Origin of the sequence: Streptomyces sp. NPDC047886, from assembly GCF_043204435.1 — a bacterium.
In the GTDB taxonomy this organism is placed as follows: Bacteria; Actinomycetota; Actinomycetes; order Streptomycetales; family Streptomycetaceae; genus Streptomyces.
In genome coordinates this window covers 782,106-839,776 of the sequence record NZ_JBIDCF010000001.1, presented here as the reverse complement: position 1 = coordinate 839,776, position 57,671 = coordinate 782,106, and the positions used below count along the sequence as shown (strand labels likewise).

Here is a 57,671-nt window from a genome sequence, read left to right as displayed (position 1 = left end):
GTGCCGGAGCGCGGCGACCGACCGCGCGGGACACCGGGCCGTCCGGCACCCCGCCGAGGGCCGGAAGGCCCGGTACCGACTTCGTGTGGCGTCGGCCACCCCGGCGGCGCGTTTCACACACCTCAACGTCCCTGGCCACGCGGTGAACATCCCGTGACCAGGGGGTGTGGTGCACCCTATGTCCGCCTTGCGAGACGGTCACGGAGAGTGCGACCATCAGCCCGTTCCCCCCGTCGCAGCAAGGTAGGTCGTTTGTCGTGTCCGTGCGCCATGAAGCCAAGACCCGAACCACCGCGGTCGTGCTCGCCGGGGGAACCGGTCAGCGCGTCGGTCTGGCGATCCCCAAGCAGCTGCTGAAGATCGCGGGCAAGGCTGTCATCGAGCACACGCTCGCGATCTTCGAGCAGGCGGACTGCGTCGACGATGTGATCGTGCTGATGGCGCCGGGCTTCGTGCCCGACGTGGAGAAGATCATCACCAAGGCCGGGCTGACCAAGGTCACGCGGGTCATCGAGGGCGGCGCCACCCGCAACGAGACCACCGAGCTCGCCATCCGCGCGCTGGGCGAGGGCCTCGCCGAGGGCGAGGACCGCAACGTCCTCTTCCACGACGCGGTCCGTCCGCTGCTGTCGCAGCGGGTGATCAAGGACTGCGTCGACGCACTCGACCGCTACCAGGCCGTCGACGTGGCCATTCCGTCCGCGGACACCATCATCGTGACGCGTACGCACGGCGAGGACGGCGAGTTCATCACGGACGTACCGGACCGCTCCCGGCTCCGCCGCGGCCAGACCCCGCAGGCATTCAAGCTGTCCACCATCCGCCGGGCCTACGAGGTGGCGGCCGGCGACCCCAACTTCCAGGCCACCGACGACTGTTCCGTGGTCCTGAAGTACCTGCCGGACGTGCCGATCCACGTCGTCTCCGGCGACGAGTACAACATGAAGGTGACCCAGCCGGTCGATGTCTTCATCGCCGACAAGCTGTTCCAGCTGGCCTCCACCGCCGCGCCCCGCCAGGCCGACGAGGACGCCTACCGCGCCCTGCTCGCCGGCAGGACCCTGGTCGTCTTCGGTGGTTCGTACGGCATCGGCGCCGACATCGCCCGCCTCGCCGAGCGCTACGGCGCCACGGTGTACGCGCTGGGCCGCTCCACCACCGGTACGCACGTGGAGAACCCGGAGCACGTGGAGGCGGCGCTGTCCAAGGCGCACGCGGAGAGCGGGCGGATCGACTACGTCATCAACACCGCCGGTGTCCTGCGCATCGGCAAGCTCGCCGAGACGGACAACGCCACCATCCAGGAAGCCCTGAACGTCAATTACCTGGCGCCCGTGCAGATCGCGCGCGCGTCCCACAGGTATCTGGCCGAGACGAAGGGGCAGTTGCTCCTCTACACCTCCTCCAGTTACACCCGGGGACGCGCCGAGTACAGCCTGTACTCGTCCACCAAAGCCGCCATGGTCAATCTCACGCAGGCACTCGCCGACGAATGGGCCGGCGAGGGAATCCGCGTGAATTGCGTGAACCCCGAGCGCACCGCGACTCCCATGCGGACCAAGGCTTTCGGGCAGGAACCCGCCGGTTCGCTGCTCTCCTCCGAGGCCGTCGCCCGGACCTCGCTCGACGTGCTGCTCTCCGAACTGACGGGCCATGTCATCGATGTCCGGCAGCAGGATCCGACCCGTGGGGCGAGCGAGGCGTCCGGCTTCGAGCAGGCCCTGGCGGCCGTACTTGACCGCCAGGAAGATGTGTAATACTCGCCCAATGTGATATTCCCGGGCCTCTGTCTCGCTTTGCGGCGAATGCAGAGGCCCGAGTCAGTGGAGCCGACGCCTTCAGCCGGGCTGTCGACACCTTCACGAAACCCCCATCACAGTCCGTCCGTGTGAAAAAACCGGCACCCCCGTCTGGAGCAGGTTCTACGTGATTTCGACCGCCATTCGCCTGGCACGCGTGGGCAGCGGGTCAGAGCTGGCCGCGGCAGTCCTCCTGGGACTGGGCTTTCCGTGCGTCATGCTCGCCGCGCTCATCCCGAACCTCTGGTTGTTCGCGGCCGCCGGGGCCGTGACCTACGTCGCGGACTGGTATCTGCACCAGAAGAACAGCTATCTGATCAATCGGCTGAGCAAGGTCAGAGCCGGGCTGCCCATCCGGTTCCTGCTCCGCCAGTTGCTGCTGATCCTGCTGCTCGCCCGGGAGAACCTCGCCGAACAGCCGGTGTTCTACGCCGCGGTCGCCTGCTTCCTGCTCTTCTACGGTCTCCAGGCGCCCCAGGGCGCGCTGGCCACGCTCATCCGGCTGCGCCGCACGATGCCCGTCGTCACGCGCAACGTCGACCTGCACGCCGTACGCATCCCCGACGCCCCGCCCCGGGCGCTGCTGAACCGCTCCGCCGAGAAGATGCTGCACCTCGACGTCCCGGCCGTCGCCGGCGTGATCGTCGCCGCGGCCACCGGCGAGAGCCTCGCCGCGTACGTGGGTGTGGCGGCCACCCTGGGCCTCGGCCTGCTCTACACCGCCCTGCTCGTCCCGTACCTGCGCCGCAAGCGCCGCGTGCCCGCCACCGGCGCCGTCCTCAAGGCCGTCGGCACCTGGCTGCGCGAGTACCAGCCGACCGTCGCCCTGTACTTCTCCGGCTCCGACGAGTCCGCCTACCAGGTGAACATGTGGCTGGAGACCATGGAGCAGGTCGACGGCCGCCCGCTGATCATCATGCGTGAGCGCACCCTCGTACCGAAGCTCGGCGAGACCTCGGTGCCGGTCCTGTGCGTACCCGGCGGACAGCACCTGATGGCGATGGACTGGTCCACGATCCGCGTCACGCTGTACCCGGCGAACGTCGGCAAGAACATCCACATGCTGCGCGTGCCCACCATGAAGCACGTCTTCATCGGCCACGGCGACAGCGACAAGCTCGCCAGCGTCAACCCGTTCTCCAAGGTGTACGACGAGGTGTGGACCGCCGGACAGGCCGGCCGCGACCGCTACGCCCTCGCCGACGTCGGCGTCCGCGACGAGGACATCGTGGAGGTGGGCCGCCCCCAGCTCGCCCCCATCCGGCGCTGGACCGGCACCCCGAAGAACCCCATCCCCACCATCCTGTACGCCCCCACCTGGGAGGGCTGGGACGGCAACCCCGGCAACACCTCGCTGCTGCTGGCCGGCGAGAACATCGTGAAGCGGCTGCTCAACGCGGACCTGCCCGTCCGCGTCATCTACAAGCCGCACCCCTTCACCGGCCTGGTCGACAAGAAGGCCAAGGCCGTCGACCTGCGGATCCGGAAGCTGGTCACCGAGGCCGCCGCCCGGCGCTCCGGCGAGCCGAGGTGGGTGGAGGAGGCCGCCGCCGCCCGCTCCCGGCAGGCCGAGGCGCGCGCCGCGCTCGCCCGTGTCGAGGCCCGTCTCGCCGCACTCTCCGACACCGCCCGGCCGGGCAGCGACGAGTCCGAGGAGTCGCGCGTGTCGCTCGCGGACCCGATTCGGCTCGCCGAGACCAAGCGGCTGCGGGCCGAGTGGAACGAGGCGTACTGGAACTCGTTCGGCTGGTGGGAGCACAAGGTCGTCACCGGCTCCGAACCCCGCCTGTACGACTGCTTCAACGAGGCCGACGGCATGGTCTCCGACATCTCCAGCGTCGTCTCCGACTTCATCGAGAGCGGCAAGCCGTACGCCGTGACCGACTCCGCCCAGGTCGGCGCCGACGAGTTCCGCCGGCAGAACACCGCCGTGCGCGCCGCGATCGTGCTGTCCAACAGCGCCGCCGAACTGGACGAGCTGCTGGCCGCCGTGGCCGACCCGGCCGCCGACCGTCAGGCCGAGGAACGCCGGGTGCTGAAGCGGTATCTGCTCGGTCCCGACGAGCCCACGTCCATGGAGCAGTTCAACGCGGCGGTACGCGCCCTCACGGCCAAGGCGGAGGCCCGTAACTCGGGCGTCGCCCAGCGGCTGGCCGGCCAGCGCATCGGCGAACTGGACCCGGAGGCCGACGGCGGCGGAACGGAAGGCCCCGAGCAGGCCGGTGCCACCTCCGGCACGGTCGCGGAACAGGGCGCGGAGGCCACGGCGGCCCGCTGACCCCTACCCGTCGCCGGTCCCCGCCCGGCGTCGGTCCCGCCTGTCGCCCGCTCGTCGCCGGGTCCCGCCTGTCGCCTGTCGCCTGTCGCTCGCCCGGCGCCGGGCGAGCACCCGCCTGACGCCCGGCACCCGCCTGACGTCCGGCGCCCGTCTGACGTCCGGCGCCCGTCTGACGTCCGGCGCCCGTCTGACGCCCGGCCCCCGCCCGGCGTCGGGGGCGTCCGGTGGCAACACGCCGCGTACACCCCACGGCCCGTAGGTCCCTCTAACGAAGGGGACTTACGGGCCGTTTCGCGTGCCGTCGCGTGGCGGTCGCGCCTCACCGGCACCATGTCGGACGACTTCTCCCCTTTTCGTCCGGCGACCGCCGACGCAGCCGATGTAGGTGCCGATGCCTGAGAACACTCCCGATGTCAGCGTGATCATCGGGGCCTACGACGCCATGCCGTACCTGGTGAAGTGCCTGGAGTCCGTCGAGGCGCAGACGCTCGGCCCGGACCGCGTCGAGCTGCTCGCCGTGGACGACGGCTCCACCGACGGAACCGGCGCGTACCTGGAGGAGTTCGCCGCCAGGACCAAGATCCCCACCCGAGTCGTGCGACAGGCCAACTCCGGTGGGCCGAGCGCCCCTCGCAACACCGGCCTGAAGCTGGCCCGGGGCCGGTTCGTGTTCTTCCTCGACGCCGACGACCACCTGGGGGAGGAGGCGCTGGAGCGGCTGGTCGCCATGGCGGACCGGGCAGGCACGGACGTCGTGCTCGGCAAGGTCGTCGGCGTCAACCGCAACGCCGCCAAGTCGATGTGGAAGCAGACCGTCGAACGCGCCGACATCTACGCGTCGAACGTCAAGTACACGCTCAGCGCGCAGAAACTCTTCCGCAGGGAACTCCTCGTCCGCCACGGCATGCGCTTCGACGAGAGCCTGACGACCGGTGAGGACGCGCTGTTCACCATGGAGGCGTATCTGCGCGGCCGAGGCGTCTCGGTCGTGGCCGACTACGTCTGCTACTACCTCGTCGGCCGCGAGGACGGCAAACACCTGACGAGGAGGGGGAGTTACGCGGCCCGCTTCGCCTCCGCGGCGGCGCTGATGCGCCTGATCGCGGCGCACGTCCCGGCCGGCGACCGCCGGGACCTGCTGATGATCCGCCCCTTCGCGATCACGCTGCTGCCACAGTTCGGGCCCGTCGTGCTGCGGCAGTCAGCCGACGTCCTGCGCCGCAAGCTGGAGCTGGCCGCGCCGCTGATGGCCGCCTACTGGACCCCCGGCGTCGCCGACAGGCTCAGGACCGAGGACCGGCTCCGGCTGACGTGCGTGGCACTCGACAAGCCGGACGCGCTCCGGGACGTGGTTCGGTACCTCCAGGCGGGCGAGACCCCCCGGCGGGTACGCCGCCGGGGGCGCGAGTACCTCGCGTACCCGCACTTCCGGGACCCCGCGACCGGCATCCCGGACGGCGCGTACGAGGTACGGGGCGCGCCGGGCCCGCTGGCCGTGGCGCGGCGCCGCGCACGGCGGCTGGCGGGCTGGACACTGCGCCGCCTGAGCGTGCGGCGGCGCAACCCGGCGTGACGGCCGCGGCAGCGGGATCGGGATCAGGGTCGGGGCCTGGCTCGGGGGCGGGGGCGGGGTCGAGGGGGCGCGGTTCAGGGCGGGACGGTTCCGGTGCGCGGCGGGCCGGGCCCCCGGAACGGTCTCGGCGCGGGTGCCCGCACGCCGTTCGTACACCGATCAGATTCGGCCGTTCGGCGCCCGCCCGGCGCTCGTTCGGCGTCCGCCCGGCGTCCGTTCGGCGTCCGTCGGGCGGCCCGACAGGTGTCCACGACAGTGTCCATCGACTGGAATGCGGGCGCGTGAATTGCCGCGCCTGGCATAGATTCGCCCCGTGACAGTGGCAAGGCAGTTCGTAACGGAAGCACGCCGGATCGTCGTCAAGGTCGGCTCGTCGTCCCTGACCACAGCCTCGGGCGGCCTCGACGCCGACCGGGTCGACGCGCTCGTCGACGTACTCGCCAAGGTCCGCAGCGGCGGTGAGAAAGAGGTCGTCCTCGTCTCCTCCGGCGCCATCGCCGCCGGACTGGCCCCGCTCGGGCTCGCCCGCCGCCCCAAGGACCTCGCCCGTCAGCAGGCCGCGGCCAGCGTCGGCCAGGGCCTCCTGGTCGCCCGCTACACCGCGTCCTTCGCCCGGTACGGCGTCCGCGTCGGCCAGGTGCTGCTGACCAGCGACGACATGAGCCGGCGCGGCCACTACCGCAACGCCTACCGCACCCTGGACCAGCTCCTCGACATGGGCGCCCTGCCCATCGTCAACGAGAACGACACCGTCGCCACGGACGAGATCCGGTTCGGCGACAACGACCGGCTGGCCGCGCTCGTCGCCCATCTCGTCCGCGCCGACCTGCTGGTGCTCCTCTCGGACGTGGACGGCCTCTACGACGGCGACCCGCGCAAGCCCGGCACCTCCCGTATCGAGGAGGTGCGCGGACCCGGCGACCTCGCCGGCGTGGAGATCGGCTCCGCGGGCAGGGCGGGCGTCGGCACCGGCGGCATGGTCACCAAGGTGGAGGCCGCCCGGATCGCCGCGGCCGCCGGGATCCCCGTCGTGCTGACCTCGGCCAGCCGCGCCGCCGACGCGCTCGCGGGCCGCGACACCGGCACGTACTTCCACCGCACCGGGCGTCGCTCCGCCGACCGGCTGCTCTGGCTCGCCCACGCCTCCGCCCCCCGGGGCGCGCTGACCCTGGACGACGGCGCCGTACAGGCCGTCGTCCACGGCAAGAAGTCCCTGCTGCCCGCCGGAATCGCCTCCGTGGAGGGCGAGTTCGGCGCCGGCGACCCGATCGAACTGCGCGATGCGGCCGGCCGGGCCGTGGCCCGGGGCCTCGTCAACTTCGACGCCAAGGAGATTCCGCAGCTCCTGGGACGTTCCACCAAGGAGCTCGCGAAGGAACTCGGCCCGGCATACGAGAGAGAAGTCGTACACAGGGACGATCTGGTCGTGCTGCACCCCTGGAACGGCTGAAAGTCCGGTCAACCACCGGGGACCTTTACCAAAACGCCCCCACGTTCCGTCTGGGACTGGTCAACTTTGTCTTGGGGGGTAAGGCGGGGTGACAGCACGACAACGCATCAACAGGAGGCCGCCGGTGAGACGAGCGCGCCCGGGGGCAGCGCCCCGAGGGACGACCGAACGCGCCTTGACGAGTGTCGGGGCCGGGGCCGACTTCGACGACGCCGATTTCCGCGCCGACACCGGTGACGGCGAGGGCGAGCCGGACCGGCGGGCGGGACGCGAGTCCGAGGGGCACACCCCGGACCGGCCGGTGTCGAAGCTGTGGCACATCACCCTCAGCGTCTCCGGCCCCGAGGCCCCGCTGAAGGAGGTCAGGCGAGCGCTCGAACAACTCGCCCACGACCATCCCTTCCTCCTGACCAGCAGGTACGCGAACGATCACGCCGAGATCCGGTACTGGGAGGAGGCCCGCGACCTGCACGACGCCGCGGCCGTCGCCCTGCGCCTGTGGGGCGAGCACCGGCAGAGCGCCAAGCTGCCGCCCTGGGAGATCGTCGGCCTCGAGGTGATCGACCGCGAGACCTATCACCTGCGGATCGCCGAGGGGTACGGGCCGCCGCCCGCCGCCCCGGTCGGCGTACACCCGTACTGACCGCGACCCTGGACAGTCCTCCGGTCCCTGACAGTCCTCCGGTCCCGGACCGGCGTTCCTTCCCGGACCGGCCGCCTTCCGTACGGGCCCGCGCGGAAGTGAGAGGGCTGTCTCGTAGAGCGGGATATGTGAGGGATGCCCACGGGGAGCGCATTACCCTGCGGGCATGACCTCGCACTCCACCGCCCCCGCCGCCGCCGTCACGGCGAACGGCGATCTGTCCCCGGTCCTCCGGGCCGCCCACCGCGCCCGTGCGGCCGCCGCCGAGATCGCGCCACTTCCGCGCGCGGCCAAGGACGACGCTCTGCTGGCGATGGCGGACGCGCTGGAGGCCCGCACGGCCGAGATCGTCACCGCCAACGCCGAGGACGTCGCCCGCGCCCGCGAGGCCGGCACCAGCGAGGCGATCATCGACCGGCTCACGCTCACGCCCGAGCGCGTGCGGGCCATCGCCGCCGACGTCCGGGACGTCGCCGCCCTGCCCGACCCGGTCGGCGAGGTGGTGCGCGGCTCGACCCTGCCGAACGGCATCGACCTGCGTCAGGTCCGCGTCCCGCTCGGGGTCGTCGGCATCATCTACGAGGCCAGGCCCAATGTGACGGTCGACGCCGCCGCCCTGTGCCTGAAGTCCGGCAACGCCGTGCTCCTGCGCGGCTCGTCGTCCGCGTACTCCTCCAACACGGCCCTCGTGAACGTCCTGCGCGACGCTGTCGCCGGCCAGGGCCTGCCCGCCGACAGCGTGCAGCTCGTCCCCGGCGAGTCCCGCGACTCGGTACGGGAGCTGATGCGCGCCCGCGGCCTGGTCGACGTCCTCATCCCGCGCGGCGGCGCCTCCCTGATCCGTACCGTCGTCGAGGAGTCCACCGTCCCGGTCATCGAGACCGGCACCGGCAACTGCCACGTGTACGTCGACGCCCAGGCCGACCTCGACATGGCCGTCGACATCCTGATCAACTCGAAGGCGCAGCGCGTCAGCGTCTGCAACGCCGCCGAGACCCTCCTCGTCCACCAGGACATCGCCGCCGCGTTCCTGCCGCGCGCGCTGGAGGCCCTCGCCGACGCGGGCGTCACCGTCCACGGCGACGAGCGGGTCCTGCCGTACGGCGAGGGCACCAAGGCCACGGTCGTCCCGGCGACGGCCGACGACTGGGAGGCCGAATACCTGTCGTACGACATCGCCGCCGCCGTGGTGGACTCCCTGGACGCCGCCGTCACCCACATCCGGCGCTGGACCTCCGGTCACACCGAGGCGATCGTCACCACCTCGCAGGCCGCCGCACGCCGCTTCACCCAGTTGGTGGACTCCACCACGGTGGCGGTGAACGCCTCCACCCGGTTCACGGACGGTGGCCAGTTCGGCTTCGGCGCCGAGATCGGCATCTCGACGCAGAAGCTCCACGCCCGGGGCCCCATGGGCCTGCCGGAGCTGACCTCCACGAAGTACATCGTCACGGGCGACGGACACATCCGGTAACCGTCGCCGTGCCCCTTCGTCACTCAACGTGTTCGCGAGGGGCCCGGGTCGGGCTGGCGGGGCGGGGAGAGTTCTCGCTCTCCCTGCCGAAACCGCCCTGCCAGGTCTACTCTGAACACGTGCCGGACGACGTGGGGGGCAGGCCGTTCCCGAACGGCTGGGAGCCCGACGACGACCGCGGAGGCGCGGACGAGGACTTCGCCCCCGTGGTGTTCGACGAGGACTTCGTACGGGCCGCCGCCTTCCATGAGCCCACCGCTGTGGAGCGACTGGTCGCCGCAGCGCAGGCCCGGGCGGACGCGGACGCCTCCGGGTCGCGCGCCCGCCGAGGCGCGAGCGACGACGAGTACGCCGACGACGGCTACGGCCGCGACCACGGCTTCGACGACGACCTGTACTCCTCCTCCTTCGGCGTGTACGGCCCGTACGGGCCCCACGGCGGCGCCCTGCGCCCGTACCGTCCCAGCTCCCGCTGGCACCGGCCCGTCGCCTGGATCGTCGCCCTGCTGATGGGCATCGGCATGGTCGCCCTCGCCTTCGCCGCCGTCTACCGGGGCTCGTCCGGCGACCGCGACAAGCAGGTCCCGGCACCGGCCACGACTCCGGCGACGACGCCCACGGGCGGCGGCCCCGACACATCGGTGGACCCGCTCGGGACAGGACCGTCGGACGCCGTCGGCCACCACGCCCCACCTGTCTCGGCACTCCCGCCGCTCCCCTGAACCACACCCCACCCGGGTGGCGCCGCGACGTCCGCGGCGCCACCCGGCCCCGGGTTCGGGCGCCGGTGAGCACACGTCAGAAGATGTCGACGGGCACGCGTTTACCCGCCCTCCCGCAGACCTACCCTGAAGGTATGGCAGGGAGTGTCGACCCGCCTGACGGCGGTCCCGACGGGACACCGGAGGGGCTCCCCGGCGGTGGTGAGGACGAGTACCGATCCGTCGTCTTCGACGAGTCGTTCGTCCGTGCTGCCCGCCTTCAGGAGTTCTCCGCGCAGGAGCGCCTGGGGGAGAACACCGAAGCCGTACGCAGCCGGCCCCGCGTCGATCCCGCGCTCCGTCCCGGGACGGCACACGGCACCGGGCGCAGCGCCCTCGTCCTGGCCCTGATCGTCGCGATGGTCTTCGCCGCCGCGGTCTACCTCGGCATACGCACCCCCTACCGTCCGCCGCCCGACCGGCCCGCCGAACCGCTGCGGACCACCCTGATCGCTCTCGTCCCGCGCGGCGAGGTGCCCGGCGGCCGTCCTGCCCAGCTGTACGCCGACAGCCCGGCCGCCCAGTTCCCCTCGGGCGCCGCGGGGATCAACCTGCCGCCCGCCCGGCGCACCGCCCACTTCTCCGAGGGCCAGGTCGTCACAGCCCTGAGCATCGCGAAGGACTATCTGGTGCTCTCCTCCCTCGACCCCGACGTCCTCAGCGGCGGCTCGGTACGGCCCGTGCGGCTGCTGGTCGACCCCGAACAGCTGGGTCAGTTCGACCGGAGCATCGACTCCCCGGCCGACGACGGGCACCATGCCCCGGCCGGCTGGCTGGTGCGCTTCGACCCCGCTCAGGTGACGCTGGCGGACACCACCGCCCGGGTGCGGGGCACGATGAGCTTCACCGAGGCGAGCACGGACACGCTGGAGGTAACCTCCGACCACACCTTCGCCTACGCCGTGCGCCCGACGGCGGGGCCCGGCGGTGACAGCGCGGACGCCTCGCTGTTCACCGTCCGCCGCGAGCTGACGTTCCGCTTCGACCGCGAGGACCTGCGCATGCACCGCGCCGAGCTGCTGACCAGCCATGTCCAGGCCGGGCCGCAGGACTGCCGGGCCGACGCGGCAGGAACGCTGCGGCCGCTGCTGGCCGGCGGGCAGGCCACCGCGGCACCACCCGAGCCCATCGACCCGTACGCCACCGGCCGCCCGGCCGCCGCCCCGCTCTGCGGCACCTTGGCCCCTCAGTCGCAGCCCTGACCGCTCAGTCCAGCCCTGACCGCCGCCCCGACCGCGAGGTCCGGCCTTGACCGCCGCCCCGGCTCCGGGGTCCCCGCCTTGACCGCCGCACGGCTCCGAGGTCCCAGTCCTGACCGCCGCCCCGGCCCGTAGGCCCCGGCCGTGACCCCCAGGCTCGTGCCATCCCGACGCCGAAGACCCCCGCCCCGGCCTCGACGGCCCGGGCTCTGCGCGACAGGCTCCGACGGATCGACCGCCGGACCTGCCGACCCGGGACCCGGCCGACCACCGGACCTGCCGACCGCGAGACTCCGCCGATCCGGGACCCGGCCGACCGCCGGACCCCGCCGACCGCGGGATCACTCGCCCTGGCCGGTCCTGCCGTTCTCCGCCGAGCGGCCCGAACCCCCGGTGAACCTGTCGCGCAGCTTGCCCCCGAGGTCGCCCGCGCCGCCCGCTATGTCGCCGACGAGCTTCATCAGCGGATCCTTGCTGGTCCGCACCGTGTCCGCGTAGTGGCTCGCCGACTCACGGAACGAGTCCGTGACCGACGTGTCCTTGTCCTCCGAACGCCGGGGGTAGTGCCCGTCCATGATCCGCTGGTAGTCGCGGCTCTCGGCCCACTTCTTCAGCTCGGCCGCCCGGACCGTGGTGAACGGGTGCGAGCGCGGAAGCACGTTGAGGATCTTCAGCACGGAGTCGCGCAGGTCGCCCCCGGCCTCGTACTCCTCCGCCTGCGCGAGGAACGCGTCCACGTTCATCTCATGCAGATGGTTGCCGCCCGCGATCTTCATCAGCCCGCGCATCGACGCCTGGAGGTCCTGGCCGACCAGCAGCCCGGCCCGGTCCGCCGACAACTCGGACTTGCGGAACCACTCCCGCAGCGCCGTCACGATCGCCATGATCGCCACATTTCCGAGCGGGATCCAGGCGACCTTCAGCGCGAGGCCGGTCAGGAACAGCAGAACCGTGCGGTACACCGCATGGCCGGACAGCGCGTGCCCCACCTCGTGGCCGACGACCGCCCGCATCTCCTCCTCGTCGAGGAGCTCCACGAGACCGGTCGTGACCACGATGATCGGCTCGTCCAGGCCGATGCACATCGCGTTCGGCTTCGGGTCCTGCGTGACGTACATCGGCGGGACCTTCTCCAGGTCCAGGATGTAGCAGGCGTCCCGCAGCATGTCGTTCAGGTGCGCGAACTGGGCGTCGCTCACCCGTACCGAGTCCGAGAGGAAGAGCAGCCGGAGGCTGCGCTCGGGCAGCAGCCCGCTCAGCGCCTTGAAGACCGTGTCGAACCCACTGAGCTTGCGCAGGGCGACGAGCGCCGAACGGTCGGCCGGATGCTCGTAGGCGCGCGACGAGATACCCGGGAATCGCCTGCGCTGCCTGCTCGGCACGTTCTCGTGACCGCTTTCTGTCATGGATGCCCCCTGTTCGTACGAGACCTGTCTCGTCCCCCTGACGGACCCAGCGTAGGCGCTGCGCCACCGGCCCGTCCGAGCCTGTGGATAACCAGGGGGTCGCCGCGAAACGGCGCGACTGGCGGGAACAACGACTGAGTCGGCGTGAGCGTGCCCGCACCCCCCGCATACGATGTGCGCGAAGTCTCCGCTCCGACTCCGATGGATAGGTCCCGCAGAAGATGAGCCTCCACTCCGCCGCCGCCAGTCTCGTCACGCTCGCCGAGGGCTCCGAGCACGGTGGCAACCATGAAAGCCTCAACCCGTACGTGACCGGTGGCGGTGCCCTCCTGGCCCTGCTCCTGCTGCTGTGGATCACCACCCGCTTCAACCGCGACCGCTGAGCCGGCGACCGCCGGGACCGGCCGCGCCGCCGTGCCATTAGGCTCTGCACGCATGGGAGAGCAGGAAGTGCCGACGAGTCCCGGCAAACGCCGACTGGGCGTGATGGGTGGAACGTTCGACCCGATCCACCACGGACACCTGGTGGCCGCCAGCGAGGTGGCCGCCCTGTTCCATCTGGACGAGGTCGTGTTCGTCCCGACGGGGCAGCCGTGGCAGAAGACCCACAAGACGGTCTCCCCGGCCGAGGACCGCTATCTGATGACGGTCATCGCCACGGCGTCGAACCCGCAGTTCTCGGTCAGCCGGATCGACATCGACCGGTCCGGGCCGACGTACACCATCGACACGCTGCGCGAACTGCGCTCCCTCAACCCCGACACGGATCTCTTCTTCATCACCGGCGCCGACGCCCTCTCCCAGATCATGCCGGGCTGGCGGAACGCCGAGGAACTGTTCTCGCTCGCCCACTTCATCGGGGTCACCCGCCCGGGCCACGATCTGTCCGACGACGGCCTGCCGAAGGGCGGGGTCTCCCTGGTGGAGGTGCCCGCGCTGGCCATCTCGTCGTCCGACTGCCGCGCGAGGGTCGCGCAGGGCGATCCGGTCTGGTATCTGGTGCCGGACGGTGTGGTGCGCTACATCGCGAAGCGCCATTTGTACCGGGGCGAATGAGCCACGGAGAGGGGCACCGGTGAACGACCAGCACAATCCGTACGACCCGTACTACCCACCGCAGCCGCAGATCATCGGCTACGACGAGTACGGGCAGCCGGTGTACCAGCAGGCCGCCCAGCAGCAGCCACCGCAGCCGCAGCCGCCACAGCAGCAGTACGACCCGTACGCCGCCCAGCAGGCCCAGCAGGCCCAGCAGCCTCCGCAGCCTCCGCAGCAGGGTTACGGCTACGACCCGTACGCCCAGCCACAGCCACAGCCCCCGCAGCAGCACTACCAGGCCCCGGCGCAGGGCCAGGGGTACGGCTACGACAGCGGGTACGGCACCGGATACGCCGACCCCGGTTACGACGCCCCGCAGCAGTGGCCCGCCGCCCCCGGCCAGCACCAGCAGCCAGACCCTCTTCACCAGCCTCAGCAGTACCAGCAGACGCAGGCGCCGCAGCAGACGCGGGACCAGCGCCCCCGGCCGCACGCCGAGCCCGAGGCCGCTCCGGCCTCCGTACCCGAGCAGCGCCGCCCGGCACCGAAACAGGCCGGGGACGACCGCGAGTACCGCACCGAGCAGTTCTCCTTCATCGAGGAGCCGGACGAGGACTCCGAGGACGTCATCGACTGGCTCAAGTTCACCGAGAGCCGCTCCGAGCGCCGCGAGGAGGCCAAGCGGCGCGGCCGCAACCGCGTCGTCGTCCTGATCGTCGTCCTCGCCCTCGCCCTGCTCGGCGGTGTCGGCTACCTGTGGAGCGCCGGTCTGCTCCCCGGCTTCTCCGAGCAGAAGAACGAGCAGGGCGGCGGCACGGCGACCGGCCCGCAGAAGCGTGACGTCATCGTGCTCCATCTGCACAACACGAAGAGCGAGGCCACGTCCACGGCGCTCCTGGTCAACAACGCCACCACCAAGCAGGGCAGCACCGTCCTGCTCCCCAACGCGCTGTCCGTCGCCAACGACGACGGCACCACGACCACCCTCGGCAAGTCGGTGGAGGACGACGGTTCCTCCGGCACCCGGGAGGCGATCGGCACCCTCCTCGGTACGAAGATCACCGGTACGTGGCGGCTGGACACCCCGTACCTGGAGAACCTCGTGGAAGGCGTAGGGGGCATCGAGGTCAGCACCGACACCGCCGTGCCCGCCGCCAAGAAGGGCGAGAAGCCCCTTGTGGAGAAGGGCGAGGACCAGACGCTGAACGGCCCCATGGCTGTCGCGTACGCCACCTACCGGGGCTCCGGCGAGGCCGAGGCCAAGCAGCTCCAGCGGTTCGGCCAGGTCATGTACGGCGTGCTGCGGAAGATGTCGGACGACCCGAAGAGCGCGACGATGACGATCGAGGCCCTGGCGCAGATCCTGGACCCGTCGCTCCCCGAGAAGGACCTGGGCGCCTCTCTGGCGAAGCTCGCCGAGCACGCCAAGGTCGGTGCCTACAAGACGGCCCTGCTCCCCGTCGACCAGGAGGGCCGGCTCACGGAGGGCGCGGCCGACAGCGTCGTGAAGGACATCCTGGGCGGTTCCGTCAGCGCTCCCGAGCAGGGCTCGGCCGTCCGTGTCGGGGTCAAGAACGCCACCGGGGACAAGGACGCCGGCGAGGCCGCGCGGATCGTGCTGGTCAACGGCGGCTACGTGTTCATCGACGCCGGTTCGGGCGCCACGGAGTCGTCGTCCAAGGTCCTCTACGGCGACGAGCCGCAGAAGGCCAGGGCCCAGGAGGTCGCCAAGACCCTCGGGCTGCCGGACGGCGCCGTGGAGAAGGGCACGGCCGCCGCGAACGCGGACGTCACCGTCGTCCTGGGCAAGGACTACAAGGCGCGGTAATGGTTTGTGGGGCTGTCGGCGGTACGTGAGACCCTGGAGGTGTTCTGACCGCCGACGAAAGCCTCCATGTGACCGCCACCGACCGTTCCATCGCCCTCGTGAACACCGCCGCCCAGGCGGCCGCCGACCGGCTCGCGCACGACATCATCGCCTACGACGTCAGCGATGTGCTGTCGATCACCGACGCCTTCCTGCTCGCCTCCGCGCCCAGTGACCGCCAGGTCAAGTCGATCGTCGACGAGATCGAGGAGCGGCTCAACAAGGACCTCGGCGCCAAGCCGGTCCGCCGGGAGGGCGACCGCGACGCCCGCTGGATCCTCCTCGACTACGTCGACATCGTGGTCCACGTCCAGCACAGCGAGGAGCGGGTCTTCTACGCCCTGGAGCGGCTGTGGAAGGACTGCCCCGAGCTTCCGCTGCCCGAGGACGCCGTGAAGACGCGCGGCAAGGCCGAGGAGCACGCCCAGCTGCACGGCACCGACGGCGCCGCCCCCGTCGCCTACGACGGTCCGGACGGTGAGCTGAGCTGAGTACCGCACGCAGCGGCCGTGGCCGCCGGATCGTCCTGTGGCGGCACGGCCAGACGGCCTGGAACCTGGAGCGCCGCTTCCAGGGGTCCACGGACATCGAACTGACCGAGACGGGTGTCGCCCAGGCGCGCCGGGCCGCCCGGCTGCTCGCCGCCCTGCAGCCGGACGCGATCATCGCGTCGGACCTCAAGCGGGCGGCCGCGACGGCGGCGGAGCTCGGGGCCATCACCGGCCACGCGATCAGCCACGACTCCGCGCTGCGGGAGACGTACGCCGGCGTCTGGCAGGGGCTCACCCATGAGGAGATCCTCGACCGCCACGGCGACGAGTACACCGCGTGGAAGCGCGGTGAGCCGGTGCGGCGCGGCGGCGGCGAGCTGGAGACGGAGGTCGCCGACCGGGCCGCGCCCGTCGTGCTGGCGCACGCCGAGAAGCTCCCCGACGACGGCACGCTGGTCGTGGTCAGCCACGGTGGCACGATCCGTACGACGATCGGCCGGCTGCTCGGTCTGGAGCCGCACAACTGGGAGAGCCTGGGTGGGCTCACCAACTGCTGCTGGTCGGTGCTGGGCGAGGGTGCGCGCGGCTGGCGGCTGCTGGAGCACAACGCCGGCACGCTGCCCGAGCCGGTGCTCGGCGACGACGACTGACGGTCGTGGAGGCCGGCCGCGGCCCCGGTCGGCCCGGATTTCACTTTCGGGCTGGTGACAGGCTAAAGTTCTTCTTGTTCGCAGCGCGGAGCGCGAAGAACACGAGGGGCTATAGCTCAGTTGGTAGAGCGCTTGCATGGCATGCAAGAGGTCAGGAGTTCAATTCTCCTTAGCTCCACGGTCAAGAATCCCGTCCCCACAAGGGGGCGGGATTTCTGCTGTACCCTCTCCGTCCGCACCGGCCCGTCCGTCGGTCCGTTCGCCCGCCGGTGCCCGTCCGAGCATGTTCCGGACATGGTGTCGATCATGGTCGGATATCGGCCACCCTCCTCCGCCGACCCCGCTGACCCTCGTGCGAGGCCATGGCAGAATCGGACGGCCGGAGGGGGACGACGATCCGGACGGGAGGGAGTGCGCGATGTCCGCCAGCAGATTCGATGAAACCGCTGACCGGCTCGCCGCGTCACAGGCGCACGACGGGCTCAGCTGCCCGGCGTGCGGCTCGTCCCATGTTGCCCAAATGCTCGGTGACAACGGTGGAGTGTCCTATGTGTGCACGTCCTGCGGCCACAGCTGGAGCTGATTGATGGGTGCACACAGGCGGAAATGCGACTGGTGCGGCAGTGGTACGCCGATCGTCCGTGACATGGACCCGGTCAACCCCGAGTACCAGTACTGGTGCGAGGAGTGCGCCCGGGCGCTGATCATAAAAGGCGACCCCATCGAGACGTACCGCGAACTCGAAGGGGAGCCGATCTACGGCCGTCTGCTCGACGAGCACTGCACCCTCAAGCGGTTCTACTCGTTCGCCACGGCCTGACCGGCCTCTTCCACGGCCCGCCGGGGCTCGCCCTCCGTGCCCTGACGCGGCACGACCGGCGCCGTGCGGCGAGCGCGGGCCCCCAGGACGCCGAAGCCGGCCAACAGGCCCAGGCCCAGCAGCGTGTAGAGCCCCGACAGCAGCATCTGGCCGCCGTTCTGGTGCAGTTCGAGCCGTACGGGGGCCGGCGCGTGCGGGACCCACCACAGCGCGAACGACGCGAACACCAACGCCGCCCCGACCGTCCATGCCGGACGCAGCCGGGTCGCCAGCAGCACCAGCGACGGCACGCACCACACCCAGTGGTGCGACCAGGAGATCGGACTCACCAGCAGCGCCGTCGTCGCACACGCCACCACCGCGACCGGCCGATCGCCGGCCAGCGCCGCCCGCACGGCCACGACCATCCCGGCGAAGCCCACCAAGGCCGCCGCCAGCACCCACCAGAGCCCCGGGTCGGTGGTGTGCAGCAGCCGCGCCAGCACCCCGCTCAGCGACTGGTTGGCGGTCTCCTCGGTACGGCCCACACGGCTCGTCTCGAAGATCATCTCGGTCCAGAAGCGGCGCGAGTCGTACGGCAGGGCGACGGCCGACGCCGACGTCACCACGAGGAACACCCCGGTCGCCGTCGTGGCCTGCCGCAGCCAGCCGTTCCACCACGGGTTCCCACCCGGCATCCCCGACGGGCTCCCTCCACGCGCACGCGCGCGTGCCACCCCGACGACGAGCAGCAGCACGACGAAGAGGCCCGGCGTCAGCTTCACCGCGGTGGCCAGACCGATGCCGACCCCGGCCCATCGGCTGCCCTGCCGACGTGTCATGTCCCACAGGACCGCCACCGCTATGAGCAGGTTGATCTGCCCGTACCGGAACGTCTGCCACACCGGCTCGCACCACACCACGACCGCCGCCACCCAGAGCGCCGCCCCCGGCCGGTCCATGAACACGGCTCCCAGCCGCCCATGGCCGAACGGGCCCCGCGCGATCAGCCGCAGGGACAGGTGGGCCAGCGCCAGCAGCAGGAGCAGGTTCCCCGCCGTGGCGAGCGTGCGCATCGTGGGCACGCCCACCAGGGTCAGCGGTGTGAACAGCAGGGCGGCGAACGGCGGGTACGTCGTCGGCAGGTTGGCCGATGTGGCGCGCATCGCATACAGGTCACCGCCCGCCAGAACCGTTTCTCCTTCGGCCCGGTAGACCGACAGGTCCAGCATCGTGACATTGGCGGCGCGCTGCGCCACCCAGAAGGCCACGAAGGAGAGCAGGCAGGCGGCCAGAGCGGCGAGGGGCAGGCTCCGCAGCCGGGTTCGCAGTCGGGTCCGCGCGTTCAGGAACAGGGTCACGAAGGGCGACGGTACCGGCAGGGCGGCTACCGGCCGTAAACGATTTGGTGAATCACCGGGGGGACCGTGTAATGTTCTCTGTGTCGCCGCGAGGGAAGCCCGCCAGGGAAACCCCGAGCAGGGCGGCACACCGCAAGGGGCTATAGCTCAGTTGGTAGAGCGCTTGCATGGCATGCAAGAGGTCAGGAGTTCAATTCTCCTTAGCTCCACAGAACGTGGGAAGCGGGCCATCCGGATCGGATGGCCCGCTTCTTCGTATCCGATGTCCTCGGCCGACCGGGGTGTCCCGGTCGACCGAAGCCGGTCGACCAATGACCGGGGTACGTCATCAACTACGGCCGCTGCCCAGAGCCTTGCGTCCCTGCCCGGCGGCAGGCAGCGCGGGACGCTCCGAAGGCGCCGCCTCCAGCCGCAGCGCCAGCGCCGGACAACGGCGTACGGCCCGCTGCGCGCCGCCCCGCAGATGCATCGGCACGGACGTGTCCGCGAGCACCGGATAGCCGTCCCGTCCCATCCGGACCAGCTCCGGCACGATGTCGGCGCACAGCCCGTGGCCCTTGCACAGCGTCCAGTCCACGGCCAGCCGCTCACCGCTCGGTATGGACTCCTCCGCGTCCTGGTAGCCGGGGGACGGCAGCGGCAGCACCCCGGTCGTGGGACGGCCGCAGCCACCGTGCAGGACGTGCGCGGCCAGATCGTCGGTGAACGCGGACAGCGTCGAGCTGAAGAACCGCGCGGAACCGTCCGGATGCTTGCACACGCCCCGGCCCTTCACCGCCTGCGTCACCTCCCGCAGGGCCTCCAGCGCCGCGGGACCACCCCCGTTCAGTACGTCGGACAGACCACCCGCGGCGGCCGGCAGCCCCAGCCGGCAGGGGCCGCACTGGCCCGCCGTCTCCGCCGCCAGCCAGTTCGCCACACGCTGCGCCTCACCCAAGGGGCACGTCTCAGGACCGATGGGCAGGATCGCGCCCGCCCCCAGGGACCCGCCCACGGCCGCCAGGGACTCACGCGAGACCACGGCGTTGTGCACGGCCGTCGAGTCGATCCAGTTGCCGTGGTACCCGCCCGTCAGCACCCCCTGCGGCACCGGCGGCGCACCGGCCAGCTGGAGTACGTACCGCAGCGGCACACCGGTCGGCACCTCGACCACCATGGGCCGCGCCACAGCACCGGAGATCGTCAGCAGGACCGTCCCGGGCTCCGTCTCCAGGCCGGTGTGGCCGTAGCGGTGGGCGCCGATCCGGGCGGCCACGGCGAGCTGCGCGTATGTCTCCGCGTTGGACAGCAGTGTCGGCGCGCCGCCCACGCCCGACTCGGCCGCGCGCTCCCGGCGGCCCGGCGGCAGGGCGGGGCCCCCGCCCGCCGCGCGGATCACCGCCGACGCCTCACCGGAGACCATGCGCTCCGGTGTGCGCACGACACGCGCGCGCAGCTGCTGTCCGCGCCGGTCGGACAGGCCCCGTTCGGCGAGTGCCGCGCGTATGGAGATCTCCGTGGAGTTGCGTGTCACAGCGACGATCAGGGTGCGTGCGCCGAGCGCCTCGGCGGCCAGCAGGGCACCGTCCAGGATGAGGTGCGGGGCCCGGTTGAGGAGGACCGTGTCCTTACGGCAGGCCGGTTCCCCCTCGCTGCCGTTGATGACGACGACCGGCCGCACCCCTCGGCGGATCGCCGCCGACGCGACCGCCCGCAGCTTCCGGCCGAAGGGGAAGCCCGCGCCGCCGCGCCCCCGCAGGGAGATGTCGTCGGCGAGCTGGGCGAGCCGCTCGCCGCCCATGGGCTCCAGCGGGCCGTGCACCTTCAGGTGCATCGGGAGGTCCAGGCGCTCGACGAGGTCGAAGCCCTGGGTGAGCTGCGGAAGGCCGACGACACGGACCTCGGGGACGTCGGGGAGCGGGGCGTTCACGGGCGGTCTCCTGCGGGTGCGGTCCAGGGCTCACCGGCCGGCGGCCGGTGGAAGGGGCCGGGGGCCGGCTCGGTGGTGTCGTACGACGGCGGGGCGGGGGACTGTGCGGGCGGCGGCGGCGAGGGGGTGGGCCAGTAGCCGGGCCGGGAGTTCGGCTCCTCCGTGACGATGGGCAGCTCCTCCGTCATGGGGACGCGCTCCGCGAACGGGATCTCCTGGGTCGGGGCGGCCGCGTTGCCCAGCGAGACGGCGCGGTACCCGGCGGAGATGCCGGCGCCCACGACGGGCTGGCGGCCGGGTGCCGCGGTCGGGCCGGGGCCAGGGGCCGGGGCGGCGGTCGGCTCGGCGGTCAGCGGTGACGGTTCCTGGACGGACGCGGGCGCCGGCATCGGCATGGGGGCGGGGGCGGGCATGGACGGCGTGGCCGGCACGGTCAGGGAGCGGGGGCGGGCGCCGAGCGGCCGGTCGAAGGCGAGGTCCGGCGGGTCGGGGCGCATGGCGGGCTCGCGCCGCAGTTCCGGGTCGTACGCGGGCGGGGCGGGGAGGTCCGCCGCGCCGGGCAGCGGCGCCACGGCCGGGTCCCGGCGCGACCGCTCGCGCCCGGCGGCCCCGGGCCCGGCCTGGGTGTCCGGCGCCACCAGGGCGAGGAAGCGCTCCGCGAGGCGCCGCTGTACCGGTGCCGGAAGCAGGCGTACGGCGACGGCCGCGGCCGCCCCGGCGAGTGCCAGGCAGTACAGGACGACCACCCAGCCGGCCGCGGGGCGGCCCGCGTACAGGCCGTGGACGAGCGCGGCGCACCAGGCGGGGTAGGCCAGCATGTGCAGCGGCCGCCAGCGCGCCGCTACGCTGCCGCGTCCGGCGAGGGCGCTGCGCAGGGCGCCGGTCGAGGCGGCGACGACCATCAGCAGTCCGGCGAGCGAACCGAAACCGATGAGGCCGGCCGTTCCGGTGAGGCCGAGCCCGAAGGGGACGAGGGCGCCGATCAGTTCGACGTGGCCGAGAGAGACCTTGACGGTGCCGTGGAGCAGAAGGAAGCCGAGAGAGGCCACGGCGGTCGCCCGGTGGATGCCCTGGGCGAGCAGACGCTGACGAGTGGTGAGCAGTAGCCGGTCGGTGGCGATCAGGCCCCAGGCGACCGACGCGGTGAGCGACACCAGGGACAGGACACCGGTGCCGAAGTCCAGGAAGTCCCGGAAGCCGTCACCGCCGCCTATCGCGAGCAGGGGTATGAGCACCAGCGCGGCCACGGACAGGCCGCCCTGCACCGGCTTGCTCAGGCCCGCGTTCAGGGCGGGGGAAGAACGAATCTTGCGATGAGGGTTCATGGGCGACTCCGAATGGTGCGGATGAGGTCCCGTTGCCGCATGCTAAGGCGGCGCATACCAGCCGGTACGGCGTTTGCGTGTTTAGAGAGAGGACTGACCGACAACTGACTCGGGGGTTGCCCTGGAACGGGTCGATACGCCGAGTAACCCGACACAGCGGGTACGGAGAGCGTTACGCGAACTCGCGGGAGAACGGCCCACGATCCCGGGAAGAACGCCGGTCGGCGGGCCGAAGAACGGCGGTCGAACCCCGGGCAGCCCATCCCGTCGCTCTCCGGGAGAACGGTGGACGACCCGCCGCGCGGCGGTCGCCCACGGTGACCGGTTACGGGCGGTGTTCCGGGCGGGGGCACGAGCCCAGGGGGGTGTTTCCCGCCCCGTGAGGGGCGCTCCGGACGGCCGGGCTTCGGGGGCCGTCCGTGGACGCTCCCTGCGGCCCCTGCGGGCGCTGCTGTACCCTGACGCCATGCGTGCCGTACGCCTTCTGCTTAGTGAGCCGCGCTGATCAGTTCCGACGGATGAAAAGGTCCGGTCGGAATCGGCGCGGCGTCCCCTCCTGTGCGAGGGGATTTTTCATTTCGTCACACCACCCGCATCAGTGCGTATCGCCGGTAGTCGGCAGAGACGATCGATGGAGCTTCAGAGGATCATGAGCGAGACGAATTCGGCTGCCGAGGCAGCAGCCCCGCATCGTTATACGGCGGCCATGGCCGCCGACATCGAGGCACGCTGGCAGGACTTCTGGGACGCCGAGGGCATCTACGAGGCGCCGAACCCGAGCGGGGACCTGGCCGGTGAAGCGGCGGTCGTCGAGCGGCCCAAGAAGTTCATCATGGACATGTTCCCCTACCCGTCGGGTGCGGGCCTGCACGTCGGGCACCCCCTGGGATACATCGCCACCGACGTCTACGCCCGCCACCAGCGCATGACCGGGCACAACGTCCTGCACACCCTGGGCTTCGACGCCTTCGGCCTGCCGGCCGAGCAGTACGCCGTGCAGACCGGCACCCACCCGCGCGTGTCGACCGAGGCGAACATCGAGAACATGAAGGTCCAGCTGCGCCGGCTGGGACTGGGCCACGACAAGCGCCGGTCGTTCGCCACCATCGACCCGGACTACTACAAGTGGACCCAGTGGATCTTCCTGCAGATCTTCAACTCCTGGTACGACGAGGAGGCGAAGAAGGCCCGCCCGATCAGCGAACTGGTCGCCCGGTTCGAGAGCGGTGAACGGCCCGTACCCGGCTCCACGCGCGCGTGGAGCGAGCTGAGCGCTGCCGAGCGCTCCGACGTGCTGGGGGAGTACCGCCTGGCGTACGCCTCGGACGCACCGGTCAACTGGTGCCCCGGACTGGGCACGGTGCTGGCCAACGAGGAGGTGACGGCGGAGGGCCGCTCCGAGCGCGGCAACTTCCCCGTCTTCAAGTCGAAGCTGCGCCAGTGGAACATGCGCATCACGGCTTACGCGGACCGGCTGCTGGACGACCTGGACGCGCTGGACTGGCCCGAGGCCATCAAGCTGCAGCAGCGGAACTGGATCGGCCGTTCCGAGGGCGCCCGGGTCGACTTCACCGTGGGCGACGACGCCATCACGGTGTTCACCACCCGGCAGGACACGCTGTTCGGCGCGACCTACATGGTGCTGGCGCCCGAGCACGAGCTGGTCGAGAAGATCGTGCCGGAGGCGTGGCCGACGGGTACGCAGCCGATGTGGACCGGCGGTCACGCGACCCCGGCCCTGGCCGTCGACGCGTACCGCAAGCAGGCCGCCGCCAAGACCGACGTCGAGCGACAGGCCGAGGCCAAGGACAAGACCGGTGTCTTCACCGGCGCGTACGCCGTGAACCCGGTCAGCGGCGAGCAGGTGCCGGTCTTCATCGCCGACTACGTCCTCATGGGCTACGGCACCGGCGCGATCATGGCCGTGCCGGCGCACGACTCCCGCGACTTCGCCTTCGCGCGCGCCTTCGAACTGCCGATGCGCTGCGTAGTGGAGCCCTCCGACGGCCGCGGCACCGACCCTTCCACCTGGGACGACGCGTTCTCCTCGTACGACGCGAAGCTGGTCAACTCGGCGAACGACGACATCTCACTGGACGGTCTGGGAGTCGTCGACGCCAAGGCCAGGATCACCGAATGGCTGCGGACCCGAGGCATCGGCGAAGGCACCGTCAACTACCGTCTGCGCGACTGGCTGTTCAGTCGCCAGCGGTACTGGGGAGAGCCCTTCCCGATCGTCTACGACGAGGACGGTGTCGCGCACGCGCTGCCCGAGTCGATGCTGCCGCTGGAGCTGCCCGAGGTCGAGGACTACTCGCCGCGGACCTTCGACCCGGACGACGCGGACACGCGGCCGGAGACGCCGCTGTCGCGCAACGAGGACTGGGTCCAGGTGACCCTGGACCTGGGCGACGGCCCGAAGAAGTACCGCCGCGAGACCAACACCATGCCGAACTGGGCCGGTTCGTGCTGGTACGAGCTGCGCTACCTGGACCCGCACAACGGCGACAAGCTGGTCGACCCGGAGATCGAGCGGTACTGGATGGGGCCGCGCGACGGCCAGCCGCACGGTGGCGTCGACCTGTACGTCGGCGGCGCCGAGCACGCCGTGCTGCACCTGCTGTACGCCCGTTTCTGGTCCAAGGTCCTGTTCGACCTGGGGCACGTCTCGTCCGCCGAGCCGTTCCACAAGCTGTACAACCAGGGCATGATCCAGGCCTTCGTCTACCGGGACGCGCGCGGTATCGCCGTACCGGCCGCCGAGGTCGAGGAGCGCGACGGCGCCTTCTGGTACCAGGGCGAGAAGGTCAGTCGCGTTCTGGGCAAGATGGGCAAGTCCCTGAAGAACGCGGTCACGCCGGACGAGATCTGCGCCGAGTACGGCGCGGACACCCTGCGCCTGTACGAGATGGCGATGGGCCCGCTGGACGTGTCCCGGCCCTGGGACACGCGCGCGGTGGTGGGCCAGTACCGGCTGCTGCAGCGGCTGTGGCGCAACGTCGTCGACGAGTCCACCGGTGAGGTCACCGTCGTCGACACCGCGGACGCCGACATCGACGAGGACACGCTGCGCGCCCTGCACAAGGCCATCGACGGAGTCTCGCAGGACATGGCCGCGATGCGCTTCAACACGGCCATCGCCAAGATCACCGAGCTGAACAACCACCTGACCAAGTCGGGCAGCGCGGTCCCCAGGACGGTCGCCGAGCGGCTGGTGCTGCTGGTCGCGCCGCTGGCCCCGCACATCGCCGAGGAGCTGTGGCACCGCCTGGGCCACGACGACTCCGTGGTCCACCAGGGCTTCCCCGTCGCCGACCCGGCGTACGTCGTGGACGAGACCGTGACCTGCGTGGTGCAGATCAAGGGCAAGGTCAAGGCGCGCCTGGAGGTCTCCCCGTCCATCACGGACGCGGAGCTGGAGGCGCTGGCGCTGGCCGAGCCGGCGGTCGTCGCGGCACTGGGCGGCGCGGGCATCCGCAAGGTGATCGCGCGGGCCCCCAAGCTGGTGAACATCGTCCCGGCGTAACGCCCCACGGCCGTACAGCACCGGTGCCACGAGGGTGTCGCCGGTGTAAGGGGTATCCCTTACGGGCAGGTTGGGGGTTCTGTCGGAACCCCCAGCCTGCCCGTTCCGTTTACCGTAGAGGGGAACACACAGGCCGAACGCCCGTCCGGCACCGATATCGAGGGGACTCCATGGAAGCCGCGATCCTGATCCTGGCGCTGCTCTTCGTCGCCCTCGTCGCGCTCGGCGTGTACGCGAGCGTCAAGGCGGTCCAGGCCGCCAAGCGCGGCGTCGACCGCACGATCAACCAGGCGCGGCGCACCGTCGAGGACACCACTCTCCGGGCGAAGAGCTTCGGACAGGTCGGTGCGGCGGCCGAGCTGGCACAGCTGCGGCTGTCGTTGCGCACGTCGATGCGGGCCACCCAGGACGCCCTGGAGGCCGGAGCGGTGGAGGACGCCTCCCTCAAGGAGTCCCTGGAGCTGTTCCGCCGGCTGAGCGCCCATGGGCACGAGCTGGACGAGGACCTCAAGCGGATGGAGCGGGACCCGGACAAGGCCAGGGTCGCCGCGCACCTCGGCGACGTGCGGGAGCGGACGCGGCAGATCACGCAGTCCGCCGACTCGCTGCGCTGGGCGGCCAGGGACCGGGCGCGCAAGTTCGCCGAGGACGACCTGACGTCGCTGAGTTCCCAGATCGACATGGAAGCCGGTGCCCTGCGCCACTGGTCCGACGCCGAACCCGGGCGGGACCGCACGGCGGACTGGCCGGAAGCGGCGCCGGGACACGTGGCGGGGCAGACCTGGCCGGCGGAACCGGACCAGGAGCGGGACGCGGCCGAGGGCTCCGCCCAGCCGAAGGAGACGGGGGCGGGCGGCTCCGGCGCGGGCCCCGACGGACCCCAGGCGATCACGGCGAGGGACCCCCGCCTGGACACGCCCTACCCCTGGCAGAAGTCGGCACGTCCCGAGACCACGAACTGACCGGAACCGATCACGGCGCCGGGGTGGGCTGCCCTCGGGCGTCGCCTGCGGGTAACCTCCCGCTCATGTCCCGCCATGTCGCGATCGTCACCGATTCAACGGCCTACCTGCCACGGCAGACGATGGAGCGGCACGGTATCACCGCGGTGCCGTTGACGGTCGTCATCGGCGACCAGGCCCTCGAAGAGGGCACCGAGATCTCGGCCCGCTCGCTCTCCGGGGCACTCCAGAAACGACGCTCCGTCACCACGTCACGGCCCAGCCCCGAGACGTTCGCCGCGCACTACCGGGCGGTCGCCGAGGCGGGCGCGACCGGAATCGTCTCCCTGCATCTGTCGTCCGTACTGTCGGGCACGTACGACGCGGCCGTGCTCGCGGCCAAGGACGCCCCGATCCCGGTACACGTGGTCGACACCGGGATGATCGCCATGGCGTTGGGTTTCTGCGCTGTGGCGGCCGCCGAGGCCGTCGAGGCGGGCTGCACGCTCGACGAGGCCGTCGCGGCGGCGGAGAAGCGGGCCGCCGGGACCTCCGCCTACTTCTATGTCGACACCCTCGACTATCTCCGGCGGGGCGGCCGCATCGGCGCGGCACAGGCCCTCTTCGGCTCGGCGCTCGCCGTGAAGCCCCTGCTGGAACTCAGCGGCGGCCGGATCGAGCCACGCGAGAAGGTCCGCACGGCCTCGAAGGCGATCGCCCGGCTGGAGGAGATCGCCGTGGAACGCGCGGGCGCGAGCCCCGTGGATGTCGCCGTTCACCATCTGTCGGCCGAGGAACGCGCCACCGCGCTCGCGGAGCGGCTGCGGGAACGCGTTCCTGGTCTCGCCGAACTGCACGTGAGCGAGGTGGGTGCGGTGATCGGTGCGCACACCGGTCCGGGGCTGCTCGGTGTCGTCGTCTCCCAGCGGTGACGTGACAGCGCAATGGGGACCGTCGTGACGACGCGTGGTGGTGGTCGTGACGGCCCGTGGTGATGGCTGTGACGGCGCGTGGTGACGGTCGTGGCGACGCGTGTGATGGTCGTGGCGACGCGTGGTGGTGGTCGTGACGGCGCGTGGTGACGGTCGTGACGGCGCACGGTGGCGGTGAGGGGTGAGCGGTAGGCCTTGACGGCGGAAGGTGACGGCGCATGTGACGGTCGGTGTCGTGGCTTGTCGCTCTGACGGGTGACGATTTTTTCCACAAGTCGCTGGTTTTCCACGGAAATCTGAGCGGTTCAGCGAGGTTGGGCGAAGGTGCCTAACGTGCTGTGACATGGCAATCCGATCACACTCCGTAATGTCAGCGACAGCATCCGATACCGCATCGGAGCATGCGGCCGCGATCCGGGACGCGCCCGGGGGCGGAAGTTCGCCAGAGGACGGCCTGACTGCGGCCAGGGGGAGGCCTTCGGCCACCCAGGGGGCTGTTCCGGACCGGGCCTCGGGTGGGGGCCGGGCCGTCGGTGGGGGCCGAGGCCCCGGACCCCGGCGTCGGGGTACGGCGTCCGCGACGAGCGGGCCCGGACGTGCTCGTGGCTCCGACGGCCGGGTCAGGGCTTCGGCTGCCCGGCCCCGACGGCACCTGAGCAGCCGGGTGGGCCGGAACGCGGGCCCTGGGCAGGGTGCGGTGGTGGCGTCCGCACTGCGGCGCCGTGCGGACGCCCTGCTCGCCGGAACGGATCCGCCACCCACACCCCTCGCGGCACGGGTGGCGGCCGAGCCGACGCGGGTGGAGCCGGAGCGGGTCGTACCGACGCGGGTGGGGCCGGTGCACGGGGGTGAAGGGCTTCGGGAGGGGCGTACCGGCTGGTGGTCCCGGATGCCCCTGTGGCTGCGGCTGCGGTGCGGGATGGAGCCCCGGACGCTCGCCGCGCTGACCGTGGTCCTCGCCGTGGCCGCCGTGCTGGCAGGGCGGTACTTCTGGACGGGCAGGCCCGAGCCGGTGCGTCCACCGGACATCGTCGGGCACGCGGAGCCCGCCACGATGGCGACGGGCCGGCCACGGGCGCAGCCGAGCCCGCCGGGTGTCGTCGTGGACGTGGGCGGCAAGGTGCGGAAGCCGGGTGTGGTGCGGCTGCCGGCCGGTTCGAGGGTCGCCGACGCCCTGCACGCGGCGGGCGGTGTGCGACCCGGCACCGACCTGACCGGGCTCAATAGGGCACGGGTGCTGATGGACGGCGAACATGTGCTGGTCGGCGTTCCGGCCGCCGCTCAACCGGCGGGCGTCCCCGGGGCGTCGGGAGGCCGCGGGCAGGGGGCGCCGCCCGCGCTGGTCAGTCTGAACTCCGCGACGGCGGAGGAACTCGACACCCTGCCCGGCGTCGGGCCGGTGCTCGCCCAGCACATCCTCGACCACCGTGCCGAGCACGGCGGCTTTCGATCGGTCGCGGAGCTCCGCGAGGTCAAGGGCATCGGCGACCGCCGGTTCGCGGAACTCCAGCCCCTCGTACGGCCATGACCGGCACGTCGAGTACCGAAGCGGCCGTGACCGGACGGGCCACCCCGGACACGGCCGCGAGGAGGGCGCGGGCCCCGGTGCACGCCGCGTCGGCGCACCGGCTGGGCGCGGCCGATCCGCGCCAGGAGGCACCTGCCGACCTGCGCTTGGTGCCGCCCGCCCTCGCGGCGTGGGGCGCCGCGGCCCTCGCGTTGGGGGCGCCGGGATGGTGGACGGCGGTGGGCGTCGCGGTGTGCGGCACGGTCGCCGCGCTGCTCCAGTCGCCATGGGCGGTACCGGCCCTGGGCGGTGCACGGAGCCACCGCCGGTCGGGGCGGGCCCATGCCACCGCCTGCGCCGCGATGCTGCTGTGCGCGGCGGCGGGCGCGGCGTCGGCAGGGCTGCACGCCGTCGATCTGCGACGGGGGCCCGTTCCGGAGCTGGCCGCGGAGTACGCGCGGGTGACGGTCGACGCCACGGTGACGTCCGACCCGCGCCCGACCCGGCCGAAGGTCTCAGGCCATCGGACGGCACCGGCGGCCCTCGTTCTGAACGCCGAGGTGACCCGGGTGAAGGCGCCCGACGGCTCGGTCACGGAGGTGCGCACGCCCGTACTCCTGATCGTTCCGGCCACGGCCGGGGCAGCCGGCAGGGACACGGGCACGCACACGGGCATGGGCACGGACACGGACACGGACAGAGACGCGGACACGGACCGGTACGGGAGCTGGGGGCGAGAGCCCGGCGGCGCGGCCAGCGCGTGGGCGGGCGCGAAGGCCGGTACGCCTGATGAATGGCGGGCGCTGCTGCCGTCCACCCGGCTGCGCGTGACCGGGCGCCTGGCGCCGCCGAGGGAGGCAGCCGACCCGTTCGCGGCCGTCCTTCGGCCGGCACCGGGGCCCCCGGTGGTCATGGCGCCGCCGGACGCCCCGAACCGCTTGGCCGGGGACCTTCGCGCCGGGTTGCGCGAGGCGACCGTGAAGCTGCCGGCGGACGCCCGAGCCCTGCTGCCGGGGCTCGTCGTCGGCGACACCTCACGGATCCCGGCGGACCTGCACGAGGCGTTCGAGGCGACGGATCTCACTCATCTGCTCGCCGTCAGCGGCAGTAACCTCACCATCGTCCTGCTGCTGCTCATCGGCTCGCCGGGGAAGGCTCTCGACGCCGAGCGGGGCGGCCTCGCGCCCCGGTTGGGGATCCCGCTGCGGGCGACTGCACTGCTCGGAGGGGTGCTGACGCTCGGCTTCGTACTGGTCTGCCGACCCGAGCCCAGCGTGCTGCGCGCCGCCGCGTGCGGGCTGATCACCCTGCTCGCCATCGGCACCGGCCGCCGCAGGTCGCTGATCCCGGCGCTGGCCGCGGCGGTGCTGTCGCTCGTGCTCTACGACCCGTGGCTGGCACACAGCTACGGCTTCCTGCTCTCGGTCCTCGCGACGGGGGCGCTGCTCACGATCGCCCCGCGCTGGAGCGACGCGCTGCGGCGGCGACGGATGCCGGGGCGTCTCGCCGAGGCGCTGGCGGCCGCGGCTGCGGCACAGGCCGTGTGCGCTCCGGTGGTGGCCGTGTTCGCGGCACGGGTCAGCCTCGTGGCGATCCCGTGCAATCTGTTCGCCGAGTTCGCGGTGGCCCCGGCGACCGTTCTCGGGTTCGCCGCGCTCGCCGTGGCACCGGTGGCCATGCCCGTGGCGCGGGTGCTCGCCGAATGCGCGGGGTGGCCGGCCGGGTGGATCGCCTCCGTCGCCAGGGCGGGCGCCGCGCTGCCCGGTGCGGAGGCCGACTGGCCGGGCGGCTGGCGGGGCGGACTGCTGCTGGCCGCCGTGACCGGGGCCGTCGTGCTGGTCGCCCGCCGGCTGCCGCACCGGCGGTGGGTCGCCGCAGGATGTGTGGCGTTGCTACTGGTCGTGGTGGTGCGGCCGGTACCGCTCACCAGACTGGTCACCGGTTGGCCGCCGCCCGGGTGGGTGTTCGCGATGTGCGACGTCGGACAGGGGGACGCGACGGTACTCGCGGTCGGCGGTGACGCCGCCGTGGTCGTGGACGCGGGCCCCGACCCGAGGCTCGCCGACCGCTGCCTGCGCGACCTGGGCGTGAACCGGGTGCCGCTGGTGCTGCTCACCCACTTCCACGCCGATCACGTCGCCGGGCTCCCGGGCGTCCTGCGGGGCCGGGCGGTCGGCGTGATCCAGACGACCGGGCTCCAGGAACCCCCGGGCCAGGCCGCGTTCGTGCACAGGACGGCCACGGCGGCCGGGCTCCCCGTCATCCGCGCCGCGCCGGGGGAGCGGCGCGGGGCCGGAGCCCTCGACTGGCAGGTGCTGTGGCCGCAGGCCCCGCCGCGACCCGGCGCCGAGGAGCCCAACGACGCCAGCGTCACCCTGCTCGTACGCACCGGGGGCGTGACCCTGCTGCTCCTCGGCGACCTGGAACCTCCGGCACAGCGCGGACTGTTGCGGGCCCACCCGGTGCTGCCGGCCGTCGACGTCCTGAAGGTCGCGCACCATGGTTCCGCCCATCAGGACCCGGAACTCCTCAGGGCGGTCCGGCCACGGCTGGCCCTGGTGTCGGCCGGCCGGGACAACCCGTACGGCCACCCGTCACCGCGGACGGTCGACGCCCTGCGGGCCGGGGGTGCGGCGGTGCTGCGCACGGACACGGACGGCGCGATCGCGGTGACCGGTTCCGGGAACGCGCTGCGAGCGGTGCCCCGCCGGTCCTCGCCGCACCACATATGACGCCCTCTCGTGGGACTGGAGGCACGTGTGACGGTCCGCCGCCGAGCCGCCGAGCCGCCGAGCCGCTCCGTGTTCCGCATATGCGGACCTGGACATCCGAGCGAAATCGGGGGGTTGAAGAATGGTCCCGTGAACGATGTGAGACATGTGCTGGTGCTGCCCGACCGGGATGCCGCGGAGGAGGCCGCCGAAGCGCTCGGCGACAGGTTCGGGGTCGACGAGGAGCCCCAGCTGGTACGGGACGCGCTTGCGGGGGAGGACGACGCCGAGGACGCCCAGTGGCTGGTGGTGATCGAGGACCCGAACGGCAGGCTCTCGCCGGGCGACCTGGACGACTTCGCCGGCGAATGGGACGGCTGGCGCGAGGAGCCGTAGGCCGCACCGGCCCGCGTCTCAGGCGCCCGCCCGCCGGCCACCCGGGGGGTGAGGCACCGGGCCGGGCACGTCATCGACAGGCCACGAGCGTCGACGCCGTTGACCAGGGGCGCTGAGAGTCCCCGTGAGCGACGGCGGGCCGGGCCACGGGCGCGTGCGGCTCGCGCGGCCGGGCTGTCGGTGGCCCGTGGGATGCTGGACCACGATGGCCACCAAGAACTCGACCGACGACCCGCTCGCCCCCGTCACGCTCGCCGTGGGGCAGGAGGACCTTCTCCTCGACCGTGCGGTACGGGAGGTGGTGGCGGCCGCCCGCGCCACCGACCCGGACACGGATGTTCGCGATCTGACCGCCGACCAGCTGCAGCCCGGCAGCCTCGCCGAGCTGACCAGCCCCTCGCTCTTCGCCGAGCGCAAGGTGCTGATCGTGCGGAACGCGCAGGACCTCTCCGCCGACACGATCAAGGACGTCAAGGCGTACTTCGGGGCGCCTGTCGACGAGGTCAGCCTCGTGCTCGTCCACCCGGGCGCTGCGAAGGGCAAGGGGCTGCTGGACGCGGCGCGCAAGGCGGGCGCGCGGGAGGTCGCCTGCCCGAAGACGACCAAGCCGGGGGAACGGCTGACGTTCGTCCGGGGGGAGTTCCGGGCGCTGGGGCGCTCGGCGACCCCCGAGGCGTGCCAGACGCTCGTGGACGCCATCGGCAGCGACCTTCGCGAGCTCGCGAGCGCGGTGGCGCAGCTCGTCGCGGACGTGGAGGGCACGATCGACGAGTCGGTCGTCGGCCGGTACTACACCGGTCGTGCGGAGGCCTCCAGCTTCAACGTCGCCGACCGGGCGGTGGAGGGCCGCGCCGCCGAGGCACTGGAGGCGCTGCGCTGGTCGCTCGCCACCGGTGTGGCGCCCGTGCTGATCACCAGCGCCTTGGCTCAGGGCGTGCGGGCCATCGGCAAGCTGTCCGCCGCGCGCGGCGGCCGCCCCGCGGACCTGGCGCGTGAGCTCGGCATGCCCCCCTGGAAGATCGACCGCGTCCGGCAGCAGATGCGGGGGTGGACGCCCGACGGTGTCGCCATGGCACTGCGCGCGATCGCCGAGGCGGACGCGGGTGTCAAGGGTGGCGGCGACGACCCGGAGTACGCGCTGGAGAAGGCGGTCGTGGCCATCGCCCGAGCCGCCCGCTCCCGTCGCTGAACCCCGAGCGCCATCCGAGGGCCAGGCAGGACACGCGCCGACCCGCGCCCGCCCGGACGGCGGCAGTAGGCCCCCGCCCGCCCTCCAGGCCCCGTCCGGCCCGCCCCTGTCCGGACGGCGCCAGTCTTGGCCCCCGCCCGCCCTCCAGGCCTCGCCCGGCCCCGGCCCCCGCCTGGCCCCGGCCCACGCCCGGCCCCGGCCCCCGCCTGGCCCCGGCCAGTCCGGCCCGCGCGCCGAGGCGGTCCCGTACACACCGGCGGGCCCAAAGGTCCGAGCGTGCGCCCTCCAGGCCCCGCACGCCTCCGGGCGCACCCGCCCGGTCCCCTCGCCTCCGCCCCCCGGCCGCCGCCCTCCGCCCCCAGCCACGGACCCTTGGCCATCGCCCCCACCAAGCCGCCCCCCGCCTCCGCCCCCCGGCCGCCGCCCCGCTCCCGGGCGCATGCCGAAGGCCCCGGGGGCGTCCTGGGGAAGGACGGCCACCGGGGCCTTCGGGTCACGATCGTGAGCCGCACCCGCGTGGCGAACGCAGGCCGCGTGCGGCTCGGGGTGCCGGTCAGGAGCGGATGAGAGGGCCCGCTTGATCCGTTCCGGCGATCACATCAACAGGTGCCGTGAGGCACCGACAGGTACTCAGCCCTGGAGGGAGGCAACCTTGGAGGCCAGCGCCGACTTCTTGTTGGCGGCGGCGTTCTTGTGGATGACACCCTTCGAGACAGCCTTGTCGAGCTTGCGGGACGCCTCGCGAGCGGCCACGGTGGCCTTCTCGACGTCACCCGCGGCGGCAGCCTCACGGGCCTTGCGGATCGCGGTCTTGAGCGAGGACTTGACGGCCTTGTTGCGCAGGCGCGCCTTCTCGTTCGTCTTGTTCCGCTTGATCTGGGACTTGATGTTCGCCACGAAAGAGCCTTTTCAGGTTCGTAATGATCTTCGGTGTGCGTCCCGCCGCTGAGAGGGCCACGAGACACAGCTGCTCAGGCTACCAGCCGCCGTCCGACCGGCCCAAACCGAGCGCCCGGCGGACCGAACCGAGCGCCCGTCGCCGGCCGTGGGACCATGGAACCTACGTATCGATCCGACGTCGACCCGAGCAGAGACCCCTGGCATTCCACCGGGGGCTCGAGAATCAGGACCCTGCGTGCCCGCGACCCCTACCCACGTGCCCGAGCCGAGCCGTACCGACCCGGCGCTGATCCGCAATTTCTGCATCATCGCGCACATCGACCACGGCAAGTCGACCCTTGCCGACCGGATGCTCCAGCTGACCGGTGTGGTCGAGCAGCGGCAGATGCGTGCTCAGTATCTCGACCGCATGGACATCGAGCGCGAGCGCGGCATCACGATCAAGTCCCAGGCCGTCCGCCTGCCGTGGGCACCGACCGAGGGTGAGGACCAGGGCAGGACCCACATCCTCAACATGATCGACACCCCGGGCCACGTGGACTTCACCTATGAGGTGTCCCGCTCCCTCGCCGCCTGCGAGGGCACGATCCTCCTCGTGGACGCCGCCCAGGGCATCGAGGCGCAGACCCTCGCCAACCTGTATCTGGCGATGGAGAACGACCTCACCATCGTTCCGGTGCTCAACAAGATCGACCTTCCGGCGGCGCAGCCCGAGAAGTTCTCCGAGGAGCTCGCCAACCTCATCGGCTGCCAGCCGGAGGACGTGATGCGCGTCTCCGCCAAGACCGGCGTCGGTGTCGAGGCGCTGCTCGACCGCGTCGTACGGGACGTTCCGGCGCCGGTCGGCGTCAAGGACGCCCCCGCCCGCGCGATGATCTTCGACTCGGTCTACGACTCGTACCGGGGTGTCGTCACCTACGTCCGTGTGGTCGACGGGCAGCTCAACAAGCGCGAACGCATCCGCATGATGTCGACCGGCGCGACCCACGAGCTGCTGGAGATCGGCACCAACTCGCCCGAGATGCTCGCCGCCGACGGTCTCGGCGTGGGCGAGGTGGGCTACCTCATCACCGGTGTGAAGGACGTCCGCCAGTCCAAGGTCGGTGACACGATCACCAGCCTGACGAAGGGCGCCCAGACCGCGCTGGGCGGCTACAAGGACCCCAAGCCGATGGTGTTCTCGGGCCTGTACCCGCTGGACGGCTCGGACTACCCGGAGCTGCGGGACGCTCTCGACAAGCTCCAGCTCAACGACGCGGCCCTGGTCTACGAGCCGGAGACGTCCGCCGCCCTCGGCTTCGGCTTCCGCGTGGGCTTCCTCGGCCTGCTCCACCTCGATGTGATCCGGGAGCGGCTGGAGCGCGAGTTCGGCCTCGACCTGATCGCCACCGCCCCGAACGTGGTCTACCGCGTCCTGATGGAGGACGGCGGCGAGCACACGGTCACCAATCCGAGCGAGTTCCCCGAGGGCAAGATCAGCGAGGTGTACGAGCCCGTCGTACGCGCCACGATCCTCGCCCCGTCCGAGTTCATCGGCTCGATCATGGAGCTCTGCCAGAACCGCCGCGGCACCCTCCTCGGCATGGACTACCTCTCCGAGGACCGTGTCGAGATCCGTTACACGCTGCCGCTCGCCGAGATCGTCTTCGACTTCTTCGACCAGCTGAAGTCCAAGACCCGCGGGTACGCCTCGCTCGACTACGAGCCGACGGGCGAGCAGGCGTCGTCCCTGGTCAAGGTCGACATCCTGCTGCACGGCGACAAGGTGGACGCGTTCTCCGCGATCACGCACAAGGACGCGGCGTACGCGTACGGCGTGCGGCTCGTCGCCAAGCTCAGGGAGCTGATCCCGAGGCAGGCCTTCGAGGTGCCCATCCAGGCGGCCATCGGCTCACGGGTCATCGCCCGCGAGACCATCCGCGCCATCCGGAAGGACGTCCTCGCCAAGTGCTACGGCGGTGACATCTCCCGTAAGCGGAAGCTGCTGGAGAAGCAGAAGGAGGGCAAGAAGCGGATGAAGATGGTCGGCTCCGTCGAGGTCCCGCAGGAGGCCTTCATCGCGGTGCTGTCCAGCGACGACTCCGCCGGCGGCAAGACCAAGAAGTAGTCGCACGCCGAAGAAGCGGTAGAGACGCCCGTCCGGTCACGGACGGGCGTCTTCCCCGTTTCCCCGGACAACGGTGCGGAGTCGCGAACGAACCGGACGGAAACGGGGAGAGAAACACGCCGACCGCACCAGGACCCCACGCGGACCGCACAGTCGTTATGAACCGGGTATGAACCGCGAGGCCGCAGCCTCTTACGCCACGGAGCCGGGCGCTCTACCCTGAACCCGCTCGCCGGTTACTCGCGAGTTAAACAACAGTCGTTCGATACAGCCGTTTCGTCCCATCCGTCGACGCGGCCGTTTCGGCACAGCCGTTCGAATCAACCCCCCATGGATCACACCAGCCGTTGAACACGCAGCACTGAGCGAACCACCAGCAAGTCGTGCAGCCCTGCCGCAGGCCCGGAGGACGTCGTGAGCGACACACAGACCCAGATCGAGAACCGGCCGCCCTCCGTGGCGAGCCTCTTCCTTGAGCGCGTGGCGAAGACCCCGGACACCGAGGCATATCGGTACCCGGTGCCCTCAGCCTCCGGCCAGGGGCCGGACGACTGGAAGTCCCTGAGCTGGGGCCAGGCCGCCGAGCGCGTCTTCGCCATCGCGGCGGGACTGATCGATCTCGGCGTCCTGCCGGAGGAGCGGGTCGCGCTCGCCTCGTCCACCCGCGTGGAGTGGATCCTGTGCGACCTGGGCGTGATGTGCGCGGGTGCCGCCACCACGACCGTCTACCCGCAGACCAATGCCGAGGAGTCCTCGTACATCCTCGCCGACTCCGACAGCCGCGTGCTGATCGCGGAGGACGCCGCCCAGCTCGCCAAGGCCCGGGAGCGCCGCGCCGACCTGCCGAAGCTGTCCCATGTCGTGGTGGTCGACGGCAGCGCGGTCGAGCCGGCCGACGACGACCCCGAGGGCTGGGTGCTGACGCTCGCCGACCTGGAGGCGCGCGGGCGCACGTACCTGGAGAAGAACCCCGACGCGGTCAAGGAGCGGGTCGGAGCCATCACCGCCGACCAGCTCGCCACGCTGATCTACACCTCGGGCACCACGGGCCGCCCCAAGGGCGTGCGGCTGCCGCACGACAACTGGTCGTACATGGCGAAGGCCATCGCCGCGACCGGGCTGGTGCGCGAGGACGACGTGCAGTACCTGTGGCTGCCGCTGGCCCATGTGTTCGGCAAGGTGCTGACCTCCGGCCAGATCGAGGTCGGCCATGTGACGGCGGTCGACGGACGCGTCGACAAGATCATCGAGAACCTGCCGGTGGTCCAGCCGACCTACATGGCGGCAGTGCCCCGGATCTTCGAGAAGGTCTACAACGGGGTCGCGGCCAAGGCGCGCGCGGCCGGCGGTGCCAAGTACAAGATCTTCCAGTGGGCGGCGGGCGTGGCCCGCGAGTACGCCCGCGTCACGCAGGACAACTTCCGCCGCACCGGCCAGGCCACCGCGCCGTTCGGGCTCACCGCCAAGCACAAGGTCGCCGACGCGCTCGTCTACTCCAAGCTCCGCGACGCCTTCGGCGGGCGGCTGCGCGCGGCCGTGTCCGGTTCGGCGGCGCTCGCGCCCGACATCGGCTACTTCTTCTCCGGCGCGGGCATCCACATCCTGGAGGGGTACGGCCTGACGGAGTCCAGCGCCGCCAGCTTCGTCAACCCGGGCGAGGCCTACCGCACCGGCACCGTCGGCAAGCCGCTGCCCGGCACTGAGGTCCGGATCGCCGACGACGGCGAGATCCTGCTGCGCGGCCCCGGCATCATGCAGGGCTACCACGGGCTGCCGGAGAAGACCGCCGAGGTCCTGGAGTCCGACGGCTGGTTCCACACCGGTGACATCGGCGAGCTGTCCGCGGACGGCTACCTGCGGATCACGGACCGCAAGAAGGACCTGATCAAGACCTCCGGCGGCAAGTACATCGCACCGGCCGAGGTCGAGGGCCAGTTCAAGGCGGTCTGCCCGTTCGTCTCCAACATCCTGGTCCACGGCGCCGACCGGAACTTCTGCACGGCGCTGATCGCACTCGACGAGGCCACTCTCCTCGGCTGGGCGAAGGACCACGGCATGGCGGGCCGCGACTATGCCGAACTCGTCGCGACACAGCAGGTCAAGGACCTGATCCAGGGCTATGTCGACCGGCTGAACGAGGGCCTCCAGCGCTGGCAGACCATCAAGAAGTTCCGGCTCCTGCCGCGCGACCTGGACATCGAGCACGGCGAGCTCACGCCCAGCCTCAAGCTGAAGCGGCCCGTCGTGGAGCGCACGTACAAGGGGCTCATCGACGAGATGTACGAGGGCTCCCGAGAGGCCTGAGTCCCAGAGCGGCAGCCCCCGTCCGGCCGGTTTCCCGGCACCGGCCGGGGGCTGCCGTCGCCCGTGAGCCGTGAGCCGTGAGCGGCGAGCCGTGTGCCGTGGCTGCCGGCTGTCCGGTTGGCTGTATCCGGCCGCCCCGATGCGTCACTTCGGTGACTCCACGCTCATATGTCGTCCCGGTCTGTCACCCTGTCGGTGTTCATCCAGACGCGACCGACCGGAGACGAACAGGGAGCCGCCCGTGGGGTCTGTTCCGACACCGAGGGAGTCCGCGGACCCGTCCTCGCGAACCGCCCGCGACGCCGCCGCCCGTGACACCGTGGCGCCCGACGCAGCCGCCCGTGGCACAGTGGCACCCGGCGCCGCCGCGGCAACCGGCGCCTCGGGGCCGGATCTGGTCGGCCTCGCCGCCGCCTTCGCGTCGCCCGCGTCCGCGCCCGTCGCCTCCGTCGCGCGTACCAGCCTCCCCGGCAACCCGCTGACGCCCGCGGCGGGCCGCCGGTTCGTACGGGCCGCCCTCGCCGACTGGACCGCGCTCGCCCTGCCCGCGGCGGCCACGGTCACCGAACGCGTCGCGGACGACGCCGTGCTGGTCGCCGACGAACTGGTCACCAACGCCGTCGTCCACGCGGGCACCACCGTCGAACTGCTCCTGCGCCTGGAGGATCCCGCCGGGGACCAGCCCGCCGCGCTCGTCCTGGAGGTGTCCGACCGGCATCCCGCGCGCACCCTGCACGGCCAGGCGTCCGGCCCGGACGCCGAGGGCGGGTTCGCCGAGTACGGGCGCGGCCTGCACCTCGTGGGCGCGCTGGCGGAGTGCTGGGGCATCACGTACCGCACCGGCCGCAAGACCGTCTGGGCCCGGCTCGCCCTCGACGGCGGCGACGTCTGCCCCGTGCCCGGCCCCGGACCGGCGCTCCAGCGGGGTCTGCGCGCCGCCGGGATCCTCGCGCCCGCACCCCGCCGCACCGGGCGCGACGACCACGAGTGGATCAGCCGTGGCGGGCTGTCCTTCCTCGCGGAGGCGTCCGACCTGCTCGCGGGGCAGCTGGACGAGGACATGGTGGCCGCGCTGGCCGCGCAGCTGCTGGTGCCCCGGTTCGCGGACTGGTGCGCGTTCTGGCTGGATGTCGACGCCGGGCATGCCGAACCGGGCGGCCCTTCGGGGCGCGGAGCCGAACAGCGGCTCGCCCGTGTGTGGCACACCGACGAGTCAGCCGTCGAAGAGCTGCGCAGGGGCCTGGAGAAGGAGCCGCCGAGGCTGCCGGACTCCTTGGCCACCGGCCCGGTACGGATCCCCTGGCCGCCCGGCGGCGACCTGACGCCCGGCGCAGGCACACGCGGCGACCGCCACCCGACGCCCGGCGCAGGCACGGACGGCGGTGACGGTACGGAGGTGAACGGCACCGCCCTCGCCTACCGGCTGGTCGCGCGCGGGCGGGCCGTCGGCACCCTCGTGCTGGGCCGGCGGGGGCTGCTGCCGGTCCCCGAGTCGGTCACCGCGCTCATGGAGGACTTCGCCCGGCGCGTGGCCCTGGCGATCGGCGCGGCCCGCCAGTACACCCGGCAGGTCACCATCAGCCGGGTCCTGCAGCGGGGGCTGCTGCCCGGCCGCGTGGCCCGGATCCCCGGTGTGGACAGCCGTGTCGTGTACGAGCCGAGCGACGACGGACTGGCGGGCGGCGACTTCTACGACGTGTTCGAGGCCGGCCCCGGCGCCCGCCGCTGGTGCTTCATGCTCGGCGACGTCCAGGGCAGCGGCCCCGAGGCCGCCGTCGTCACCGGGCTCGCCCGCCCCTGGCTGCGGCTCCTCGCCCGCGAGGGCCATCCGGTCGGCGAGGTCCTCGACCGCCTCAACCGGCTGCTCCTGGACGACGCCACCGAGGCCGCCGAGGCCGCCGCCCGCCTGGCGGCCGCCGCACCGGCCTCCTTCCCGGAGCCCCCGCCGCCCGCCCTCGGTACCGCCCTTCCCGACTCCGTACGAGCGGCCGGTCTCCCCGAGTCCGTACGGGCCGCCGGTCTGCCGGGGCCGCCACCGGGCCACGGCGTCGTCGACGGGACGCTCGGGCCCGCCCAGGCCCGGTTCCTGTCCCTCCTCTACGGCGAGCTGGTCCCGCTGCCGCCCGAGGCCGGCGGCGGCGCCCGCTGCACGCTGGCCTGCGCCGGGCACCCCCTGCCGCTGCTCCTGCGCCCCGACGGTTCCGTGACCGCCCCGGCCACGCCGCAGGTCCTCCTCGGTGTCGTGGACGACGTCGCGTACGAGAGCCACACCTTCGACCTGGCGCCCGGTGACACCCTCCTGTGCGTCACCGACGGCGTGACCGAGCGGCGCTCGCGCGGCGGCCGCATGTTCGACGACGGCGACGGCCTCGCCCTGGCGCTCGCCGACTGCGCCGGGCTCGGCGCGCAGGACGTCGCCGACCGGCTCAGGCAGGCCGTGCACGCCTTCGGAGAGGGTCCCGTACGCGACGACCTGGCCCTCCTGGTGCTCCAGGCACAGCACCGGCCGCGGTGACGGACAATGGACGACATGCCTTCCGTACTGCCCGATGGTGAGCCGATGCCCGAGGACGGCGCGCTGCCCGCGTCCGCCCTGCGCGGGGCGGGTGACCGGCCGCTCGGGTTCTACCTGCACGTGCCGTACTGCGCGACGCGCTGCGGGTACTGCGACTTCAACACCTACACCGCCACCGAGCTGCGCGGCTCGGGCGGCGTCCTCGCCTCCCGCGACAACTACGCGGCGACGCTCACCGACGAGATCAGGCTCGCCCGGAAGGTCCTCGGCGACGACCCCCGCCCCGTCCGTACGGTCTTCGTCGGCGGCGGTACGCCCACGCTGCTCGCCGCCCGCGACCTGGTGGCCGCGCTGGACGCGGTCCGCGGCGAGTTCGGGCTCGCCGACGACGCCGAGATCACCACTGAGGCCAACCCGGAGTCCGTCGACCCGGCCTATCTCGCCACGCTCCGCGAGGGCGGCTTCAACCGGATCTCGTTCGGCATGCAGAGCGCCCGGCAGCACGTCCTGAAGGTCCTCGACCGCACCCACACCCCCGGCAGGCCGGAGGCGTGCGTCGCCGAAGCCCGCGCCGCCGGATTCGAGCACGTCAACCTGGACCTCATCTACGGCACCCCCGGTGAGAGTGACGACGACTGGCGGGCCTCCCTGGAGGCGGCGATCGGCGCCGGACCCGACCACGTCTCCGCGTACGCGCTGATCGTCGAGGAAGGCACCCAGCTGGCCCGCCGGATCCGGCGCGGCGAGGTGCCGATGACCGACGACGACGTGCACGCCGACCGTTACCTGATCGCCGACTCCGTCCTCGCCGGCGCGGGCTTCCACTGGTACGAGGTCTCCAACTGGGCCGCGTCCGACGCGGGCCGCTGCCTGCACAACGAGCTGTACTGGCGCGGCGCCGACTGGTGGGGCGCGGGCCCCGGCGCGCACAGCCACGTCGGCGGGGTGCGCTGGTGGAACGTCAAGCACCCGGGTGCCTACGCCGCCGCCCTCGCCGACGGGCGCTCACCGGGCGCGGGCCGGGAGGTCCTGTCCGACGAGGACCGGCGCGTCGAACGCGTCCTGCTGGAGCTGCGGCTGCGCGAGGGCTGCGCACTGTCGCTGCTGAAGCCCGCGGGGCTGGCCGCCGCCGAGCGGGCGGTAAGGGACGGGCTCCTGGATGCCGCCCCTTACACCGAGGGCCGCGCGGTCCTCACGCTGCGGGGCCGGCTGCTCGCCGACGCCGTGGTCCGGGACCTGGTGGACTGACCCTGCCGGGTCGGGGCCGGGACACCGGCCGAGACCCCCGCTGCGGCGGAGACAGCGCACTTCTGGGCCGCGTGGACGAGCTGATCGACGGAACACCCCCCGCCGCGGCGGGGAACGACCGGCGCCCTGGTGGTCAACGATCGCGTGCGACGGCGGTCACCTGTCCGCGTCGCCGACCGTCACATGGTCGATCAGCCGCTCCACCGCGCCCAGCAACGCCGGTTCCAGGTCCTTGTAGGAGCGGACCTTCGAGAGGATGTGCTGCCAGGCGGCGCCCGTGTTCTGCGGCCAGCCCAGCGCCCGGCACACGCCCGTCTTCCAGTCCTGGCCGCGCGGCACCGCCGGCCAGGCCGGGATGCCCACGGACGACGGTTTCACCGCCTCCCAGACGTCGATGTACGGGTGGCCGACCACCAGGACGTGCGGGTCGCGCACGGACGCCGCGATACGGGACTCCTTGGAGCCCGGCACCAGGTGGTCCACCAGCACTCCGAGGCGGGCGTCCGGGCCCGGCGCGAACTCCGCGACGATCCCCGGCAGGTCGTCCACGCCCTCCAGGTACTCGACGGCCACGCCCTCGATCCGCAGGTCGTCGCCCCACACCCGCTCGACCAGCTCGGCGTCGTGGCGGCCCTCCACGTAGATCCGCCCCGCCCGGGCCACGCGCGCGCGGGCACCCGGTACGGCGACCGACCCGGAGGCCGTACGGGACGGCCGCACCGGCGCCGCGCCCGCCGGGCGCACCAGCGTGACCGTACGGCCCTCCAGCAGGAACCCCCGGGGCGCCAGCGGGAACACCCGGTGCTTGCCGAACCGGTCCTCCAGGGTCACGGTGCCGGCCTCGCAGCGGATCACCGCGCCGCAGAACCCCGTCCCCACCTCCTCGACCACCAGGTCCGGCTCGGCGGGCACCTCGGGCACGGGTGCGGAGCGCTTCCAGGGGGGCGTGAGATCGGGGTGGTAGCCGCGCATTCGTCAGACGCTACGACACCCCGAAGCGCCGGGCCAGTTCATCGCGTTGGGCGCGGACGAACGCCGAGTCGACCACCGCGCCGTGCCCCGGCACGTACACCGCGTCGTCACCGCCGAGCTCCAGCAGCCGGTCCAGGGCCGCCGGCCAGCGTGACGGGATCGCGTCCGGCCCCGCCTGCGGATCACCGGACTCCTCCACGAGGTCGCCGCAGAACACCACCTCGGGCCCGCCGCGCAGGCCCGGCACCAGCAGAGCCAGGTCGTGCCCGGTGTGGCCGGGCCCCACGTTGGCCAGCAGCACCTGCCGCCCGCCCAGGTCGAGCGTCCACTCGCCGCACACCAGATGGTGCGGGCGCACCACGACGTCCGTCGCCTCCAGCGCCTCCGCCGCGTCGACACCCTGACGGATCGCGTCGTACCGCAGGGTGTCCCGGTCCTTGACCAGCACCTCGTCCAGCCCGACCGCCCCGTACACCTCCGCGCCCGCGAACGCCGCCGTGCCGAGCACATGGTCGAAATGCGGGTGACTCAGTGCGATATGCGTCACGCGGCGGCCGCCCAGCAGCCGCTGCGCCTGCGCCCGCACCTCGGCGCCCTCACGCAGCGTGGAGCCCGTGTCGTACAGGAGCGCGGCGTCCTCCCCGACCACGAGTGCGGTGGTCGCGTCCCATACGGGCAGGCGCCTGCGGCCCACGCCGTCGGCGAGCCGCTCCCACCCGAAGTCTTCCCAAGAGACGTCCATACGGCGACGCTATCGGCAATGCCCACCACCGGCGCGCGGTAGCGTGGTCGGCCGCCCTTGCCAGGGGATTACCTCGGCGCCGTACACTGGCCGCGGGATTATTGGCACTCGGACGCCGTGAGTGCCAACGAACGGCAGGAAACCCGAGCCAGCTGGAGGTGTGCGCGATGCTCAGTGAACGCAGACTGGAAGTGCTGCGCGCCATCGTCCAGGACTACGTCGGCACGGAGGAGCCCGTCGGCTCCAAGGCACTCACCGAGCGTCACAACCTCGGCGTCTCGCCCGCCACCGTCCGCAACGACATGGCGGTGCTGGAGGAGGAAGGGTTCATCGCCCAGCCGCACACCAGCGCGGGGCGCATCCCCACCGACAAGGGCTACCGGCTGTTCGTGGACAAGCTCGCCGGCGTCAAACCGCTGTCGACACCGGAGCGCCGGGCCATCCAGAACTTCCTGGACGGCGCCGTCGACCTGGACGACGTCGTGGGGCGTACGGTGCGGCTGCTCGCGCAGCTGACCCGGCAGGTCGCCGTCGTGCAGTACCCGTCGCTGACACGCTCCACCGTGCGGCACGTGGAGCTGCTGTCGCTGGCCCCGGCCCGGCTGATGCTCGTCCTGATCACCGACACGGGTCGCGTGGAGCAGCGCATGGTCGACTGCCCCGCGCCGTTCGGCGAGACCTCCCTGGCCGATCTGCGGGCGCGGCTGAACGCCCGTGTCGTCGGGCGTCGGTTCGCCGACGTGCCGCAGCTCGTCCAGGATCTCCCCGAGTCCTTCGAGTCGGAGGACCGCGGAACCGTCTCGGCGGTGCTGGCCACACTGCTGGAGACGCTGGTGGAGGAGACCGAGGAGCGGCTGGTGATCGGCGGTACCGCCAATCTCACCCGCTTCGGGCACGACTTCCCGCTGACGATCCGGCCGGTACTCGAGGCACTGGAGGAGCAGGTCGTGCTCCTCAAGCTGCTCGGCGAGGCCACGGATTCGGCGATGACCGTGCGCATCGGACATGAGAACGCCCATGAGGGGCTGAGCTCCACGTCCGTCGTCGCGGTCGGCTACGGTTCGGGCGACGAGGCCGTCGCCAAACTCGGCGTGGTCGGACCGACCCGCATGGACTACCCCGGAACGATGGGAGCGGTACGCGCAGTGGCACGTTACGTCGGACAGATCCTGGCGGAGTCGTAAGTGGCCACGGACTATTACGCCGTACTCGGCGTACGCCGCGACGCGTCCCAGGACGAGATCAAGAAGGCATTCCGGCGGCTCGCGCGCGAGCTGCACCCGGATGTCAACCCCGATCCGAAGACGCAGGAGCGGTTCAAGGAGATCAACGCCGCGTACGAGGTGTTGTCGGACCCGCAGAAGAAGCAGGTCTACGACCTCGGCGGCGACCCGCTGTCCTCGGCGGGCGCGGGCCCGGGCGCGGGCGGCTTCGGCGCGGGCGGCTTCGGCAACTTCTCCGACATCATGGACGCGTTCTTCGGTACGGCGTCGCAGCGCGGGCCCCGCTCGCGGACGCGGCGCGGCCAGGACGCGATGATCCGGCTGGAGATCGAGCTCGACGAGGCGGCCTTCGGCACGACGAAGGACATCCAGGTCGACACGGCCGTGGTGTGCACCACCTGCTCAGGTGAGGGCGCGGCGCCCGGCACGTCCGCGCAGACCTGCGACATGTGCCGCGGCCGCGGTGAGGTGTCGCAGGTGACCCGGTCCTTCCTGGGCCAGGTCATGACCTCGCGTCCGTGCCCCCAGTGCCAGGGGTTCGGCACGGTCGTCCCGACGCCGTGCCCGGAGTGCGCGGGCGACGGCCGGGTCCGGTCGCGCCGCACGCTCACGGTCAAGATCCCCGCCGGTGTCGACAACGGCACCCGTATCCAGCTCGCCGGCGAGGGCGAGGTCGGTCCGGGCGGTGGCCCCGCGGGTGACCTGTACGTCGAGATCCACGAGCTGCCGCACGCGGTGTTCCAGCGGCGCGGCGACGATCTGCACTGCACGGTGACGATCCCCATGACGGCGGCCGCGCTGGGCACGAAGTGCCCGCTGGAGACGCTCGACGGGATCGAGGAGGTCGACATCCGGCCGGGCACGCAGTCCGGCCAGTCGATTCCGCTGCACGGGCGCGGCGTCACCCACCTGCGCGGCGGCGGCCGGGGCGACCTGATCGTCCACGTGGAGGTCCAGACGCCGTCGAAGCTGGACCCCGAGCAGGAGCGGCTTCTGCGGGAGCTCGCCAAGCTGCGCGGCGAGGAGCGCCCGATGGGCCAGTTCCAGCCGGGGCAGCAGGGGCTCTTCTCACGGTTGAAGGACGCGTTCAACGGGCGTTAGGCGCGTGCGGTGCCGGTGTGGTGTGGCCGGGGGTCCGGGGGTTGTCCCCCGGGCTGGTGGGGCCTGCCGGGGCAGCAGGGGCTGTTCTCGCGGTTGAAGGACGCGTTCAACGGGCGTTAGGCGCGTGCGGTGACGGTGTGGTGTGGCCGGGGGTCCGGGGGTTGTCCCCCGGGCTGGTGGGGCCTGCCGGGCGGCAGGGGCTCTTCTCACGGTTGAAGACGCGTTCAACGGCCGTTAGGCGCGTCAGGGCGTCAGGGCGTCAGAGTTGCCGGGGCGTCAGGGTTGCCGGGGCGGTTCCGGGGTGTCACCCGGGGCCGCCCCTCGCCGTTGTGCGGGCCGGGACGCCGCCCGTGGGGTGGGGAGGCGGGGGGTTCGGTGCGGCGCGGCGGCGTGACACCATGCGTGCATGTCCTCCGCACTGACCGATCTCTGTCGTCACCCGATCGTGCAGGCCCCCATGGCGGGTGGCGCCTCCTGTCCGCAGCTCGTCGCCGCCGTGTGCGAGGCGGGCGGTCTCGGCTTCCTGGCCGCCGGGTACAAGACGGCCGACGGCATGTACCAGGAGGTCAAACAGGTCCGCGGGCTGACCGCGCAGCCGTTCGGCGTCAACCTGTTCATGCCGCAGCCGGGGCAGGCCGACCCGGCAGCGGTCGCGCTCTACCAGCAGCAGCTGGCCGGTGAGGCCACCTGGTACGAGACGCCGCTCGGCGACCCCGACGCGGGGCGGGACGACGGCTACGAGGCCAAGCTCGCGATCCTGCTGGACGACCCGGTGCCGGTGGTGTCGTTCACGTTCGGGTGCCCGAGCCGGGACACGCTCGACGCGTTCTCCCGCGCCGGAACGTTCACCGTGGTGACGGTCACGTCGCCGGAGGAGGCGCAGGCCGCGCAGTGGGCCGGCGCCGACGCCGTGTGCGTGCAGGGCGTCGAGGCCGGCGGCCACCAGGGCACACACCGGGACGACCCGGCGACCGGCGGCTCCGGCACCGGACTGCTGGCGCTGGTCGCGCAGGTGAAGGAGACGGTACGGCTGCCGCTGATCGCCGCCGGCGGGCTGATGCGCGGCGGCCAGATCGCCGCCGTCCTCGCGGCGGGCGCCGAAGCGGCGCAGTTGGGCACCGCGTTCCTCGTGTGCCCCGAATCAGGAGCGAACGTGCTGCACAAGCAGGCCATGACCGATCCGCTGTTCGTACGGACGGAGCTGACCCGGGCGTTCTCGGGGCGGCCCGCCCGCGGCCTGGTGAACCGGTTCATGCGGGAGCACGGGCCGTACGCCCCCGCCGCGTACCCCGAGGTGCACCATCTGACGAGCGGGCTCCGCAAGGCGGCAGCCAAGGCCGGGGACCCGCAGGGCATGGCGCTGTGGGCCGGGCAGGGCCACCGGATGGCCCGCGAACTGCCCGCCGGCCGGCTGGTCGAGGTCCTCGACTCCGAGCTGCGGTCGGCGATCGCGGCGCTCTCCCTGCGAGGTGCGGCATGACCGCGCCGGTCTTCGTGGTGGACAGGGTCACGTCGGGAACCGTCACCCTGGACGGGCCGGAGGGGCGGCACGCCGTCTCCGTGCGGCGGCTGCGCGTCGGCGAGGAGGTCGTGCTCACGGACGGCGCCGGGACCGGCGCGTACGGCACGGTGGCGGCCGTCGAGGGCAAGGACCGGCTCGACGTGGAGGTCGCGGAGGTGCGTACGGAACCGGTGCCCGCGCCGCGTATCACCGTCGTCCAGGCGCTGCCCAAGGGCGACCGGGGCGAACTGGCCGTCGAGACGATGACCGAGACCGGTGTCGACGCGATCGTGCCCTGGGCGGCGTCCCGGTGCATCACGCAGTGGAAGGGCGACCGCGGCCTCAAGGCACTCGCCAAGTGGCGGGCCACCGCCCGCGAGGCGGGCAAGCAGTCGCGCAGGCTCCGGTTCCCCGAGGTCGCGGACGCGGCCGGCACCAGGCAGGTGGCGCGGCTGCTCGCCGACGCGGACTTCGCGGCCGTCCTGCACGAGGAGGGCTCCCAGCCGCTGGCGACCGCCGAACTGCCCTCCACGGGCGAGATCGTGCTCGTCGTGGGCCCCGAGGGCGGCGTGTCGCCCGACGAGCTCGCCGCGTTCGCGGAGGCGGGCGCCAAGCCGTACCGGCTGGGCCGCAGCGTCCTGCGCACCTCGACCGCCGGGACGGCCGCCACCGCACTGCTCCTGGGCCGCACGGGCCGCTGGTCGTGACGCCCCTCGCCACGCCGGCCGGACCGCCCACCGCGCGTGCGGCGCACGGCACGCCGCACGCGGCACGCGGCGCTCGGCGCGGCGGATAGGGTACGGACCGTATCCGATTCGTCGTCCGTGTCGTCCAGTCGAGGAAGGGCCGCAGCATGGCCGGAGAGCCGCAGAGCGACTGCCTGTTCTGCAAGATCGTCGCGGGGGAGGTCCCCGCCACGGTCGTCCGGGAGACCGAGACGACCGTCGCCTTCCGTGACATCAACCCGCAGGCGCCCACGCACGTCCTGGTGATCCCCAAGGCGCACCACGCCGACGCCGCGGCGCTCGCCGCCGCCGAACCGGCCGTCGCGGCCGACGTGCTGGTCGAGGCGGGCCGGATCGCGGCCGACGAGAAGATCGACGGCTCCGGCTACCGCATCGTGTTCAACACCGGAACCGGCGCCGGACAGACGGTCTTCCACGCGCACGCCCACGTCCTCGGCGGCCGCGGCCTCGAGTGGCCTCCCGGATAGGCGGTCGGTACCACCTTGTCCGTACGAGAACTCGTCGTGCTGGGCACCGCCAGCCAGGTGCCCACCCGACACCGCAACCACAACGGCTACCTGCTGCGCTGGGACGGCGACGGCATCCTCTTCGACCCCGGTGAGGGCACCCAGCGGCAGATGCTGCGGGCCGGGGTGGCCGCGCACGACATCGACCGGATCTGCGTCACGCACTTCCACGGCGACCACTCCCTCGGCCTCGCCGGGGTCATCCAGCGCATCAACCTCGACCAGGTCCCGCACCCGGTCACCGCGCACTACCCGGCCTCCGGGCAGCGGTTCTTCGACCGGCTGCGGTACGCCACCGCCTACCGCGAGCGCGCCGACATCGTGGAGGCGCCGGTCGCCGTCGACGGGCCGATCGCCGAGACGCCCGCCTACACCCTGGACGCGTACCGGCTCTCGCACCCCGTCGAGTCGTTCGGCTACCGGCTGACCGAGCCCGACGGGCGCCGCATGCTGCCGGAGAGGCTGGCCGCGCACGGCATCCAGGGCCCGGACGTGGGCCGTATCCAACGCGAGGGCGAGCTCGGCGGGGTGACCCTGGACGAGGTCAGCGAGGTACGGCGGGGGCAGCGCTTCGCGTTCGTCATGGACACACGGCTGTGTGACGGCGTGCACACCCTCGCCGAGGGCTGCGACCTGCTCGTCATCGAGTCGACGTTCCTCGACGACGACGAGCAGCTCGCCGTGGAGCACGGCCATCTGACGGCCGGCCAGGCGGCGGGGGTCGCCCGCGACGCGGGGGTCGCCCATCTGGTGCTGACCCACTTCTCGCAGCGGTACCACGACCCCGCCGAGTTCGAACGGCAGGCCCGCAGGGCGGGTTTCCACGGCGAACTGACCATCGCCCAGGACCTCGTCCGGGTGCCCCTCCCGAAGCGTTCCTAGGGACCACCGCCATGCACCTCCCCGAAGACCTGCCCAAAGCGGAACTGCACCTCCACATCGAGGGCACGCTGGAACCCGAACTCGCCTTCGCGCTCGCCGAACGCAACGGCGTCGAGCTGCCCTACGCGGACACCGAAGAACTCCGCAAGGCGTACCTCTTCAGCGACCTGCAGTCCTTCCTCGACCTGTACTACGCGCTCATGGGCGTGCTGCGGTCGGCGGACGACTTCACGGAACTCGCCGACGCCTACCTCGCCCGCGCCGCCGCCCAGGGCGTCCGGCACGCCGAGATCTTCTTCGACCCGCAGGCCCACACCGCGCGTGGCGTGCCCATCGGCACCGTGATCGAGGGCCTCGCCCGTGCGCTGGACAGCGGCGAGGCGCGGCACGGCGTCTCCACGAAGCTGATCATGTGCTTCCTGCGGGACGAGTCGGCGGAGTCGGCGATGGAGACCCTGCGGGCGGCGGAGCCGTATCTGCACCGGATCTGCGGGATCGGACTGGACTCGGCGGAGGTCGGCCACCCGCCGTCGAAGTTCCGCGAGGTGTACGAGGCGGCCGGGGCGCTCGGGCTGCGCAAGGTCGCGCACGCCGGTGAGGAGGGACCGCCCGCGTACATCCGCGAGGCCCTCGACGTCCTCGGTGTCGAGCGGATCGACCACGGGCTGCGGGCCATGGAGGACCCGGAGCTGGTGGAGCGGCTGGCCCGGGAACGGGTGCCGCTGACGCTCTGTCCGCTGTCGAACGTACGGCTGCGGGCCGTCGACGTCCTGGAGCAGCACCCGCTGAGGGAGATGATGGCGGCCGGGCTGCTGGTCACCGTCAACTCCGACGATCCCGCGTACTTCGGCGGCTATGTGGGCGAGACGTTCCACGCCGTGCGCGAGGCGCTGGCGCTGGACGAGGAGGCGCTGCGCGAGCTGGCCCGGAACTCGTTCCTGGCGTCGTTCCTCGACGACGACGAGGAGCGGCGGGCGCGGTACCTCGCCGAGGTCGACGCGTACGTCTTCGACTGAGCGCGGACGGTTTTCCCGGCCGGGGCCTCCCTCCCAGGCCCGGAGCCTTACTCCCAGGCCCGGAGCCTTACTCCCAGGCCACGTCTTCGGCCCGGCCCGGGTCCTCGGTCCCGCCAGGGTCTTCGGCCCGGCCCGGGTCCTCGGTCCCGCCAGGGTCTTCGGCCCGGCCCGGGTCTTCCGTCCCGCCAAAGTCTTCGGCCCGGCTCCAGGTCATCGGTCCCGTCCCCGGGTCCTCCGTCCCGGTCTCGAAACGGTGCGCAATCGGGCACACTGGCCAGATCCGCACCGCGACCGGGGAGCACGCCGTGACCACACCCAGGGGAGAGCAGCAGCAACGGCAGCACACCGCCGGGGTCGACCCCCTGGACACGCTGCGTACCCCCGCCGATCCGTGCTGCGACGTGTTCCTCACCGGAACGGTCTTCCTCGACATCGTGTTCACCGGCCTGGACAGCGCCCCCGTGCGCGGCACCGAGACCTGGGCGCGCGGCATGGGCTCCAGCCCCGGCGGGGTCGCCAACATGGCCACCGCGCTCGCCCGGCTCGGCCTGCGCACCTCGCTCGCCGCCGCGTTCGGCGACGACCACTACGGCGACTACTGCTGGGACGCCCTGGAGCAGGGTGAGGGCATCGACCTGTCCCTGTCGCGGACCGTGCCCGGCTGGCACTCGCCGGTGACCGTGTCCATGGCCTACGACGGCGAACGCACCATGGTGTCGCACGGCCACGAGGCCCCGCCCCTGCGGAGCGCGCTGCCCGAGTACCCGCCACGCGCGCGTGCCGCCGTCGCCTCGCTCGTACCCGGCAGGACCGAGCCCTGGGTGGCCGCCGCCGCGGGCAACGCCACCCGGATCTTCGCGGACGTCGGCTGGGACGAGACCGGCCGCTGGGACCTGGCGTCGCTCATGGACCTGGCGCACTGCGAGGCGTTCCTGCCGAACGCCGAGGAGGCCATGCGCTACACCGGCACGGCATGCCCGCGCGCCGCCGCCCGTGCGCTGGCCGAGAAGGTGCCGCTGGCCGTCGTCACGCTCGGCGCGGAGGGGGCGTACGCCGTGGACGGGGCGACCGGCGAGACCGCCGAGGTCCCCGCCATCGCGGTGACCGCGCTGGACCCGACGGGCGCCGGGGACGTGTTCGTCGCCGGGTTCGTCACCGGCACCCTCGCCGGGTGGCCGCTCGCCGACCGGCTGGCCTTCGCCGGGCTCACCGCGGCCCTGTCCGTGCAGGAGTTCGGCGGTTCGCTGTCCGCGCCCGGATGGGTCGAGGTGGCCGCCTGGTGGCAGTACGTGCGCGGCTGCTCCGACCAGGACCCGGCGGCGCTGCGCCGGTACGGGTTCCTGGAGGCGCTGCTGCCCGCCCCGAGCCGGACGTGGCCGCTGCGCCGCGCGGTGCCCACGATCGGGTTCGGCCGCTCCGCGTAGCGCCGGGCGGGGCCGGGCAGCCCGGGAAAAGCCTTCGGGCTTGTCATCGGCACGTCGTACGCTGGACAGTCCAGAGGTTGTCGAGTGGCGAGAACCCCGCAACAGGAGGTATGCGCAGGCCAGAGGGCCGGCCCATGACTCAGACACCCACAGACCAGGTACGTGCCCACTTCACCGTGCCCGCCAAGCACCCCATGGTGACCGTGCTCGGCTCGGGAGACTCGCTGCTGCGTGTGATCGAGAAGGCGTTCCCGGCGGCCGACATCCACGTCCGGGGCAATCAGATCAGCGCGGTCGGGGACGCGACGGAAGTGGCGCTCATCCAGCGCCTGTTCGACGAGATGATGCTGGTGCTCCGCACCGGGCAGCCGATGACGGAGGACGCAGTGGAACGCTCGATCGCCATGCTCAAGGAGGAGACCGGGGGAGCGGCCGTCGAGACACCCTCCGAGGTGCTCACGCAGAACATCCTCTCCAGCCGGGGGCGCACGATCCGCCCGAAGACGCTCAACCAGAAGCGGTACGTCGACGCCATCGACAAGCACACGGTCGTCTTCGGCATCGGCCCGGCGGGCACCGGCAAGACCTACCTCGCCATGGCGAAGGCGGTGCAGGCCCTGCAGTCCAAGCAGGTCAACCGGATCATCCTGACCCGGCCCGCCGTCGAGGCGGGCGAGCGCCTCGGCTTCCTGCCGGGCACGCTCTACGAGAAGATCGACCCGTACCTGCGCCCGCTGTACGACGCGCTGCACGACATGCTCGACCCCGACTCGATCCCGCGGCTGATGGCGGCGGGCACGATCGAGGTGGCGCCGCTGGCGTACATGCGCGGACGGACGCTCAACGACGCGTTCATCATCCTGGACGAGGCGCAGAACACGAACCCCGAGCAGATGAAGATGTTCCTGACCCGGCTCGGCTTCGACTCGAAGATCGTCATCACCGGTGACGTGACCCAGGTCGACCTGCCGGGCGGCACCAAGAGCGGTCTGCGCCAGGTCCGGGACATCCTGGACGGCGTGGACGACGTCCACTTCTCCCTGCTGACGTCCCAGGATGTCGTTCGGCACAAGCTCGTCGGCCGTATCGTCGACGCGTACGAGAAGTACGACAGCCGAAACGGGAAGTAGACAGAAGAGCACCATGTCGATCGACGTCAACAACGAGTCCGGTACCGAGGTCGACGAGCAGGCGATCCTCGACGTCGCCCGCTACGCGCTCACGCGCATGCGCATCCACCCCCTCTCCGAGCTGTCGGTGATCGTGGTGGACGCGGAGGCGATGGAGCAGCTGCACATCCAGTGGATGGACCTGCCCGGTCCCACGGACGTCATGTCCTTCCCGATGGACGAGCTGCGCCCGCCGGCGAAGGACGACGAGGAGCCCCCGCAGGGCCTCCTCGGCGACATCGTGCTCTGCCCCGAGGTCGCCACCCGGCAGGGCCAGGAGGCCCCGACGCGGCACTCCATGGACGAGGAGCTCCAGCTGCTCACCGTCCACGGAGTGCTGCACCTGCTCGGGTACGACCACGAGGAGCCGGACGAGAAGGCCGAGATGTTCGGGCTCCAGGCGGCGATCATCGACGGCTGGCGGGCGGAGAAGGGCCTCACCGGCCCGTCCCCGGCGCCGACCGTCTCATGACCGCGCAACTCGTCCTCGGCGCGGTCGCGCTGGTCGTGGTCGCGTGGCTGGCGGCGTGCGCGGAGGCGGGCATCGCGCGCGTCTCCAGCTTCCGCGCCGCCGAGGCGGTACGGTCCGCGCGTCGCGGCGCGGCCAAGCTCGCCCAGGTCGCCTCCGACCCCACCCGGTACCTGAACGTGGCCCTGCTGGTCCGCGTCGCCTGCGAGATGGCGGCTGCGGCCCTCATCACGTACGTCTGCCTGGAGGAGTTCGCGGAGACGTGGAGCGCGCTCGTCGTCGCGATCGGGGTGATGGTCCTCGTGTCGTACGTCGCGGTCGGTGTCTCGCCGCGCACCATCGGCCGCCAGCACCCGCTGAACACGGCCACCGCCGCCGCGTACGTGCTGCTGCCGCTCGCCCGGGTCATGGGCCCGGTGCCGCAGCTGCTGATCCTCATCGGTAACGCGCTCACCCCGGGCAAGGGGTTCCGCAAGGGCCCGTTCGCCTCGGAGGCGGAGCTGCGTGCCATGGTCGACCTGGCCGAGCAGGAGTCCCTCATCGAGGACGAGGAGCGCCGCATGGTGCACTCCGTCTTCGAACTCGGCGACACCCTGGTGCGCGAGGTGATGGTCCCGCGCACCGACCTGGTGTCCATCGAGCGGTTCAAGACCATCCGGCAGGCGCTGACGCTGGCACTGCGCTCCGGTTTCTCCCGGATCCCGGTGACCGGCGACAACGAGGACGACGTCGTCGGCATCGTGTATCTGAAGGACCTGGTCCGCAAGACCCACATCAACCGGGACGCCGAATCCGACCTGGTGTCCACGGCGATGCGGGCGGCGGCCTTCGTCCCGGACACCAAGAACGCCGGTGACCTGCTGCGCGAGATGCAGCGGGAGCGCAACCACTGCGCGGTCGTCATCGACGAGTACGGCGGCACGGCCGGGATCGTCACCATCGAGGACATCCTGGAGGAGATCGTCGGCGAGATCACCGACGAGTACGACCGGGAGCTGCCGCCGGTGGAGGAGCTCGGCGAGAGCCGCTTCCGGGTCACGGCCCGCCTCGACATCGGCGACCTCGGCGAGCTGTTCGGCCTCGACGCGTACGACGACGAGGACGTGGAGACGGTCGGCGGGCTGCTCGCCAAGGCCCTCGGCCGGGTGCCGATCGCCGGGGCCACGGCGGTGGTGGACCTGCCCGACGGGCGGGCGCTGCGGCTGACGGCCGAGTCCCCGGCGGGCCGCCGGAACAAGATCGTGACGGTGCTCGTGGAGCCCGTACCGCCGGAACCGGAGGACGAGGCGGCGTGAGCGAGATGACCCCCCAGCAGCTGCGGGAGTTCTGTCTGAGTTTCAACGCCGCGGTGGAGGAGTTCCCCTTCGGCCCGGAGACGTCCGTCTTCAAGGTCGCGGGCAAGATGTTCGCGCTGGCCGCGCTCAACGGCAGGCCGCTCACGGTCAACCTCAAGTGCGAGCCCGAGATCGCGGTCAGACTGCGCGCCGACCATCCGGCGATCGCGCCCGGCTGGCACATGAACAAACGGCACTGGAACACCGTCACGGTCGGCGGGCTGCCCGCCGCCATGGTCCGTGAGCTCGTCGAGGACTCCTACGACCTGGTGGTCGCGGGGCTGCCGCGCGCCGAGCGCCTCCGCCTGGACCGGCCGTAGGGCCCGTACGGCCCGCGCGGGTTCCGGGGGACCGGTGGGCACGCGGGGACCGGCAGCGCCCGTAGGACGGGAGGGCCCCGCAGGACCGGTGGGGCTGGTGGGACCGGTAGGACGGTGCTGGGCGGGCAGGACCGGTGGGACCGGCAGGACCGGTCGGGCTGGTGGGACCGGTGGGGCTGGTGAGACGGGTAGGACGGCGCTGGGCCGGTAGGGCAGCGCTGGACCGGTGGGACCGGTGGGACGGCGCTGGGCCGGCAGGACCGCGCTGGACTGGTAGGACCCCGCCGCCGACCCCACCGGTGTCCCGCGACTTATGCTCGGGGCATGACACAGAGCACCGACCTGGACCCCGAGGACCGCAAGATCATCACGCTGGCGCGCAGCGCCCGCGCCCGCAACGGTGTGCCCGAGGGCGCCGCGGTGCGGGACGAGACCGGCCGTACCTACGTCGCCGGAACCGTCGCCCTGGAGTCGCTGCGGCTCAGCGCGCTGCAGACCGCCGTGGCCATGGCCGTGGCCAGCGGCGCCAAGTCGCTGGAGGCCGCCGCCGTCGTGTCCGAGGCGGACGCCGCGTCCGACGAGGACCGCGCGGCCGTGCGCGACCTGGGCGGCCCGGACACCCCGGTGCTGCTCGCCGGTCCGGACGGTGCCCTGCGCGCCACCGTGACGGCCGGCTGATGGCGCCCCGGGGGGTAGCGCGGTCACCGCGATGGCTGCTGAGGGGCGCCTTCGCCATGGGCGTGGCGTTCGTGATCGTGACCGTGCTGGAGTGGCTGATCGACGGCCGGGCGCCCGCGTTGACGGACACCTTCGCCCTCTTCCTGCTGGCGTGGGCGGGCGCCGAACTGCTGGGCGCGCGGCGGCAGGCGGCGGCGCGCGTACTGTCGGCCGCCGCTTCGGTGCTGTTGGTCGTCGCGGTCGGCGCCCATGTCGTCCCGGCCGGTGCCGCGTTCCTCCGGGGTGAGGACGTGGACGGGCCCGACCTGGCACTGCTGGTGCTGGTCGCGCTGGTGCCTCTGGTGCTGCTCGCCGCGGCGGCAGGCCGGTGGTGGACGCGCCGCGGCGACTCGGCGGCCTCCTGACGCCGCCACGTCCCGAAGTCGCTGAAGAATCAACGAGGTTCCTCTTGCCTTCGCCGGTCGCCTGCGCCTCAATGAACAGCACATCAGCCGACGGACCGTCAGTTCTCCTGGCGGGGCCGTCGGCCCGGGGTGCGAGCCGCGCCCCGGCGCGCACCCTTCACGCAGCCCCGCACCCTTCGTAGCGCCGTGTGCACGAGTGCGCTCTCGACCCGCCGAACGGGACCTCCCGACGCGCGGGAACAGGGACAAGGGAAAGGGGAACACCCCATGAGAGGCAGCAGGTTACGCGTCGGCGCGGCGCTGGCGGCGGGGGCCTTCGCCGTCACCGGACTGGCGTTCGCCCCGGCGGCCGCCGCCGTGCCGGGCAGCGCCACGGCCACGTACGACTGCGGGTTCTGGGGCGGCGGCGGGGCGACGCTCACCGCCACCCAGAACGGCACCGCCGCGACCATCACCGTCACCTCGGCGATGACGACGCCCGTCGCCGTCGGCGCCGACCAGATCGAGGCCCGGCTCACGCTCGCGAAGAACGGCACCGGCACCACGGTGTTCACCGGCAGGAAGAACCCCGCCCTCGCGGCCGGTTCCGCCGTGACCATGGGGCCGCTGGCCGGGACCGTCGCCTCGGGTGACAGCCTCGACTCCTTCTTCGCCGGCACCGCGCTCACGCTGAAGATCTTCGGGGTGACCGTGAACTGCGACGCCACGTCGTCGCAGTCGCCCGGCCCGTTCGTCTTCGACTGATCCCGCGCCCCACGGCCGGGGGGGGGGGGCGCGCCCCCCCCCCCCCGCGGGGCCCCCCCCCCCCGGGCCCCCCCCCCCCCCGGGGGGGGGGGGGGCCCCGCGGGCCCGCGCGGGTGGCCGGTCGAGCCGGGTGGTGCCGGG

General features: G+C 72.3%; 47 protein-coding genes and 2 tRNA genes. 42 read left to right on the top strand and 7 right to left on the bottom strand.

Translation table 11 applies throughout. The features are described from left to right. Nucleotides 1–257: 257 nt before the first annotated feature. The 8 genes from ACGF5U_RS03745 to ACGF5U_RS03710 all read left to right on the top strand — a co-directional run bounded on the left by ACGF5U_RS03745 (nucleotide 258) and on the right by ACGF5U_RS03710 (nucleotide 11,180). A complete protein-coding gene (locus ACGF5U_RS03745; RefSeq protein ID WP_392712689.1) occupies nucleotides 258–1,757 on the top strand; it encodes an SDR family NAD(P)-dependent oxidoreductase in 1,500 nt (499 codons plus the stop codon). Between the two features lie 169 nt (nucleotides 1,758–1,926). Continuing rightward, on the top strand, nucleotides 1,927–4,077 hold the full coding sequence (locus tag ACGF5U_RS03740; RefSeq protein WP_392712688.1) for a hypothetical protein: 2,151 nt from the start codon (nucleotides 1,927–1,929) through the stop codon (nucleotides 4,075–4,077). 391 nt (nucleotides 4,078–4,468) lie between these two features. Beyond that, nucleotides 4,469–5,650, top strand: coding sequence for a glycosyltransferase family 2 protein (locus tag ACGF5U_RS03735; protein WP_392712687.1), 1,182 nt, complete (start codon nucleotides 4,469–4,471; stop codon nucleotides 5,648–5,650). 313 nt (nucleotides 5,651–5,963) lie between these two features. Further along, nucleotides 5,964–7,100, top strand: a complete 1,137-nt coding sequence (gene proB / locus ACGF5U_RS03730; RefSeq protein ID WP_392712686.1) for a glutamate 5-kinase — start codon at nucleotides 5,964–5,966, stop codon at nucleotides 7,098–7,100. 124 nt (nucleotides 7,101–7,224) lie between these two features. Continuing rightward, nucleotides 7,225–7,743, top strand: coding sequence for a hypothetical protein (locus ACGF5U_RS03725; RefSeq protein WP_392712685.1), 519 nt, complete (start codon nucleotides 7,225–7,227; stop codon nucleotides 7,741–7,743). 166 nt (nucleotides 7,744–7,909) lie between these two features. Next, nucleotides 7,910–9,217: a glutamate-5-semialdehyde dehydrogenase gene (locus tag ACGF5U_RS03720; protein WP_392712684.1), complete on the top strand. Its 1,308-nt coding sequence runs from the start codon at nucleotides 7,910–7,912 to the stop codon at nucleotides 9,215–9,217. Nucleotides 9,218–9,336: 119 nt separating this feature from the next. After that, entirely contained in the window at nucleotides 9,337–9,939 is a 603-nt protein-coding gene (locus tag ACGF5U_RS03715) for a hypothetical protein (RefSeq protein WP_392712683.1), read from the top strand. A 134-nt stretch (nucleotides 9,940–10,073) separates the two neighbouring features. Beyond that, the gene (locus ACGF5U_RS03710) at nucleotides 10,074–11,180 is read left to right on the top strand and encodes a hypothetical protein (protein WP_392712682.1); all 1,107 of its coding nucleotides are present in this window, start codon (nucleotides 10,074–10,076) and stop codon (nucleotides 11,178–11,180) included. Nucleotides 11,181–11,518: 338 nt separating this feature from the next. Here the strand turns inward: ACGF5U_RS03710 and ACGF5U_RS03705 are convergent, their stop codons facing one another. Continuing rightward, nucleotides 11,519–12,583, bottom strand: coding sequence for a M48 family metallopeptidase (locus ACGF5U_RS03705; RefSeq protein WP_392712681.1), 1,065 nt, complete (start codon nucleotides 12,581–12,583; stop codon nucleotides 11,519–11,521). 221 nt (nucleotides 12,584–12,804) lie between these two features. Here ACGF5U_RS03705 and ACGF5U_RS03700 point away from each other — a divergent pair, with 221 nt between their 5' ends. The 7 genes from ACGF5U_RS03700 (at nucleotide 12,805) to ACGF5U_RS03670 (ending at nucleotide 17,449) form a co-directional block, all read left to right on the top strand. Next, the gene (locus ACGF5U_RS03700) at nucleotides 12,805–12,966 is read left to right on the top strand and encodes a hypothetical protein (RefSeq protein ID WP_392712679.1); all 162 of its coding nucleotides are present in this window, start codon (nucleotides 12,805–12,807) and stop codon (nucleotides 12,964–12,966) included. Between the two features lie 52 nt (nucleotides 12,967–13,018). Beyond that, complete coding sequence (gene nadD, locus ACGF5U_RS03695) at nucleotides 13,019–13,639, top strand: nicotinate-nucleotide adenylyltransferase (RefSeq protein WP_392712678.1); 621 nt, start codon at nucleotides 13,019–13,021, stop codon at nucleotides 13,637–13,639. 19 nt (nucleotides 13,640–13,658) lie between these two features. After that, nucleotides 13,659–15,449: an LCP family protein gene (locus ACGF5U_RS03690; protein ID WP_392712677.1), complete on the top strand. Its 1,791-nt coding sequence runs from the start codon at nucleotides 13,659–13,661 to the stop codon at nucleotides 15,447–15,449. A 68-nt stretch (nucleotides 15,450–15,517) separates the two neighbouring features. Further along, entirely contained in the window at nucleotides 15,518–15,979 is a 462-nt protein-coding gene (gene rsfS / locus ACGF5U_RS03685) for a ribosome silencing factor (protein WP_392712676.1), read from the top strand. Then, nucleotides 15,976–16,629, top strand: a complete 654-nt coding sequence (locus ACGF5U_RS03680) for a histidine phosphatase family protein (RefSeq protein WP_392713192.1) — start codon at nucleotides 15,976–15,978, stop codon at nucleotides 16,627–16,629. The genes rsfS and ACGF5U_RS03680 overlap by 4 nt, the downstream gene beginning before the upstream one ends. Nucleotides 16,630–16,734: 105 nt before the next feature. Next, a tRNA-Ala gene (locus ACGF5U_RS03675) sits at nucleotides 16,735–16,807 on the top strand. Between the two features lie 408 nt (nucleotides 16,808–17,215). Beyond that, complete coding sequence (locus ACGF5U_RS03670; RefSeq protein ID WP_026277450.1) at nucleotides 17,216–17,449, top strand: hypothetical protein; 234 nt, start codon at nucleotides 17,216–17,218, stop codon at nucleotides 17,447–17,449. Here the strand turns inward: ACGF5U_RS03670 and ACGF5U_RS03665 are convergent. Then, entirely contained in the window at nucleotides 17,428–18,777 is a 1,350-nt protein-coding gene (locus ACGF5U_RS03665; protein WP_392713190.1) for a glycosyltransferase 87 family protein, read from the bottom strand. The genes ACGF5U_RS03670 and ACGF5U_RS03665 overlap by 22 nt on opposite strands. 148 nt (nucleotides 18,778–18,925) lie before the next feature. Here ACGF5U_RS03665 and ACGF5U_RS03660 point away from each other — a divergent pair. Then, nucleotides 18,926–18,998, top strand: a tRNA-Ala gene (locus tag ACGF5U_RS03660). 119 nt (nucleotides 18,999–19,117) lie between these two features. Here ACGF5U_RS03660 and ACGF5U_RS03655 read toward each other — a convergent pair. Both ACGF5U_RS03655 and ACGF5U_RS03650 read right to left on the bottom strand, forming a co-directional pair. Next, nucleotides 19,118–20,698 (bottom strand): NADH-ubiquinone oxidoreductase-F iron-sulfur binding region domain-containing protein, encoded by a 1,581-nt coding sequence (locus ACGF5U_RS03655; RefSeq protein WP_392718750.1) that lies wholly within the window; start codon nucleotides 20,696–20,698, stop codon nucleotides 19,118–19,120. Then, nucleotides 20,695–22,023 carry a hypothetical protein gene (locus tag ACGF5U_RS03650; RefSeq protein ID WP_392718748.1) on the bottom strand — a complete coding sequence of 443 codons (1,329 nt, stop codon included), beginning with the start codon at nucleotides 22,021–22,023 and terminating at the stop codon, nucleotides 20,695–20,697. Before ACGF5U_RS03650 ends, ACGF5U_RS03655 begins: the two co-directional genes overlap by 4 nt. Before the next feature lie 649 nt (nucleotides 22,024–22,672). Here ACGF5U_RS03650 and leuS point away from each other — a divergent pair. The 7 genes from leuS to holA all read left to right on the top strand — a co-directional run bounded on the left by leuS (nucleotide 22,673) and on the right by holA (nucleotide 33,225). Continuing rightward, the gene (leuS, locus tag ACGF5U_RS03645) at nucleotides 22,673–25,549 is read left to right on the top strand and encodes a leucine--tRNA ligase (protein WP_392718746.1); all 2,877 of its coding nucleotides are present in this window, start codon (nucleotides 22,673–22,675) and stop codon (nucleotides 25,547–25,549) included. A 170-nt stretch (nucleotides 25,550–25,719) separates the two neighbouring features. Continuing rightward, nucleotides 25,720–26,511, top strand: coding sequence for a hypothetical protein (locus tag ACGF5U_RS03640; protein WP_392718743.1), 792 nt, complete (start codon nucleotides 25,720–25,722; stop codon nucleotides 26,509–26,511). A gap of 65 nt (nucleotides 26,512–26,576) precedes the next feature. After that, nucleotides 26,577–27,422 (top strand): DegV family protein, encoded by an 846-nt coding sequence (locus ACGF5U_RS03635; protein ID WP_392718741.1) that lies wholly within the window; start codon nucleotides 26,577–26,579, stop codon nucleotides 27,420–27,422. Between the two features lie 700 nt (nucleotides 27,423–28,122). Beyond that, nucleotides 28,123–28,950: a helix-hairpin-helix domain-containing protein gene (locus ACGF5U_RS03630; protein ID WP_392718739.1), complete on the top strand. Its 828-nt coding sequence runs from the start codon at nucleotides 28,123–28,125 to the stop codon at nucleotides 28,948–28,950. Beyond that, nucleotides 28,947–31,661 carry a ComEC/Rec2 family competence protein gene (locus ACGF5U_RS03625; RefSeq protein ID WP_392718737.1) on the top strand — a complete coding sequence of 905 codons (2,715 nt, stop codon included), beginning with the start codon at nucleotides 28,947–28,949 and terminating at the stop codon, nucleotides 31,659–31,661. Before ACGF5U_RS03630 ends, ACGF5U_RS03625 begins: the two co-directional genes overlap by 4 nt. A 129-nt stretch (nucleotides 31,662–31,790) precedes the next feature. Then, nucleotides 31,791–32,036 (top strand): hypothetical protein, encoded by a 246-nt coding sequence (locus ACGF5U_RS03620; protein WP_392718735.1) that lies wholly within the window; start codon nucleotides 31,791–31,793, stop codon nucleotides 32,034–32,036. A gap of 205 nt (nucleotides 32,037–32,241) precedes the next feature. After that, nucleotides 32,242–33,225, top strand: coding sequence for a DNA polymerase III subunit delta (gene holA / locus ACGF5U_RS03615; RefSeq protein WP_392718733.1), 984 nt, complete (start codon nucleotides 32,242–32,244; stop codon nucleotides 33,223–33,225). A 630-nt stretch (nucleotides 33,226–33,855) separates the two neighbouring features. Here holA and rpsT read toward each other — a convergent pair. Further along, a complete protein-coding gene (gene rpsT, locus ACGF5U_RS03610; RefSeq protein WP_123187713.1) occupies nucleotides 33,856–34,122 on the bottom strand; it encodes a 30S ribosomal protein S20 in 267 nt (88 codons plus the stop codon). A 238-nt stretch (nucleotides 34,123–34,360) separates the two neighbouring features. Between rpsT and lepA the strand changes: the two genes are divergently transcribed. The 4 genes from lepA to hemW all read left to right on the top strand — a co-directional run bounded on the left by lepA (nucleotide 34,361) and on the right by hemW (nucleotide 42,299). After that, entirely contained in the window at nucleotides 34,361–36,232 is a 1,872-nt protein-coding gene (gene lepA / locus ACGF5U_RS03605) for a translation elongation factor 4 (protein ID WP_392718730.1), read from the top strand. Between the two features lie 414 nt (nucleotides 36,233–36,646). Beyond that, nucleotides 36,647–38,536, top strand: coding sequence for an AMP-dependent synthetase/ligase (locus ACGF5U_RS03600; protein WP_392718728.1), 1,890 nt, complete (start codon nucleotides 36,647–36,649; stop codon nucleotides 38,534–38,536). Between the two features lie 319 nt (nucleotides 38,537–38,855). After that, on the top strand, nucleotides 38,856–41,051 hold the full coding sequence (locus ACGF5U_RS03595) for a SpoIIE family protein phosphatase (RefSeq protein ID WP_392718760.1): 2,196 nt from the start codon (nucleotides 38,856–38,858) through the stop codon (nucleotides 41,049–41,051). Between the two features lie 15 nt (nucleotides 41,052–41,066). Further along, the gene (hemW, locus tag ACGF5U_RS03590) at nucleotides 41,067–42,299 is read left to right on the top strand and encodes a radical SAM family heme chaperone HemW (protein WP_392718726.1); all 1,233 of its coding nucleotides are present in this window, start codon (nucleotides 41,067–41,069) and stop codon (nucleotides 42,297–42,299) included. A 156-nt stretch (nucleotides 42,300–42,455) separates the two neighbouring features. Here the strand turns inward: hemW and ACGF5U_RS03585 are convergent, their stop codons facing one another. Next, nucleotides 42,456–43,271, bottom strand: coding sequence for a DUF3097 domain-containing protein (locus ACGF5U_RS03585; RefSeq protein ID WP_392718724.1), 816 nt, complete (start codon nucleotides 43,269–43,271; stop codon nucleotides 42,456–42,458). A 10-nt stretch (nucleotides 43,272–43,281) separates the two neighbouring features. Next, nucleotides 43,282–44,013 (bottom strand): MBL fold metallo-hydrolase, encoded by a 732-nt coding sequence (locus tag ACGF5U_RS03580; protein WP_392718722.1) that lies wholly within the window; start codon nucleotides 44,011–44,013, stop codon nucleotides 43,282–43,284. Nucleotides 44,014–44,180: 167 nt separating this feature from the next. Between ACGF5U_RS03580 and hrcA the strand changes: the two genes are divergently transcribed. From hrcA to ACGF5U_RS03505, 15 genes are all read left to right on the top strand, one after another. Further along, nucleotides 44,181–45,197: a heat-inducible transcriptional repressor HrcA gene (hrcA, locus tag ACGF5U_RS03575; protein ID WP_392718720.1), complete on the top strand. Its 1,017-nt coding sequence runs from the start codon at nucleotides 44,181–44,183 to the stop codon at nucleotides 45,195–45,197. After that, entirely contained in the window at nucleotides 45,198–46,337 is a 1,140-nt protein-coding gene (gene dnaJ, locus ACGF5U_RS03570; protein WP_392718718.1) for a molecular chaperone DnaJ, read from the top strand. A 406-nt stretch (nucleotides 46,338–46,743) separates the two neighbouring features. Then, nucleotides 46,744–47,817, top strand: coding sequence for a nitronate monooxygenase (locus tag ACGF5U_RS03565; protein ID WP_392718716.1), 1,074 nt, complete (start codon nucleotides 46,744–46,746; stop codon nucleotides 47,815–47,817). Then, nucleotides 47,814–48,545 (top strand): 16S rRNA (uracil(1498)-N(3))-methyltransferase, encoded by a 732-nt coding sequence (locus ACGF5U_RS03560; protein WP_392718714.1) that lies wholly within the window; start codon nucleotides 47,814–47,816, stop codon nucleotides 48,543–48,545. The genes ACGF5U_RS03565 and ACGF5U_RS03560 overlap by 4 nt, the downstream gene beginning before the upstream one ends. 146 nt (nucleotides 48,546–48,691) lie before the next feature. Further along, nucleotides 48,692–49,051 carry a histidine triad nucleotide-binding protein gene (locus tag ACGF5U_RS03555; RefSeq protein WP_392718712.1) on the top strand — a complete coding sequence of 120 codons (360 nt, stop codon included), beginning with the start codon at nucleotides 48,692–48,694 and terminating at the stop codon, nucleotides 49,049–49,051. A gap of 15 nt (nucleotides 49,052–49,066) precedes the next feature. Further along, nucleotides 49,067–49,972, top strand: coding sequence for a ribonuclease Z (locus ACGF5U_RS03550; protein WP_392718710.1), 906 nt, complete (start codon nucleotides 49,067–49,069; stop codon nucleotides 49,970–49,972). 11 nt (nucleotides 49,973–49,983) lie between these two features. Beyond that, nucleotides 49,984–50,988 carry an adenosine deaminase gene (locus ACGF5U_RS03545; RefSeq protein WP_392718708.1) on the top strand — a complete coding sequence of 335 codons (1,005 nt, stop codon included), beginning with the start codon at nucleotides 49,984–49,986 and terminating at the stop codon, nucleotides 50,986–50,988. 305 nt (nucleotides 50,989–51,293) lie between these two features. Further along, nucleotides 51,294–52,412: a carbohydrate kinase family protein gene (locus ACGF5U_RS03540; protein WP_392718707.1), complete on the top strand. Its 1,119-nt coding sequence runs from the start codon at nucleotides 51,294–51,296 to the stop codon at nucleotides 52,410–52,412. A gap of 134 nt (nucleotides 52,413–52,546) precedes the next feature. Continuing rightward, entirely contained in the window at nucleotides 52,547–53,542 is a 996-nt protein-coding gene (locus tag ACGF5U_RS03535) for a PhoH family protein (protein WP_392718706.1), read from the top strand. Between the two features lie 13 nt (nucleotides 53,543–53,555). Further along, nucleotides 53,556–54,053 carry an rRNA maturation RNase YbeY gene (gene ybeY / locus ACGF5U_RS03530; protein ID WP_392718705.1) on the top strand — a complete coding sequence of 166 codons (498 nt, stop codon included), beginning with the start codon at nucleotides 53,556–53,558 and terminating at the stop codon, nucleotides 54,051–54,053. After that, nucleotides 54,050–55,345 carry a hemolysin family protein gene (locus ACGF5U_RS03525; RefSeq protein WP_392718704.1) on the top strand — a complete coding sequence of 432 codons (1,296 nt, stop codon included), beginning with the start codon at nucleotides 54,050–54,052 and terminating at the stop codon, nucleotides 55,343–55,345. The genes ybeY and ACGF5U_RS03525 overlap by 4 nt, the downstream gene beginning before the upstream one ends. A 5-nt stretch (nucleotides 55,346–55,350) precedes the next feature. Further along, nucleotides 55,351–55,704 (top strand): MmcQ/YjbR family DNA-binding protein, encoded by a 354-nt coding sequence (locus ACGF5U_RS03520; protein WP_392718757.1) that lies wholly within the window; start codon nucleotides 55,351–55,353, stop codon nucleotides 55,702–55,704. A gap of 324 nt (nucleotides 55,705–56,028) precedes the next feature. Beyond that, entirely contained in the window at nucleotides 56,029–56,382 is a 354-nt protein-coding gene (locus tag ACGF5U_RS03515; protein ID WP_392718703.1) for a cytidine deaminase, read from the top strand. Between the two features lie 56 nt (nucleotides 56,383–56,438). After that, nucleotides 56,439–56,786 carry a hypothetical protein gene (locus ACGF5U_RS03510; RefSeq protein ID WP_392718702.1) on the top strand — a complete coding sequence of 116 codons (348 nt, stop codon included), beginning with the start codon at nucleotides 56,439–56,441 and terminating at the stop codon, nucleotides 56,784–56,786. A gap of 267 nt (nucleotides 56,787–57,053) precedes the next feature. After that, on the top strand, nucleotides 57,054–57,530 hold the full coding sequence (locus ACGF5U_RS03505; protein ID WP_392718701.1) for a hypothetical protein: 477 nt from the start codon (nucleotides 57,054–57,056) through the stop codon (nucleotides 57,528–57,530). Nucleotides 57,531–57,671: the final 141 nt, after the last annotated feature.

Bases quoted from the DNA above. Each gene is read 5' to 3' on its own strand.
- ACGF5U_RS03720 (WP_392712684.1), top strand. From the start codon at position 7,910: ATGACCTCGCACTCCACCGCCCCCGCCGCCGCCGTCACGGCGAACGGC.
- nadD (WP_392712678.1), top strand. From the start codon at position 13,019: ATGGGAGAGCAGGAAGTGCCGACGAGTCCCGGCAAACGCCGACTGGGC.
- ACGF5U_RS03670 (WP_026277450.1), top strand. From the start codon at position 17,216: ATGGGTGCACACAGGCGGAAATGCGACTGGTGCGGCAGTGGTACGCCG.
- ACGF5U_RS03520 (WP_392718757.1), top strand. From the start codon at position 55,351: ATGACCCCCCAGCAGCTGCGGGAGTTCTGTCTGAGTTTCAACGCCGCG.
- ACGF5U_RS03565 (WP_392718716.1), top strand. From the start codon at position 46,744: ATGTCCTCCGCACTGACCGATCTCTGTCGTCACCCGATCGTGCAGGCC.
- ACGF5U_RS03510 (WP_392718702.1), top strand. From the start codon at position 56,439: ATGGGCGTGGCGTTCGTGATCGTGACCGTGCTGGAGTGGCTGATCGAC.
- hemW (WP_392718726.1), top strand. From the start codon at position 41,067: ATGCCTTCCGTACTGCCCGATGGTGAGCCGATGCCCGAGGACGGCGCG.
- hrcA (WP_392718720.1), top strand. From the start codon at position 44,181: ATGCTCAGTGAACGCAGACTGGAAGTGCTGCGCGCCATCGTCCAGGAC.
- ACGF5U_RS03710 (WP_392712682.1), top strand. From the start codon at position 10,074: ATGGCAGGGAGTGTCGACCCGCCTGACGGCGGTCCCGACGGGACACCG.
- ACGF5U_RS03545 (WP_392718708.1), top strand. From the start codon at position 49,984: ATGCACCTCCCCGAAGACCTGCCCAAAGCGGAACTGCACCTCCACATC.
- ybeY (WP_392718705.1), top strand. From the start codon at position 53,556: ATGTCGATCGACGTCAACAACGAGTCCGGTACCGAGGTCGACGAGCAG.
- ACGF5U_RS03705 (WP_392712681.1), bottom strand. From the start codon at position 12,583: ATGACAGAAAGCGGTCACGAGAACGTGCCGAGCAGGCAGCGCAGGCGA.
- ACGF5U_RS03560 (WP_392718714.1), top strand. From the start codon at position 47,814: ATGACCGCGCCGGTCTTCGTGGTGGACAGGGTCACGTCGGGAACCGTC.
- ACGF5U_RS03585 (WP_392718724.1), bottom strand. From the start codon at position 43,271: ATGCGCGGCTACCACCCCGATCTCACGCCCCCCTGGAAGCGCTCCGCA.
- ACGF5U_RS03515 (WP_392718703.1), top strand. From the start codon at position 56,029: ATGACACAGAGCACCGACCTGGACCCCGAGGACCGCAAGATCATCACG.
- ACGF5U_RS03625 (WP_392718737.1), top strand. From the start codon at position 28,947: ATGACCGGCACGTCGAGTACCGAAGCGGCCGTGACCGGACGGGCCACC.
- ACGF5U_RS03555 (WP_392718712.1), top strand. From the start codon at position 48,692: ATGGCCGGAGAGCCGCAGAGCGACTGCCTGTTCTGCAAGATCGTCGCG.
- leuS (WP_392718746.1), top strand. From the start codon at position 22,673: ATGAGCGAGACGAATTCGGCTGCCGAGGCAGCAGCCCCGCATCGTTAT.
- ACGF5U_RS03635 (WP_392718741.1), top strand. From the start codon at position 26,577: ATGTCCCGCCATGTCGCGATCGTCACCGATTCAACGGCCTACCTGCCA.
- ACGF5U_RS03700 (WP_392712679.1), top strand. From the start codon at position 12,805: ATGAGCCTCCACTCCGCCGCCGCCAGTCTCGTCACGCTCGCCGAGGGC.
- ACGF5U_RS03580 (WP_392718722.1), bottom strand. From the start codon at position 44,013: ATGGACGTCTCTTGGGAAGACTTCGGGTGGGAGCGGCTCGCCGACGGC.
- ACGF5U_RS03650 (WP_392718748.1), bottom strand. From the start codon at position 22,023: ATGAACCCTCATCGCAAGATTCGTTCTTCCCCCGCCCTGAACGCGGGC.
- ACGF5U_RS03525 (WP_392718704.1), top strand. From the start codon at position 54,050: ATGACCGCGCAACTCGTCCTCGGCGCGGTCGCGCTGGTCGTGGTCGCG.
- ACGF5U_RS03535 (WP_392718706.1), top strand. From the start codon at position 52,547: ATGACTCAGACACCCACAGACCAGGTACGTGCCCACTTCACCGTGCCC.
- ACGF5U_RS03640 (WP_392718743.1), top strand. From the start codon at position 25,720: ATGGAAGCCGCGATCCTGATCCTGGCGCTGCTCTTCGTCGCCCTCGTC.
- holA (WP_392718733.1), top strand. From the start codon at position 32,242: ATGGCCACCAAGAACTCGACCGACGACCCGCTCGCCCCCGTCACGCTC.
- ACGF5U_RS03735 (WP_392712687.1), top strand. From the start codon at position 4,469: ATGCCTGAGAACACTCCCGATGTCAGCGTGATCATCGGGGCCTACGAC.
- ACGF5U_RS03505 (WP_392718701.1), top strand. From the start codon at position 57,054: ATGAGAGGCAGCAGGTTACGCGTCGGCGCGGCGCTGGCGGCGGGGGCC.